Genomic DNA, 50,218 nt, shown 5'->3' with positions numbered 1-50,218 from the left:
GCCGACACCCCCGTCATCACCCTCGACGCCCGCCGCCGCGACAGCGCCAAGAGCGCCCTCATCACCCTCGTCGAACACGCCCTGCTCGCCCGGCTTCGGTGATCGCGCACGACCGTGGCCCGCGGGACTTCGTACGAAGTCCCGCGGGCCACAGGCATGTCGGGCAGCGACCGGCCCGGGCCGGCTACTCGGTCGGCTCCAGGCCGGCCCGGATCAGGCCGTAGGTGTACGCGTCCTCCAGCGCCAGCCAGGAGGCGGCGACCACGTTGTCGGCCACGCCCACCGTCGACCAGGTGACGGAGCCGTCGGTGGACTCGATCAGCACCCGGGTCTTGGAACCGGTGCCGTGCTGGCCCTCCAGGATGCGGACCTTGTAGTCCACCAGCTCGAAGGTGGCCAGCGGCGGGTAGATGCCCTCCAGGGCCGCGCGCAGTGCCTGGTCCAGCGCGTTGACCGGGCCGTTGCCCTCGCCGGTGGCGATCCGGCGCTCGCCCTTGGCCCACAGCTTGACGGTGGCCTCGTTGCCCGTGAAGCCCTTCGGGCCCTGCTCGCTGATGGTCCGCCAGGACTCCAGGGTGTAGAAGCGGTCCCGGCTGCCGCGCACCTCGTCGCGCAGCAGCAGCTCGAAGGAGGCGTCGGCGGACTCGTAGGTGTAGCCGAGGTTCTCCTGCTCCTTCACCTTGGCCACCACCCGGCCGGCCAGGTCCCGGTCGCTGGAGAGGTCGTAGCCGAGCTCCTTGCCCTTGAGCTCGACGGAGGCCCGCCCGGCCATGTCGGAGACCAGCATCCGCATGGTGTTGCCGACCCGCTCGGGGTCGATGTGCTGGTACAGGTCCGGGTCGACCTTGATCGCGGAGGCGTGCAGGCCCGCCTTGTGGGCGAACGCCGAGAAGCCCACGTACGGCTGGTGGGTGGAGGGGGTCAGGTTGACCAGCTCGGCGATCGCGTGCGAGATCCTGGTCATCTCGGCCAGCCGGCCCGCGGGCAGCACCCGGCGGTCGTACTTGATCTCCAGCGCGCCGACCACCGGGAACAGGTTGGCGTTGCCGACCCGCTCGCCGTAGCCGTTGGCGGTGCACTGCACGTGGGTCGCGCCGGCGTCCACCGCGGCCAGGGTGTTGGCCACCGCGCAGCCGGTGTCGTCCTGGGCGTGGATGCCGAGCCGGGCCCCCGTCCTGGCCAGCACGTCGGCGACGATCTCCCGGACGCCGCCCGGCAGCATCCCGCCGTTGGTGTCGCAGAGCACCACCACGTCCGCGCCGGCCTCGTGCGCGGTGCGGACCACCGACACGGCGTACTCGGGGTTCGCCCGGTAGCCGTCGAAGAAGTGCTCGCAGTCGATGAACACCCGCCGACCCCGCGAGCGCAGGAACTCGACGCTGTCCCGGACCATCTCCAGGTTCTCGTCCAGGGTGGTGCGCAGCGCGAGCTCCACGTGCCGGTCGTGCGCCTTGGCCACCAGGGTGATCACCGGGGCGCCGGAGGTGACCAGCGCGGCCAGCTGCGGGTCCTCGGACGCCTTGCCGCCGGCCCGGCGGGTGGCGCCGAAGGCGACCAGCCGGGCGTGCTCCAGCTCCAGCTCGACGGCGGCCCGGGCGAAGAACTCGGTGTCGCGCGGGTTCGCCCCGGGCCAGCCGCCCTCGATGAAACCGACCCCGAACTCGTCCAGGTGCCTGGCGATGGCCAGCTTGTCCGCCACCGTCAGGTTGATGCCCTCGCGCTGCGCTCCGTCGCGCAGCGTGGTGTCGAACACGTGGAAACTGTCGTCGGTACGGGTGACCTCGGTCATGACCCCTGGTTCTCCGTTTCGGGGAGGTTGGGTACTGCTCTGCCGGACGTTCTCGTCCCGGCTCCACTGTCCATGGTCCCGCGCGCGGTCCCGGTGTCCCCGGGCCCCTTGTGGGGGCCGTCGGCCGGTCCGGGAGAAACAAAAAGACCCCTCGCGGGTGCGAGAGGTCTGCGCGCGGGTCTGGACGCTAGTGGTCGCTCCGCATCGGGTCCAGCGGAAGCGGTCACTGCGGACCGGCGCGCCTGCTGCTAATAATCAGCGAAAGCGAGGACACGCTGGCAGTCTGGCACAGCCTCCGCGATCCGGCCCGCCCGTCTCGGGATGCGAAACGGGGCAGGCCGGCCGGGGTGCGGGATCAGACGATCCGGTGCAGCCAGTGGTGGGTGTCCGGGGTCTGGCCGCCCTGGATGGACAGCAGCGCCTTGCGGAGCTCCATGGTGACCGGGCCGGGCTCGCCGGCGCCGACGGTCCAGTCGGCGGCGGCGGACTTCACCGAGCCGACCGGGGTGATGACGGCGGCGGTGCCGCAGGCGAAGACCTCGGTGAGGGTGCCGTCGGCGTTGGCCTGCTGCCACTCGTCGGTGGAGATCCGGCGCTCCTCGACGGCGTAGCCGAGGTCCGAGGCCAGCTGGAGAAGCGAGTCGCGGGTGATGCCGGGCAGCAGGGCGCCGGACAGCTCCGGGGTGACGATCCTGGCGTCCTTGCCCTCGCCGAAGACGAAGTACAGGTTCATGCCGCCCATCTCCTCGACCCACCGGTGCTCGGCGGCGTCGAGCCAGACCACCTGGTCGCAGCCCTTCTCGGCGGCCTGGGCCTGGGCGACCAGCGAGGCCGCGTAGTTGCCCGCGCACTTGGCGGCGCCGGTGCCGCCGGGGGCGGCCCGGACGTACTCCTTGGACAGCCAGACCGAGACCGGCTTGATGCCGCCCTGGAAGTAGGCGCCGGCCGGCGAGGCGATGATCATGAAGAGGTAGGAGTTGGCCGGGCGGACGCCCAGGCCGACCTCGGTGGCGAACATGAACGGGCGCAGGTAGAGGCTCTGCTCCGGCTCGTTCGGCACCCAGTCCCGCTCCTGGCGGACCAGCAGCTCGACGGCCTCGACGAAGGCCTCCACCGGCAGCTCCGGCATCGCCAGGCGGCGGGCCGAGGCCTGGAAGCGGGCGGCGTTGGCCTCCGGGCGGAAGGTGGCGATGGAGCCGTCGGCCTGGCGGTAGGCCTTCAGGCCCTCGAAGATCGCCTGGCCGTAGTGGAGGGTCATGTTCGCCGGGTCGATCTCCAGCGGCGCGTACGGCACCAGCTGGGCGTCGTGCCAGCCCACGCCCTCGGTCCAGCGGATGGTGACCATGTGGTCGGTGAAGACCCGGCCGAACCCGGGGTTGGCCAGCCGGGCCTCGCGCTCCGCTGCGGGCAGCGGGTGGGCGGAGGGCTTGAGGTCGAACGTGATGGGCGCCTGGGTGGCCGTGCTCATGGCTGATTCCTTCACCGTGGGGTTGGTCCGGGCCGCCACCGCCGCAGATACGTTTCGGCAAACTTCACCGGAATGGACGCACAACGGCACGGCCCACTGTCGATACTCGCATCCAGAGGGCCGTGCCGAACAGCTGCAAGCTGCGGTGATGTGCGGTCCGGCCCCGTCAGCCGGAACCGTGTGTTCGGATCCGGCCGGTCAGCCGGCTACTCGGGCGACGAGCGCGTCGCCGACCTGGGAGGTGCCGCGGGTGCCCGAGCGCTCGGCCAGGTCCGCCGCGACGGCGGCCTCGACCGCGGCGGCCTCGGCGGCGAAGCCGAGGTGCTCCAGCAGCATCGCGACCGACAGCACGGTGGCGGTCGGGTCGGCCTTGCCCTGGCCGGCGATGTCCGGCGCCGAGCCGTGCACCGGCTCGAACATCGACGGGAACTCGCCGCTCGGGTTGATGTTGCCGCTCGCGGCCAAGCCGATCCCGCCCGTGACGGCGGCGGCCAGGTCGGTCAGGATGTCGCCGAACAGGTTGTCGGTGACGATGACGTCGAACCGCTCCGGCTGGGTGACGAAGAAGATGGTCGCCGCGTCGACGTGCAGGTAGTCGGTGGTGACCTCGGGGAACTCCCGGCCGACCTCGGCGAAGATCCGCGTCCACAGGTGCCCGGCGTGCACCAGCACGTTGTTCTTGTGCACCAGGGTGAGCTTCTTGCGCGGCCGCGCCTGCGCCCGGCGGTAGGCGTCGCGCACCACGCGCTCGATGCCGTACGCGGTGTTCAGGCTGACCTCGGTGGCCACCTCCTGCGGCGTCCCGGTGCGCAGCGTGCCGCCGTTGCCGACGTACGGGCCCTCGGTGCCCTCGCGGACGACCACGAAGTCGATCTCCGGCTGGCCGGCCAGCGGGGACGACACCCCGGGGAAGAGCCGGCCCGGGCGCAGGTTGATGTGGTGGTCGAAGGCGAACCGCAGCTTGAGCAGCAGCCCCCGCTCCAGCACGCCCGACGGCACGCTCGGGTCGCCGATGGCGCCCAGCAGGATCGCGTCGTGCGACTTCAGCTCGGCCAGGACGTCGTCCGGCAGCGTCTCCCCGGTCCGGTGGTAGCGCCGGGCCCCGAGGTCGTACTCGGTGGTCTCCAGCTTCACGTCGGCGGGAAGCGCGGCACCCAGGACCTTGAGGCCTTCGGCCACCACTTCCTGGCCGATGCCGTCACCGGGGACTACTGCGAGACGAATGGTGCGAGACATGCTCGGACCCTACTCCGCCGTCCCAGGTACTGACACCTGCCGTCCACCATGCGGACGGTCAGGTCAGGTCGATCTCCACCGGGAACGGCCGCTCGACCTTCAACTGCTTGTGGTAGATCCCGGCGACCGCATAGCCGTGTGTGGCGGGGTCGAGTTCGTAGACGTAGACGACCGGCTTTCCGTCGTCGTCGCTCTCCACCCGCCAGAAATGCTTGATCCCCGCAGCCGCGTACTTCCGAGGCTTGGTGTCCCGGTCTCGTTCCTCGGACTCCTCGGAGACGACCTCGACCGCGAGCAGTACGTCCCCCGCCTCACAGGAGGTCTGCTTCGGACCGGTGACCCCTCGCTCGTCGACGATGAGGAGATCCGGCTCCGGCCGGTTGCGCCGGTCCAACTTGACCGTCATCTCCCGCCAGACGTCCCACCCCTCCGGCACCGCGGCTTCCAGGGCACGTTCCAGCCTACGGAGGGTGCGCATGTGGAACGCGGTCTGCGGACTCACGAAGATCAGGCTCCCGTCGAGCAGTTCGGTGTGCGGCGGGAGATCAGGCAGCCGGTCGAGGTCCTCTGCGGTGTAGCCACCAGCAGGAGGCCGAATCCAGTCGGGGTACGGCGCGATGCTCATGGTTCCTCCCATACAGGCATCCTGGCGGCCCTCTCAGGCTACTCGGCGGAGCCGCTTAGGACTCCACTCCTTCGAGGGAGCGCGTGCGACGCGGGGGGCGCCCGGGGCGTGCTTAGGGCGTGTCTGACCATTGGCGTCGGATCAGGGCGCGGCGTTGGGGTGCGTGCATCGCAAGGCGGAGGAGGGAGTCCATGCGGAGCATCGGCGACCGACGACAACGCGGCGAGGTGCGTGCCCCGGCGTCGCGCACCCGGCGGGAATTGTCAGACACGCCCTAGGGTGGCGGGGTCCGGCGAGGCGTGTGGAACGGGGTGCGGATGGGCGAGCGGCAGCGGGAGGTGCTGGTCTGCGCGGGTGCGGCGGGGCTGGCGATGGGCGGGTACGGCCTGGCGGCGGCGGTGCGCGGGCGGTGGCCGGCCGGGGCGGAGGCGGTCGCCGTGCCGTACCACGCCCACCTGTGGGACCTGCTGCACGGGCAGGCCGCCGGGGACCTGCTGTTCAACTGGAACAGCGGCTACGGGGCCCCGTTCCTGGCGGACTTCTTCGCCTACCTGATGAACCCCTTCTCCTGGCCCACCGCGCTCCTCCCCCGCGACCAGGGCCGGCTCGCCGTCCTCCTGGTCACCCTGGCCACCATCGGCCTGGGCACCGCCCTGATGGCCCGGCTGCTCGGCCGGCTGCACCCCGGCCCCCGGTGGCTGCGGGTGTTCGCCGCCGTCGGGTACGGGCTGTGCGCCTGGGTGCTGGACGTCGGCGGGGCCGCCCCGATGTGGCTCTGGGGCCTGGTCTCGCTGCCCCTGCTCGGTCTGGCCGCCGACTGGTGCCTGCGCGAACGGCACTGGGTGGCCGGCGCGCTGTGCGTCGCGCTCGCCTGGACGGGCAACCTGTACACCGCCGCGCTGGCCACCCTCGCGGCCGGACTGCTGTTCGCCGTCCGGCTGTTCGCGGCCCCGCTCCCGTTGCGCCACCGGGTCCGGGCCACCGGCCGGGCCGTCACCACGGCCACCGCCGGGGTGCTGCTCGCCTCCCCCGTGCTGTTCGTCGCGGTGCTGGCCACCGGCCGGGCCCAGCCGGAGTCCCCGGTCGAGCCGCTGGGCCCGTCCGGTGTCGCCGCCCACCTCTCCCGGCTGCTGCCCGCGGCCCATGGCGGGCAGCAGCTGCCGGACGTGGCGATCGGCGTGTTCGGGCTGCTGGTGGTGTGCGGGTTGCCGTTCAACCGGCGGGTGCGGGCTCGGGAGCGGGCCCTGTGGTGCGCGGCGCTGGTGCTGGTGGCGGTCGGCTTCCTCTGGACCCCGACGGTGCTGGTCTGGCACGGCCTGGCGATCCCGGCCGGCGGGCCGTACCGGGTGGCCTTCGTGCTCAGCGGGCTGCTGGTGCTGGCGGGCTGGGTCTCGCTGGCGCACCGCCCGGACCGGCTCACCGTGCTGGGCGGCGCCGCCGTGGTGGCGGTGATCGCCGGCCTGGCGGCGGGCCGGCCCGCGGTGCGCCCGGCCACCTGGGTGCTGCTGGCCGCCGGCGGCGCCGTCCTGTCGGCCGCGCTGTGGCTGCTGGACCGCCGGCACTCCGACCGGCGGGCGACCGCCCTCGCCACCTGGGTGATCGGCGGGGCGGTGCTGGGCAACGCCGTCTGGTCCGGGTACGCGGCGCTCGGCGCGGTCCCTTCCTCCGGGGTCTCCCCGGCGGCCGTCCGGGCCGGGCACGCGGCCGTCCGGGCGGGCGCCGACTGGCCGCGCGGCCGCAGCGACCCCGGCCCGCACGCCTTCACCCCCAACGACCCGCTGCTGCTGAACGGCCAGGGCGGCGGCTACTTCAGCAGCTACCTGCCGACCGTCACCGCCCTGCTGCTGCACGACCTCGGCGCGGGCTGGACGGCCGGCGGACGGCAGACCGCGAGCGTCACCGACCCGGTCGGGCAGGCGCTGTTCGGCGTCCGCACCCACCTCGACGACGCCCCGCCGCCCGGCTTCACCCCGGTGCGGGCCGCCGCGCCGCCGCTGGTCACCGTGCTGCCGCCGGGCTCCCGGACGGAGACCTCCTCGGTCTGGTCCCGGCAGGAGTCGCTGCTCGGCAGCCAGGTGTACGACGCCCCGCTGCCCGTCCCGGCGGGCGGGCCGGCGCCGGCCCTGCACGGCACCAGCGGCTGGTCGGTGCCGGCCGGCGGGGAGGGCACGGTGTTCACGGCCGCCTGCACGCCGGGCGGGACGGCCTACTTCCACGGGGTCTGGTACCGGGGCGCGGTCAGCGGCCTGGGCACCGACTACCGCAGCGACGGCGAGCAGCCCACCACCGCCGTGCCGATCCACCGGCTGGGGACCGTCCCGGCGGACGGGGTGGTCCGGGTGACGCTGCGGTCGGACGTGGTGAGCCAGGTGCCCGCCCGCCCGATCGGCTGCCTGCGGGCCGGTGCGCTGGAGGCCGCCGTCGCCCGGCTCACCGCGACCGGCGCCACCCGGGTCGAGGCGGGCGGGCACACCCTCACCGCGACCCTCCCGGCGGGTTCCACCGGCACCGCGCTGCTCTCCGTGCCGGCCGCCGAGGGCTGGACCTGCGCGGTGGACGGCGGCCGACGTCTCACCCCCGTCCCGGTGCTCGGCATGATCGGCGTCCCGCTGGGCGACGGCGCCTCCCGCGTCGCCTGCGCCTTCCGCCCGCCCGGCCTCACCGAGGGGCTCATCGTCACCTCCGCCACCGCCGCCGTCCTCGCCCTGGTGGCGGTCTTCGCCCGGCTCTCCCGACGCCCCACCCGCGTCCCGCGCCGTGACCGCCGCCGGGCGGCCCTGGGCGCCGACGCACAAGCCGGCACAGAAACCGGCCCACAAGCCGGCACATGACGGGGCGGCCCGCCGGAGTCCCGGTGGGCCGCCCCTTCCACCCGACGGTCAGGGCAGGTCGAGCACCTGGGCCCGCCGCTCGGCCGGGTTGCGGTGGTACAGCAGCAGGAGCCGCGAGGTGTCGCCCGCCGCCCGCCGTACGGCGAGGACGGCGCCCGGGCCCGCCGGGGCCAGTACGGCGGCCGGCCCGGTGAGGCCGGCCCGCGCGGTGAGCGCCGGCCGCAGGACGTCCAGCGGGACGGACGGGCCGGTGCCGCTCAGCCCGATGGTGGAGAGCGCCTCGGCCACGTCCGGCGTCCCGCCCCCGGCGTAGCCGGTCCAGACGCCGTAGCGGACGGTGCTGTGCCCGGGCGCGACGCCTGGCAGGGCGCTCAGCCGGACGGGCAGCACCAGGACGTCGCTGTCCAGCAGCCCGGTGTCGGTGTCGCCCCAGTGGGCGTTGAGCGGCTGGACGTCCAGTTCGGCCCCGGTGCGGGCGTCCAGGGCACGGGAGACCAGGACGTCGCTACCGCGCAGCCGGTCGGCCTTGAGGATGACGTCGGTGCTGCCGTCCCCGTCGGTGTCCAGCGCCACCCGCACCCCGTACAGCCCCACCGGGGTGGCCGCGGGCGCCCACAACTGCGCGCCCACGTACAGCAGTTCGGAGTCGACGGCGGCGCCGGCCGCGCGCAGGCCGGCGGCCCGCTCGCCGGGGTGCTCGACGCAGACCTCCTCCGCCGGGTCCGGCTCCTTCCCGGTGTCCTTCGGCCGCAGGCCCGCGCCGGGCGCGACCGCCGTGCCGCTGCCGCCGGGCGGGCAGTCGGGCCAGCGCTCACCCTCGCCGCCGAGGGCGAAGGCGCTGACCAGCCCGGGCTGTTCGCCGGGGGCGGCGCGGCCGCCGAGGGTGACCAGGGTGCCGTCCCGGGCGGTGCGGACGGTGGCCGCCGCCGTGAGGTCGCCGGTCGGGCGCGGGGCGGCCAGCACCGGGATCCGCAGCTGCGGGAGCGCGTCGCCACCGACCGGGGTGAGCAGCACCCGGCCGGAGAGCTCGCCCCGGTAGCTGCGGGCCCGGCCGCCCTGCACGGTGTCGATGGTCGGGTCGGGCGCGCGCCCCAGCTCCCCCGGCACGGCCAGGGTGACCCGTACCCGCGCGGTGCCGCCCGCCGGGACGTCCACCCGGGCCGGTGCCACCTGGTAGGAGGCGCCCGGCAGCAGGGTGGCGGCCGCGTACGAGGTGCGGTACGCCAGTGGCGCGTTCGAGGTGTTGCGCACCTCGATCTCCCGGGTCACCGCCGTCGGCCCGCCGACCTCGACCGGCCCGAAGGAGACCCCGACCCCGCCCTCCACGGCGCCCTCCCCCGCCGCGTAGGCGACGGCGGGCGTGCGGACCGCCCGGTCCACCCGGACCCTCCCGGCCCCGGTGCGCTCGGGCCCGTAGACCGGCCCGCTGTGCTCGTCGCCGAGGAAGGTGTCCTCGGTGGTGTTCATCAGCGCGGCCTTGACCTGCTCGACCGGCCAGTCCGGGTGCGCGGCGCGGACCAGCGCGGCGAGCCCGGCCACGTGCGGGGCGGCCATCGAGGTGCCGCTCTCGCGCTGGCCGCCGGTACCGCTGCCGACCAGGCTGGACCAGATGCCCTCGCCGGGGGCCGCCAGGTCGGGCTTGACCACGCCCGGCACGCCGATGCCGCGCGAGCTGAAGTCGGTCATGGTGTCGATCCGGGCCGGCTGGTCCTGGGCGACGGAGCCGTGCAGCGGGTTGCCGGGCGCGGCGAGCCGGACCGTCACCGGCCCGGCGGCCGCGGCCTGCCGCAGCCGCTCGCCGTCGGCGCGCCCCAGCAGCACGGCCGGGATCCGGTCGTCGCCGGAGATCTCGGCGAGGTGGTCGGAGTCGGCGGCGTACAGGGCGCCGATCGCGCCCGCGTCGGCGGCGTGGTCGGCGCGCGGGCCGGAGTTGCAGGCCCGGTCGGCTTCCCGGGTGTGCCAGGTGAGCAGCGCGATCCGCCCCTTCAGCCGCTGCCGGTCGGCCTCGCCGAACTCGGTGCAGCCGTCCGACTGGTCGGCGGGCAGGGCGAGTTCGCCGCTGACGTCGGCGGTGGACCAGCCCTGGTAGCGCTCGCTCCAGTGCGCCGGGACGACCCCGGCCTGGGCGGCGGGGGCGAGCACGGTGATGCCGTCCACGTCGGCGTGGCCGTGCACCGAGGCGGCGACGGTGATCGCCCGGGCGGCGGTGCCGGGGCTGCCGCCGATGCCGTACACGTCGCCGTCGTTGCCCGCCGCCGCGATCACGACGGTGCCGAGCTCGGCGAGCCGGTCGGCGGCCAGGGCGTCGGTGTCGTCGGTGCTGCCGAAGTGGCTGCCGAGCGAGAGGTTGACGACGTCCAGCCGGTCGCTCAGGTCGCCGTCGCCGTTCGGGTCGGCGGCCAGGTCGAGCGCCTCGGTGACCCGGTCGGTGGAGCCGTCGCAGCCGAACACCCGGATCGCGTACAGCTGCGCGCCCGGGGCGGCGCCGGGGCCGATCCGGAAGCCGGCCGGGTCCAGCCCGGGCCCGTACGGACCGGTGTACGGGTGGCCGTCCGCGGTGACGCCGTACCCGGCCGCGGTGCCGGCCACGTGGGTGCCGTGCCCGTTGCGCACGCAGTCGATCGGGTTGTCGCCGGGGTGCGGCACCGGCTGGTAGTGCGGGGAGGCCGGGTCGGGGTCGTAGTCGTCGCCGACCAGGTCCTTGCCGCCGACCACCTTGGCGTTGGGGAACAGCGCGGGCGGCGCGGGCCTGCCGCGCTCGACCGAGCGGAACGCCTCCTCGGTGCCGGGGCCGCCGAAGTCGGCGTGGGTGTAGTCGATGCCGCTGTCGATGATCCCGATCCGGGTGCCCCGGCCGGTGCCGGCCGCCTGGTCGCCGGCCCAGACCTGCGGGGCGCCGGTCAGCGGGACGGAGTGGGCGTTGTCGCGCCGTTTGGCGACGATCGGGTGGACGGCCCGGACGCCCGGCAGCGCCCGCAGCGCGGGCAGCCGGTCGGCGGGCGCGCTGACCGCGAGGCCGGCGAGCACGGTGCGGGTGCGGTAGAGCTCGCGGGCGGCGGGTGCCGCCCGGTGGACGGCGCCGGCGAGCCGGTCGAGGGCGTCCCCGGCCCGGGCCCGCTGGGCGGCGCCGGCCCGCGCGGCCTCCCGGCGGACGGCCTCCGGGGGGCGCTGGGCGCGCCGGGCCCCGTCGGCGGCGCGCCGCCAGGCGGAGCCGGCCGCCTCGGTGGTGAGTTCGAGCAGGACGGAGGCCGTTCGGCCCGGCCCCGGCGGTCCGGCGGACGGCGGCCCCGCGGACGGTGGGCCGCCGGCCGCCGGGGTGGCGGCGAGGACGGCGCTTCCGGCCAGCAGGGCCAGGGTGAGGCCGATCCGGGCGGCGGGTCGGCGGACGGGTGGCAGACGCACTGGGCCCTCTCCCCCGGCAGGGGGACTGATCCGCACACCGTGTCGCTGACGCTCGCCCACGCGAACGTCGATCACCCCTCCGAGGGCCCCAAATTAGGATGATCGCGCCGACGGGGACGAGCAACTTCCCTCGGACGGACCGGGGTTGCACTCTACTGGGTGACATCCGGCGCACCCGTACGGCCCATTCGACGGATGAACGCCACCGCCGGGCGGCCCGGCCCGGAGGCGCCGGCCGCTCAGTGGTGGCCGGTCGCGCCGCCGTTGTCCCGGCGGTCCAGCGCACGCTGGAGGGCGGCGGCCGCGAAGGGGTTCCGCTCGACGGCCCGGCGGCGGCGCGGGGCGCGGACCGGGGCGGCGGCGGGGGCGGACGTGGCGTGACGGTCGGCGGTCGGCGACATACCGGGCTCCTTGGAAGCGGCGCTGCGGAGGGCGAGCGCGAAGAGGGGAAAGGGAGCGCGGGAGCAGGGATCGCCTGCTCGTGAAGGCGCACGCGTACACGGGCCGCGCGCCCTGGCTACAGGGGCGGCACACCGTACGGCCCTTCCACGGTACGACCACGCCCTGGCCGTGTCTGCACGAATACTTGGATTTCCTAGTATCTGAGACGGGTCTCACCCGGGAGAACGCAGCGGGGCCCGGACCACCGTCGAACGGTGGTCCGGGCCCTGCCGGGACGGCCCTGGGGCCGGAGGATCAGCCCAGGTCGACCGAGCGCGCGAAGCGGGCGCCGATCTCGGCGGCGATCGCCGAGAGCACCTCCTGCGGGATCTCGGTGTCCACGGTGATGGAGGCCAGCGCGCTGCCGCCGTCGCGGGCGACCTGCATGCCGGCGATGTTGATGCCCGCGTCGCCGAGGTGGCGGCCGAGCACGCCGACCACGCCGGGACGGTCCTCGTACTTGAAGAAGGCCATGTGGTCGGTGAGCGCCACGTCCACGTCGAAGGCGTCCACGCCGACGATCTTCTGGGTCTGCTTGGGGCCGGCCAGCGTGCCGGAGATGGCGATCTCCTCGCCGTTCCCGAGCGTGCCGCGGACGGTGATCACGTTGCGGTGCTCGAGGCTCTCGCTGGAGGTGGTCAGACGGACCTCGACACCGCGCTCCTGGGCGAACAGCGGGGCGTTGACGTAGGACACCGTCTCCGCCACCACGTCCTCGAACACGCCCTTCAGCGCGGACAGTTCGAGCACCTTCACGTCGTGCTGGGTGATCTCGCCGCGGACCTCGACGTCGAGGCGGACGGCCACCTCGCCGGCCAGCGCGGTGAAGATCCGGCCGAGCTTCTCGGCCAGCGGCAGGCCCGGGCGGACGTCCTCGGCGATCACGCCGCCCTGGACGTTCACCGCGTCCGGCACCAGCTCGCCGGCCAGCGCGAGGCGCACCGAGCGGGCGACCGCGATGCCGGCCTTCTCCTGCGCCTCGTCGGTGGAGGCGCCCAGGTGCGGGGTGGCGACCACGTTGTCGAAGGCGAACAGCGGGGAGTCGGTGCACGGCTCCTTGGCGTACACGTCCAGGCCGGCGCCGGCCACCCGGCCCTCGCGCAGCGCGCTCGCCAGCGCCTCCTCGTCGACGATGCCGCCGCGGGCGGCGTTCACGATGCGGACGGTCGGCTTGACCTTGTGCAGCGCCTCGTCGCCGATCAGGCCGATGGTCTCCGGGGTCTTGGGGAGGTGGACGGTGATGAAGTCCGACACCTCCAGCAGCTCCTCCAGCGTGACCAGCTTGACGCCCATCTGCGCGGCGCGGGCGGCCTGGATGTAGGGGTCGTACGCGACGATCTTCATGCCGAACGCGGACATCCGCTGGGCGACCAGGACGCCGATCCGGCCGAGGCCGACGACGCCGAGGGTCTTCTCGCTCAGCTCGACGCCGGTGTACTTGTTGCGCTTCCACTCGCCCTGCTTGAGCGCGGCGTTGGCCGGCGCGATGTTGCGGGCGACGGAGATCAGCAGGCCGCAGGCGAGCTCGGCGGCGGTGACGATGTTGGAGGTCGGCGCGTTGACGACCATCACGCCGGCCTTGGTGGCGGCGGCGACGTCCACGTTGTCCAGGCCGACGCCGGCCCGGGCGACCACCTTGAGCTTGCGGGCGGCGGCCAGCGCCTCGGCGTCGACCTTGGTGGCGGAGCGGATCAGGATCGCGTCGACGTCGGCGATCGCGGTGAGCAGCTCGGTGCGGTCGGCGCCGTTGCAGTGGCGGATCTCGAAGTCGGGGCCGAGGGCGTCGACGGTGGCGGGCGAGAGCTCTTCGGCGATCAGTACGACAGCGCTTTTGGAGGTCACAGTGCTCACGACAGTGGGTCCTTAACTGTCCGGTTCCCCCGGGCACGTAGGTGGCGTGGAGGGCGGGGGAAGGTGGCATGCCGCGTAGGTAGACGCACGACGCTGTGGGCCTGACGCGCACTCGGAGTGTATCGACGGGCTGGGTAGCGGGCTGCTCCCGTCCGGCGAAATCACCCGGACGAGAGCAGCCTACTTGTACAAGGACGTTACAAATTCGGGGCCGGGGAAACGGCCCGGAAGGGGTCAGGCGTTCTCGTTGACCCAGCTCATCAGCGAGCGCAGCTTCTTGCCGGTGGTCTCCAGCAGGTGGTCCTCGTCGGCCTTCTTGTACTCGTTGTACTTGGGCAGGCCCGCCTTGTACTCGGCGATCCAGGTGTTGGCGAAGGTGCCGTCCTGGATCTCGGCGAGGACCTGCTTCATCGCGGCCTTGGTGTCCGCGGTGATGATCCGCGGGCCGGTGACGTAGTCGCCCCACTCGGCGGTCTCGGAGACCGACCAGCGCATCTTCTCCAGGCCGCCCTCGTACATCAGGTCGACGATGAGCTTCAGCTCGTGCAGGCACTCGAAGTAGGCGATCTCCGGCTGGTAGCCGGCCTCGACCAGGGTCTCGAACCCGGCCTTCACCAGGGCGGCGGTGCCACCGCAGAGGACGGCCTGCTCACCGAACAGGTCGGTCTCGGTCTCCTCGGTGAAGGTGGTCTTGATGACGCCGGCCTTGGTGGCGCCCAGGCCCTTGGCGTAGGACAGCGCCAGCTCGAAGGCCTTGCCCGAGGCGTCCTGCTCGACCGCGACGATCGCGGGGACGCCGCGGCCCTCCTCGTACTGGCGGCGGACCAGGTGGCCCGGGCCCTTCGGGGCGACCATGCAGACGTCGACGTCCGCCGGGGGCTTGATGAAGCCGAAGCGGATGTTCAGGCCGTGGCCGAAGAACAGGGCGTCGCCGGCCTTCAGGTGCGGGGCGATGTCGGCCTCGTAGACGTCGGCCTGGATCGGGTCCGGGACCAGGATCATGATGACGTCGGCCTCGGCCGCGGCCTCGGCCGGGGTGACGACGCGCAGGCCGGCCTCCTCCGCCTTGGCACGGGACTTGGACTCCGGCTTCAGACCGACCCGGACGTCGGCGCCGGAGTCGCGCAGCGACAGCGCGTGGGCGTGGCCCTGGCTGCCGTAGCCGATGACCGCGACCTTGCGGCCCTGGATGATGGACAGGTCGGCGTCGTCTTCGTAGAACAGCTCGGCCACGGGGGCACATCTCCTTGCGTGATGGGGTCCGGGTACGCGGTGTTCACCGTATGCGCACGCGGTGTGGTGTGGGTCTTTGCTTCAGGGATTGAGACGCGGAGGCGCGCTGTTCACGCGCTGCGGTCCAGGGCGCGCAGCGAGCGGTCCGTGATGGAGCGCGCGCCGCGGCCGATGGCGACCAGGCCGGACTGGACCAACTCCTTGATGCCGTAAGGCTCCAGCATCCGGAGCATGGCCTCCAGCTTGTCCGAGCTGCCGGTGGCCTCGATGGTCACCGCTTCCGGCGACACGTCGACGGTCTTGGCACGGAACAGCTGGACGATCTCGACGATCTGCGACCGGGTCTCGTTGTCGGCGCGGACCTTCACCAGGACCAGTTCCCGCTGGATCGCAGCGGACTGGTCGAGTTCGACGATCTTTATCACGTTCACGAGCTTGTTGAGCTGCTTGGTGACCTGTTCCAGCGGGAGGTCCTCGACGTTGACCACGATCGTCATCCGGGACACGTCCGGATGCTCGGTCGAGCCGACGGCGAGGGAGTCGATGTTGAAACCCCGACGGGAGAACAGGGCGGCGATGCGGGCGAGCACGCCGGGCTTGTTCTCGACCAGGACGGAGAGGGTGTGCTTGGACATGGGATTCCTCAGTCGTTCTGGAGAGGGGGACATCAGTCGAGGTCGTCGCCGAAGTCGGGGCGCACGCCCTTGGCGAACTGGATCTCGTCGTTGCTGGTGCCGGCCGCGACCATCGGCCAGACCATGGCGTCCTGGTGGACGATGAAGTCGATGACGACCGGGCGGTCGTTGATCTCCATCGCCTGCCGGATGACCGCGTCGAGGTCCTCGGGGCGCTCGCAGCGCAGGCCCACGCAGCCCATCGCCTCGGACAGCTTGACGAAGTCGGGGATCCGGGTGCCCTGGGCCGGCGGCTCGATGCCGTCGTGGCCGGGGCCGGAGTGCAGCACGGTGTTGGAGTAGCGCTGGTTGTAGAACAGCGTCTGCCACTGCCGGACCATGCCCAGCGAGCCGTTGTTGATGACCGCGACCTTGATCGGGATGTCGTTCAGGGCGCAGGTGACCAGTTCCTGGTTGGTCATCTGGAAGCAGCCGTCGCCGTCGATCGCCCAGACCGCGCTCTCCGGGCGGCCGGCCTTGGCGCCCATCGCCGCGGGGACGGCGTAGCCCATCGTCCCGGCGCCGCCCGAGTTGAGCCAGGTGCCCGGCTTCTCGAACCGGATGAACTGCGAGCTCCACATCTGGTGCTGGCCCACGCCCGCGGCGTAGATCGCCTCGGGGCCGACCAGCGTCCCGATCCGCTCGATGACCTGCTGCGGCGAGAGCCGCCCCTCCGGGGCCGGCTCGTAGCCGAGCGGGTAGGTCTTCTTCCACTCGTCGAGCCGCTCCCACCACTCGGTGTAGTCGCCCTTGTGGCCGGCGTCGAACTCGGCCTGGACGGCGACGATCAGGTCGGCGAGCACCTCGCGGGCGTCGCCGACGATCGGCACGTCCGCCGGGCGGTTCTTGCCGATCTCGGCCGGGTCGATGTCGGCGTGGACGACCTTGGCGTTGGGGGCGAAGCCGTCCAGCTTGCCGGTGACGCGGTCGTCGAAGCGGGCGCCGAGGGTGAACAGCAGGTCGGACTTCTGGAGCGCGGTGACGGCGGGGACGGAGCCGTGCATGCCGGGCATGCCCAGGTGCTGCGGGTGGCTGTCCGGGAACGCGCCGAGCGCCATCAGGGTGGTGACCACCGGGGCGCCGGTCAGCTCGGCGAGGATCCGCAGCTCGGCGGTGGCCCGCGCCTTGAGCACGCCGCCGCCGACGTACAGCACCGGCCGCTTGGCGCCGACCAGCATCTTCGCGGCCTCGCGGATCTGCTTGGCGTGCGGCTTGGTCACCGGGCGGTAGCCGGGCAGCGCGGTCTCGACCGGCCAGCGGAAGGTGGTGGTCGCCTGGAGCGCGTCCTTGGCGATGTCGACCAGGACCGGGCCGGGGCGGCCGGTGGCGGCGATGTGGAAGGCCTCGGCGATCACCCGGGGGATCTCGGCCGGGTCGGTGACCAGGTAGTTGTGCTTGGTGATCGGCATCGTGATGCCGCAGATGTCCGCCTCCTGGAAGGCGTCGGTGCCGATCGCCTTGGAGGAGACCTGGCCGGTGATCGCGACGACGGGCACCGAGTCCATGTAGGCGTCGGCGATCGGGGTGACCAGGTTGGTCGCACCCGGACCCGAGGTCGCCATGCAGACCCCGACCCGGCCGGTGGCCTGGGCGTAGCCGGTGGCGGCGTGGCCGGCGCCCTGCTCGTGCCGGACCAGGATGTGGCGCACCTTGACGGAGTCCATCAGGGGGTCGTACGCGGGAAGGATGGCGCCGCCCGGGATGCCGAAGACGGTGTCCGCGCCCACGGCCTCGAGGGAGCGGATGAGCGACTGGGCGCCGGTCATGGTCTCGACGACGTGCTGGGGAGCGGGAGCGTTGGCGGCCGGGTTGTCCCCGCGGCGGGGGGATGCGGCGTGCTCGGTCATCTGCCTGTCTCTTCTCGGGTTTTGCCGACCCGGTGCTGCGGGCCCCGTGCTGCGAGGGTGGGGTCCCGGTCCGGGTCGAGCGCCGGCTCTGCCTCAATCGTCCCGCTCGGTCCGACGGATCGGACGGGCCAGGGCGGTCGAGGCCAGGGGTCTTGCGGAGGTGGAACAGCGTCAGTGCAACAAAAAACCCCTCGTGCCCAAGGGCATGCGAGGGGTGGCGCGTCGGTCTGTCACGAGCAGGGCGTACGAGCCCACTCAGCCGACGCGCCCGCCAAGTACGAGAATTCGGGTGCGCATGGCAACGACCTTCCTCCCGTGCGGGGCGGCGTGTCAAGCAGGTGGGACGACCGTCTCGCCATGCGGACCACCCGGCGGGCCAGTAACGGCACGGTGTCCGGGCAGGTCAGAGCCGCCATGGTGATGTGCGCCACGCCCCGGCGCGGCGTCCGTCCGGCCGCTGCCGCGGCCACTCGTCCGGGTGTCCTCGGGGACGGGCGGGCGGGTGTCCGCGGGCGGGTACGGGCGGCGGGCCGACAGCGGTCCGGCCGGGCCCGGCGGCGTGGCCGGTGGGCCGGTCGGCGTGGGCAGCGGGCCGGTCGGGGTGGGCAGCGGGTAGCCGCGGCGGGCCAGCGCCCGGCGCAGCCGGGGCTCGTCCAGCGGCGGGGCGAAGGCCGAGCCCTGGGCCTGCCCGCAGCCCAGCTCCCGCAGCGCGGCGACCTGGCGGGGCAGGTCCACCCCCTCGGCGGCGGTGGTCATCCCGAGGTCGCGGCCGAGCCGCAGCGCGTGCCCGGCGAGGGTGCGGCTGAGCGGGGACTCGCCGAGGTCCTGGACGAGCGTGCGGTCCAGCTTGAGCCCGTCCAGCGGCAGCCGGGCGAGCGCGCCGAGCGAGCCGCCGCCCGCGCCGTACCCGGCCAGCCAGGTGGAGACGCCGAGCCCGCGCAGGGCGGAGAGCCGGCGGCCGAGTTCGTCGGCGAGCGAGTCCGGGCCCATCCGGGCCACCTCGATGACCAGTTCGTCGGCGGGCAGCCCGCTGTCGCGCAGCGCCGAGGCCACCGTCTCGTACAGGCCGGGCGAGCAGAGCCGCTCCACCGAGAGCCGGACGGCCACCGGGACGGGCTCCGGCGTGCCGCGGCCCCTGCCGCCGGGCAGGCCGCGCCGCTCGACGGCCGCGCTGACCGCCTCCAGGACCAGCCAGCGGGAGAACCGGGTGGCCGCGTCGCCGTGCTCGGCCGAGCGCAGGAACTCGGCCGGGGTGAGCAGCAGGCCGCCCACCGAGCGCCAGCGGGCCTGCGCCTCGACACCGGTCACCGCGCCGCTGCCGAGGTCCACCACCGGCTGGTGGAGCAGGGTGAAGCCGCCCTCCCGGACGGCCAGCCGCAGCCGCTCCTCCAGCTCGGTGCGGCGCTCCAGGTCGGCCCGCATCGCGGGGGTGTAGAGCACCACCCGGCCCTTGCCCTCGGACTTGGCCCGGTACATCGCCAGGTCGGCGTTGCGCATCAGCTCGTCGGCCGCGGTTCTGGGGTCGGCCGCCGGGCCGCGTTCGGGGGTGCCGAAGGCGATGCCGATGCTGGCGGCGACGCCGAGTTCGGCGCCGCCGATCCAGTACGGCTCGGAGAGGGCGAGGCGCAGCCGCTCGGCCAGCTCCTGGACCTGGAGGCGGCCGAGCGGGCCGCAGACCAGCGCGGCGAACTCGTCGCCGCCGAACCGGGCGACGGTGTCCCCGCAGCGGACGGCGCTCTGCAGCCGGCGGGCCGCCTGCACCAGCAGTTCGTCGCCGACCTGGTGCCCGGCGGTGTCGTTGACCGCCTTGAAGCCGTCCAGGTCGATGAAGAGCACCGCGATCCCGGCGCCCGTCCCGCCCTGCTGGCCGCGGGCGCCGAGGGCGGCCCGCAGCCGCTGGGTGAACAGCGCCCGGTTGGGCAGGTCGGTGAGCGGGTCGTGGAAGGCGTTGTGCTGCAACTGGGCCTGGAGCATGACGCGTTCGGTGACGTCCCGGCTGTTGAGCAGCAGGCCGTCGCGGTGTCTGCTGACGGTCGACTCGACGTACAGCCACTCGCCGGCGCCGGAGCTGATCCGGCACTCGACCCGGGCGGAGGGCTCGGCGGTGCCGGGGCTGCGGTGGGTGGTGAGCCGGACCCTGGCGAGGTAGCGGCGGACCTCGGAGAGCACCCGGCCGATGTCCTCGGGGTGGACCAGGTCCAGCAGGTTGCCGCCGACCAGTTCCTCCGGGTCCCGCCCGTAGACGCCGAGCGCGGCCGGGGAGACGTAGGAGAGCACGCCGTTGGCGCCGGCGATCATGATGACGTCGCTGGAGCCCTGCACCAGGGAGCGGAAGTGCGCCTCCTTGTGGGCGAGTTCCTGCGCCAGCGACAGGTTGTCGAGCAGCATGACGCCCTGCCGGAGGATCAGCGCCAGCCCGACGGTGCAGGCGGCCGCGGCCACCACACGGTCCAACTCCCGTCCGCCGAGGGCATTGTAGAGAATGCCCGCGGTGCAGACCGCGGCGGCCGCGTACGGGGTCAGCGCGCTGAAGGTGGTCGCCACCCGGCGGTGCGGCAGGCCGCCGGCCGAGGGGTGGTCGCGCAGCGGACGGCGCCAGCGCGGCGACCACGGCGCCCAGCCCAGCAGCAGGCTGCCGGCGAACCAGCCGGCGTCCAGCAGTTCGCCCGAGTGGTAGCTGCTGCGCAGCTCCGGGGAGGTGAACAGGGCGTCGCAGGTGACGGTGACGGCGAGCGCCAGCATCGCGGTGTGCACCGCCGCCCGGTTGCCGTCCCGGCCGCCGAAGCGCAGCCCGACCACCAGGCTGACCAGCAGGATGTCCAGCACCGGGTAGGCCAGGTTGAGGGCCAGGCGCAGCGGTGAGCCGTCCTCGCCGGCCGCGATCCGGCCGAGCGCCAGGCTCCAGCTGAGGGTGAACAGCGAGCCGGCGATCAGCCAGCCGTCGAGCAGCAGGCAGAGCCAGCCGGCCGCCGTGCGCGGGTGCTGGGCGAGCACCAGGACACCGGTGATGGCGAGCGGGGCGAACAGCAGGAAGGCGTACTCGGCGAGCGAGTCCCGGGGCAGCGGGGTGCGCACGACCAGCTCGTACCAGCCCCAGGTGCCGTTGCCGAAGGCGACCATGAGCGAGGAGAGGCCGAACAGCAGCCAGGCCGGGCGGGCGTGGCCGCCGACCGTACAGCCGTACACCAGGCAGGACAGCGCGGCCGCCAGGGCCGCCGCGGCCAGCCCGAAGTCGCCCATGAAGACGGACAGTTGGTGCGATCCCCAGCCGGCGGCGGCGCCGGTCGCGTAGGCCACGCAGAGCGCGCCCAGGGCGAACCCGGGCAGCGTACGGCTCACCCCGGGCCGGTACAGCGGGCCGCGGCGGGCGGGTGCGGGCACGTCGGCGGCGGACGTGTCGGTGTGCGGTGCGTCCGGCCGTCCGGTTCCGGGCAGCACCGTTTCGGTGGAGCTCACTCGGCCTCTCCCCCTCCGGCCCGGGGCCTCGCGCCCCGGCCACGGGCCACCGGCCGCGCACCTGTCGGACGTACGCGGTGGCCTGGCGCCCCGTCAGGACGGTGGCCCAGGGGGTGGGCGGCCTGCCGGCCGCCGCACCGTACCGATGCTCCCAAAATGGACCCTACACCAATCCCGTCACTCAATGACACGCACACTCAACTTAGAGTAATGGCGAAAGGGTGGGGAAATGCCCCTGATTCCTATGGATCGGCCCGGTTGGCGGCGGCGCGCGGGCAGGGGCTCACGCGGCGCGCACGGGAGCACGCGGCGGCGCCCGAACACCGGTGCCAGGGTGGACGATCCGTGGTGCCGGGGCGGACGGACAGCGGACCCGGACCGGCCGGGGCCGGTCCGGGTCCGTCGTGGCGCCCAGTTCAGTGGGGCCCTGCTCAGCGGGGCCCTGTCCAGTGGTGTCCTGTTCAGCGGGGCCCTGTTCAGCGGCCCGAGGGGGCCAGGTCCTCCGGGAACAGCCGCAGCCGGTGCGCCAGTGCGGCCGCCTCGCCCCGGCCGCCGACCCCGAGCTTGCCGAGGATGTTGGAGACGTGCACGCTCGCGGTCTTCGGAGAGATGTACAGCTCCTCGGCGATCTGCCGGTTGGTCCAGCCGCGCGCGAGCAGCCGGAGCACGTCCCGCTCCCGGGGGGTGAGGTTGAAGGAGTCCCCGGCGGACTGGGCCGGCACCGCGGCCGTCCCCCCACCCGCCCGTCCGGCCGTCCGCCCGGCCGGGGCGAGGCTCAGCCCGGCCCGCTCGGCCAGCGCGGCGATCTGCCCGCCGAGCAGCCGGTCGCCCCGGGCGGCCGCCAGTTCGGCCGCCTCGCGCAGCAGTTCGGCGGCGGCCTCGCGCCGGCCGGCCTGCACCTCGGCCTCGCCGGCCCGCAGCAGGGCGAGCGCCAGCGGGAACGGCAGGCCGGTCGGCCGCAGCGCCTCGACGGCGGCGGCCCACCCCTGCGGGGTGTCCGCGCCCTCCGCGCGGGCCAGTTCGGCCTCCAGCAGCCGGGCCCAGCCGTGGTGCAGCGGCGCCCGGGGCCGCAGTGCGGCGGCGGCCGCGGCGATCGCGGCCAGCGCCCCGGGCCGGCCCGCCTCGGCCTGCGGCAGGCCCCGGCTGTCCGCCTCCACCGCGGCGGCCTCGGCCAGCAGCGGGTAGACGTCGGACTCGTGGCCGAGCCGGCCGTCCTCCTCCAGCGCGGCGAGCAGTTCGGCCCGGGCCTCCAGCGGCCGGCCGCCGAGCGCCGCGAGCCGCACCGCCAGCCGGCTGATCGGCACGCTGTGCTGGACCTGGCCGACCCGGTTGGCCGACCGGGCCTGCGCCAGCATCGTCCCCGCGGTGGCCAGGTCCCCCTTGAGCAGGGCGAGTTCGCCGCGCATCCGGTCCAGGAACTCGGCGTGGGTGCCGGTCGGGCTGGCCGCCTCGTAGCCGACCAGCACCTCGGTGGCCTCCCGGGCCCGCCCGAGGTCGGCGAGCGCCTCGACCAGGTTGCCGGTCAGGATGGCGCCGATGTTGCGCAGCAGGCCGTTGCCGTTCGCGTACTCCAGGCCCTCCCGGGCCAGTCGGACCGCGTCCTCGGGGTGCCCGAGTCCGCGCTGCATGCTGGCCAGGTTGTTGATGCCGCGCAGCAGCAGGTCGGGCACGCCCAGCCGGCGGGCCCGTTCGACCGCCCCGGCGAGCTCGGCCAGCCCGCCCTCGGCGTCGCCCTGGACGTCGTAGCGCAGGCCGCCGAGGGTCATCCGGGCGTGCACCTCGACCGAGTGCGCGCCCACCTCCTCGGCGATCCGGATCGCCCGCTCGGCCAGCTCGATCGCCGCCGGGGTGGGCTTCTTGAGCATCGCCGTCCCGGCGCCGAGCGCGAGCACCTCGGCCTGGACCGCGGTCGGCGGCAGGTGCTCCACCAGCCGCAGCGCGTTCGCGATCTCCTCCTCGTCGCCGGAGCGGCGCAGGCTGCCCAGCATCCGGGCCCGGTTGATCCGGAACCAGGCCGCGCGCACCGGGTGCTCGGCCTCGTCGACCAGCCGCAGCCCGCGCTTGGCCAGGCTCAGGCCGCGCTCGCGGTCGCCGCAGCGCCGGGCCGCGACCACCGCCTCGGCCAGCACGTCGACCAGCTGGATCCGGTCGCAGTCCCCGTCCGCGGTGCTGTGGTCGCAGGAGCCGGGCGGGTAGGTCTCGGCCCAGTCGTACGGGCGCAGGGTGTGCGCCAGCACCTCCTCGGAGACCAGGTCCCACAGCTCCAGGGCGCGTTCCAGCATGCCGAGCTGCTCGGCGAAGGCGTTGCGGCGGCGGGCCGCGCGGGCGGCGTCCAGGGCCGTCGGCAGGGCGCGGGCCGGATCGTGCGCGTGGTACCAGTAGTTGGCCAGCCGGGCGGCCAGCGCGTCACCGGGGACCAGCTGCGGCTGGGCCTCCACCGCGAGCGCGAACCTGCGGTTGATCCGGTGCCGTTCGCCGGGCAGCAGGTCGTCCGAGACCGCCTCGCGGACCAGCGCGTGGCGGAACCGGTAGCCCTCGCCCTCGCTGTCCGGGCGCAGGATGTTGGCGCCGACGGCCGCCCGCAGCGCCTCGATCAGCGCCTCCTCGTCGTCGTCCAGGACGGCGGCCAGCAGGGCGTGTTCGACGTGCGAGCCGCCCTCGGCGGCGATCCGCACCACCCGCTGGGCCTCCTCGTCCAGGCCCTCGACCCGTACCAGCAGGATGTCCCGCAGCGAGTCGGTCAGCCCGGCGCCGAAGCCGTCCTCGAAGGCGGTGGCCAGCTCCTCGACGAAGAACGGGTTCCCCTCCGACCGGCGGTGGATGCGGTCCACCAGCTGGCGGTCGGGGACGGTGGTGCCGAGGATGCCGGCCAGCTGGGCGGCCACCTCGCGGCGGTCGAACCGCGCCAGCTCCAGCCGCTGGACGGTGCGCAGCCGTTCGAGCTCGGCCAGGAAGGGACGCAGCGGGTGCCGGCGGTGCAGGTCGTCGGTGCGGTAGGTGGCGACCAGCAGCACCCGGGAGCGGTGCAGGGTGCGCACCAGGAAGGCGAGCAGCTCGCGGGTGGAGCGGTCGGACCAGTGCAGGTCCTCGACGGCGAGGACGAGGGTACGCTCCGCGCCGAGCCGTTCGAACAGCCTCGCGGTGTGCTCGAACAGCCGGGCCCGGCTGTACTCGTCGTTGGGTTCGCCGTCCACCTCGCCGAACTCGGAGAGCAGCAGGGCGAGATGGCTCTCGCTGCCGGCCGCGGCGGCCTCCAGTTCGGCGCCCAGCGAGCGGTGCAGCCGGCGCAGCGCGGCGGCCAGCGGCGCGTACGGCAGGCCCTCGGCGCCGACCTCCAGACAGCTGCCGAGCGAGGTGACCGCCCCCTGGGCGGCGGCCCGCTCCAGGAACTCCTCCAGCAGCCGGGTCTTGCCGACCCCCGCCTCGCCGCCGATCAGGACGGACTGCGGGCTGCCGGTGCCCGCGCGGCGCAGCGCGTCGGTCAGCTCGGTGATCTCGCTTCCGCGGCCGACGAAGACGGGGCTGACCGATGTGTGCTGCATGGAGGCGAGCATGCCATAGCCGGTGGGGCCCGGCCGAGGGGTTATCTCCCCTGGCGAACGGGTCGAAGGGCCCGAACGCCCGGAGGGGGAGACGCTCACTCGCAGCGTCTCCCCCTCCGGAGTTCCTTCGGCACCGTCGTGGTGCCGCACCGTCAGCATTCGGGCCGACGCACGGGGCGCCGCTGGAAGCGGGCGGCCACCGGGCGCTGCCGCAGGCGGCGGGCCTCCTTGGCCTCGCGCACGAGGCGCTCGTGCTCGGCGCGGGCCACGAGCTCGTGGGCCTGTTGCTGGAAGGTCTGGTACTCGATCATTTCCGGTTCCCCCTCGGGTTTTCCACTGCGTCCTGCTGACAGGTAAGAGCTTCCTCCGCCAGTGGGGGGTGCCGCATCGGGAGCCTGCCGCATCTTCCGGGGCCCGGATGCCTTAGATCGGGCGCAGATCGGGTGCCAGAAAAGGTTTAAGGCCCCGCCTCACCCAGATACATAGGTGAGGCGGGGCCTTAGGCCTTACTTAGAGGGCCTTAGATGCCTTAGACGCCTTAGGAAGGAAGGGCTGACGACCTAGGCTGCGCCCAGACGCTCCAGGATCAGGTCCTTCACGCGGGCGGCGTCGGCCTGGCCGCGGGTGGCCTTCATGACCGCGCCGACCAGCGCGCCCACGGCCTGGACCTTGCCGTCGCGGATCTTGGCGGCGATCCCCTCGTTCTCGGCGATGGCCTGGTCGACGGCGGCACCCAGCGCGGAGTCGTCCGAGACCACGGCCAGGCCGCGCTTCTCGACGATCGCGTCCGGCTCGCCCTCGCCGGCCAGCACGGCCTCGATGACCTGGCGGGCCAGCTTGTCGTTCAGCTTGCCCTCGGCGACCAGCGCGGCGACCCGGGCGACCTGCGCCGGGGTGATCGGCTGCTCGCTCAGCTCGGTGCCGGTCTCGTTGGCGCGGCGCGCCAGCTCGCCCATCCACCACTTGCGGGCCTGGTCGGCCGGGGCACCGGCCGCGATGGTCTCCTGGATCGGGCCCACCGCACCGGCGTTGAGCACCGACTGCATGTCCTTGTCGGACAGGTCCCACTCGGCCTGGAGCCGGGCGCGGCGCACCCGCGGCAGCTCGGGCAGGGCGGCGCGCAGCTCCTCGACCCACGCGCGGGCGGGGGCCACCGGCACCAGGTCCGGCTCGGGGAAGTAGCGGTAGTCCTCGGCGTTGTCCTTGATCCGGCCCGAGGTGGTGGAGCCGTCCTCCTCGTGGAAGTGGCGGGTCTCCTGGACGATGGTGCCGCCGTCGGTCAGCACGGTGGCGTGGCGCCGGATCTCGAACCGGGCGGCCCGCTCCACGCTGCGCAGCGAGTTGACGTTCTTGGTCTCCGAGCGGGTGCCGAAGGTCTCGGTGCCGTTCGGGCGCAGCGACAGGTTGACGTCGCAGCGCATCTGGCCCTTGTCCATCCGGGCCTCGGAGACGTCGAGCGAGCGGATCACCTCGCGCAGCTCGGCGACGTACGCCTTGGCGACCTCGGGGGCGCGCTCGCCGGCGCCCTCGATCGGCTTGGTGACGATCTCGATCAGCGGGATGCCGGCCCGGTTGTAGTCGAGCAGCGAGTGGGTGGCGCCGTGGATGCGGCCGGTGGCCCCGCCGACGTGGCTGGACTTGCCGGTGTCCTCCTCCATGTGGGCGCGCTCGATCTCCACCCGGAAGGTCGAGCCGTCCTCCAGCTGCACGTCGAGGTAGCCGTTGAAGGCGATCGGCTCGTCGTACTGCGAGGTCTGGAAGTTCTTGGGCATGTCCGGGTAGAAGTAGTTCTTCCGCGCGAACCGGCACCACTCGGCGATCTCGCAGTTCAGCGCCAGGCCGATCTTGACCGCCGACTCCACGCCGACCGCGTTGACCACCGGCAGCGAGCCCGGCAGGCCCAGGCAGGTCGGGCAGGTCTGGCTGTTCGGCTCGGCACCCAGCTCGGTCGAGCAACCGCAGAACATCTTGGTCTTGGTACCCAGCTCGACGTGGACCTCAAGGCCCATCACCGGGTCGTACGACGCGAGAGCGTCCTCGTAGGAGACCAGGTTCATGACGCTCACAGCGTCCCTTCTCACTTGAAGCTTGGGAGGTACGGGCCCGGCCGCCGCGTCGCGCGGGGCCGGGCCTGGGCGCTTGACTCAGCTCAGCCCAGCAGCACGTCGTCGGAGCCCAGCTGACGCAGCTCGCGCACCAGCAGGGCGGTGCCGGTGACCAGCGCGGCCGCGCCGACCAGGGCGTTGACCAGCTTGAGGGTGTCGCTCTCCTCGCGGGCCTTGCGGACGTCCTTGACGACGGAGATCGCGCCGAACGCGCTGGTGCCGATGGACAGCCACAGGCCGGGCTTGGAGTGCTTGAAGCCCTTCAGCGAGCCGGAGCCCTTGGCCTTCTCGATCTTGCTCACAGTGCCGGTGCCTCCTCCAGCAGGGTGTGCCCCCACTTGTCGTTGAGTGCGGCCTCGACGGCGCCGCCCACGCGGTACAGGCGGTCGTCCGCCATCGCGGGTGCGATGATCTGGAGGCCGACCGGGAGATTGTCCTCCGGGGCCAGGCCGACCGGCAGCGACATGGCCGCGTTGCCCGCCAGGTTCGACGGAATCGTGCACAGGTCGGCCAGGTACATCGCCATCGGGTCGTCGGCGCGCTCGCCGATCGGGAAGGCGGTGGTCGGCGTGGTCGGCGAGACCAGGACGTCCACGCCCGCGAAGGCCGCGTCGAAGTCGCGCGAGATGAGCGTGCGGACCTTCTGGGCCGAGCCGTAGTAGGCGTCGTAGTAGCCCGAGGACAGCGCGTAGGTGCCCAGGATGATGCGGCGCTTGACCTCGGGGCCGAAGCCGGCCTCGCGGGTCAGAGCGGTGACCTCCTCGGCCGAGCGGCTGCCGTCGTCGCCGACCCGCAGGCCGTAGCGCATCGCGTCGAAGCGGGCCAGGTTGGAGGAGCACTCGCTGGGCGCGATCAGGTAGTACGCCGGCAGCGCCAGGGTGAACGACGGGCAGGAGACCTCGACGACCTCGGCGCCCAGCTCGCGCAGCAGCTCCACCGACTCGTCGAAGCGCTGCATCACGCCGGCCTGGTAGCCCTCGCCGGCGAACTCCTTGACGACGCCGATCCGCATGCCGCGGATGTCGCGCATCCTCGCGGCCTCGACGACGGCCGGGACGGGCGCGTCGATCGAGGTGGAGTCCAGCGGGTCGTGGCCGGCGATGGCCTCGTGCAGCAGGGCCGCGTCCAGCACGGTGCGGGCGCACGGGCCGCCCTGGTCCAGGCTGCTGGAGAAGGCGACCAGGCCGTAGCGGGACACCGAGCCGTAGGTCGGCTTGACGCCGACGGTGCCGGTGACGGCGCCGGGCTGGCGGATCGAGCCGCCGGTGTCGGTGCCGATCGCCAGCGGGGCCTCGAAGGCGGCCAGCGCGGCGGCCGAACCGCCGCCGGAGCCGCCGGGGATGCGGGAGAGGTCCCACGGGTTGCCGGTCACGCCGTACGCGGAGTTCTCGGTGGAGGAGCCCATCGCGAACTCGTCCATGTTGGTCTTGCCGAGGATGACCACGTCAGCGTCCTTGAGACGGCTGGTCAGCGTGGCGTCGTACGGCGGGATCCAGCCCTCGAGCATCTTCGAACCACAGGTGGTCGGGATGCCCTTGGTGGTGAAGACGTCCTTGAGCGCGAGCGGGACGCCGGCCAGCGGGCCCAGCTCCTCGCCCTTGGCGCGCTTGTCGTCCACGGCCTTGGCCGCGGCCAGCGCGCCCTCGGTGTCGACGTGCAGGAAGGCGTTGACCTTCTTGTCGACGGCTCCGATGCGGTCCAGGTGGGCCTGCGCGACCTCGACGGCGGACACCTCGCCCTTGGCGATGGCGCTCGCGGTCTCGGCGGCGGTGTAGCGGATCAGCTCGGTCATATCGGTCAGTCCTCCCCGAGGATCTGCGGCACACGGAAACGCTGCTCCTCGGAGGCGGGGGCGCCGGACAGCGCCTGCTCCGGGGTGAGCGACGGCCGCACCTCGTCCGCGCGCATGACGTTGGTCAGCGGCAGCGGGTGGGAGGTCGGCGGGACGTCCTGTCCGGCGACCTCGGAAACGCGGGCGACCGCGCCGATGATCACGTCGAGCTGCTCGGCGAAGTGGTCCAGCTCTTCGGGCTTCAGCTCAAGACGCGACAGCCGGGCGAGGTGGGCGACCTCCTCGCGCGTGATGCCAGGCATGCAGCGATCCTCAGGGTGAGTTCTGGTGAGACCCGGCGGTGCCTTGCGGGCGGAGCCGGGCCCGGGCAGGAGCAGCCGGGTTCGGCGCTCCGTCCTCGTGGTCTTTGGACCCCATCCTATGGGGCCCGTCCCGTACCCCGGCCAACGAGTGATCCGCGGCGGCCGTCGCCGGCGCCCGTCACGCGGGTCGCCGACACCTGTCGCGGCCGTCGCCGGTACCCGTCACGGCCCGACGGCGGCTCCCGTCGCGGCCCGGCGGCGGCGTCCGACGGGCTGCTGCGTCCGACGGGCGGCGGCGTCCGGCGGGCTACTGCGGCCGGGTGCGGGCCCAGCCCTGCGGCTTGATCTCCCGGTGCGCGGCCTGCACCACCTGGGCCACCGGCGGCAGCGTGGGCGGGATGACCGGCGGCCGGACCGGCGGGAGCGTCGTCGGCGGCAGCGCCGGCGGCCTGGCCGCCGGGCCGATCGGCTTGGCGCCCTGGGCCGGCTGGAAGCCGGCGTGCAGCTGGGGCGGCAGGCCGAGCCGCTCCACCGGCGGGGCGCCGGTGCGGTGCACCCGCAGCCAGGCGGTGGCCTGCTCGGCCGGCAGCGCGGCCGACACCAGCCAGCCCTGGACGGCGTCCACGCCCATGCAGTGCAGCCGCTCCCAGGTCTCGTCGTCCTCGACGCCCTCGGCGACCACGGTCAGGCCCAGCGAGTGGGCGAGCTCCACCGAGCAGCGGACCACCGCCGCGTCGTGGTCGTCGGCGACCATCCGGGAGACGAAGGAGCGGTCGATCTTCAGCTCGCCGACCGGCAGGCTGCGCAGCCGCACCAGCGAGGAGTGCCCGGTGCCGAAGTCGTCCAGGGACATCCCGACGCCGTAGCCACGCAGTTCGGCCAGGGTGTCGGCGGCCCGCCGGGAGTCGTCCAGCAGCAGCCGCTCGGTGATCTCCAACTGGAGCGCGTGGGCCGGCACCTGGTGGCGGACGAGGTGGCCGGCCACCCGCTGGGCGAAGCCGGGGTTGAGCACGTCGCGCGGCGAGACGTTGACCGCGACCTGCACCTGGAGGCCCTGCTCGCGCCAGTAGGCGAGCTGGCCGACGGCCGCCTCCAGCACGTAGTCGGTGAGCCGCGGCATCAGGCCGCTGGACTCGGCGAGCCCGACGAACTCGTCCGGCGAGACCTTCCCCTGGCCGGGCCGCTCCCAGCGCAGCAGCGCCTCCAGGCCGACCACCCGGCCGTCGAAGGCCACCTTCGGCTGGTAGTGCAGCTGCACCTCGCCGGTCTCCAGCGCCCGGCGCAGGTCCCCCAACAGCCCGATCCGGTACGGCGTGTCGGCGTCCTGGGTCTCGTCGTACTGGGCGACGCCGCAGCAGCCGCGCTGGGCGTGGCCCATCGCGACGTCGGCCCGGCGCAGCAGCGACTCGGCGTCCTGGGCGTGCTGCGGGTAGACGCAGACGCCGCCGCTGGCCTCCAGGACGAGCAGCAGCCCGTCCAGCCGGATCGGGGCGGCCAGTTCGGCGATCAGCGCCTTGGCGACCCGCTCCAGGCTGTCCGGGCAGTTGATGCCGGGCAGCAGGACGGCGAACTCGTCGCCGCCCATCCGGGCCACCATCGGGCGGCCGCGGCGGTAGTGCCGGGGCAGGCCGGCGAAGACGTCGTCGATGGACTCCCGGGTGGCGCTGCCGGCCGGGCCGCCGGAGCGCAGGGCCCGGTGCAGCCGGCGGGCGATGTGAACCAGCAGCCGGTCACCGGCCGTATGACCGAGTGTGTCGTTGAGCGATCGGAAGCGATCGAGGTCGAGCAGGATGAGACCGACGCTGTACCCCTGCTCACACTCCGCAATCGCCTCCTGGGCGGCCAGCAGCAGGGCCTGACGGTTCGGCAGATCCGTCAGCGGGTCGGTCAGTTGGTCGCGGGCGCGGTCCCGGGCGATCCGCCAGGCCGCCACCAGCACCGCCAGGGGCACGGCGAACAGCGGCAGCAACTCGGGTTCGTACCGGTAGACCAGGACGGCCAGCGGGATGAGCGGCGCGGCTCCGGCCAGCAGCACGCCGAGCAGCAGGACCGCACCCGCCACCCCCTGCGGCGGGCGTGTGGGCGCACCGCCGGTCGTACGATCCATAAGCCCTGTCCTCCGTCGGGCCCGCCCCGTCAGGCCGCCTTACGGTGAGGCACCGTGCCGGTACCGACAGCTGCCGGGCATGGAGCGACCCCGTGGAACTCCGGTCCAGCCGGCGCCCCCACCCCTGCTGACACTCTGTTGCGCTCCAGGGTATGCCGGGGTCCACCCGGTGGGCAGACTTTCGGACAACCGGAAACGCGCCACCGCGCCCGGGTGCCGCACAGTGACACAATGCCCGCTTTCACGGTGCGGCACCCGGTGACGTTGCATCAGGACGATAACAACACCGATCCGGTCATCAGCCGATCGGGGCGGCTCCGGATCAGTCCTCGACAGTCTCCCCCGCTGCCTCTCCGGCCTCCTCGGGCTCCGGAAGCCCCAGGTGGGCGCGGGCGGCGGACGGTCCGTCGGCGAGCAGGACGGTGAACCCGGCGTCGTCCAGGACCGGCAGGCCGAGCTGAACAGCCTTGTCGTACTTGGACCCTGGGTTGTCACCAGCGACCACAAAATCGGTCTTTTTCGAAACCGAACCGGTCACCTTCGCTCCGCGCGAGGTCAGCGCCTCCTTGGCGCCGTCCCGGGTGTGGCCGGCCAGCGTGCCCGTCACCACCACGGTCAGCCCCTCCAGCGGGCGCTCCGCCTCCTCCTCGTCCGCGAACTCCTCGGTGAAGCGGACGCCGTCCGCCTCCCAGTTCCGGAGGACCTCCTTGTGCCACTCCTCCGCGTACCACTCCTGGATCGAGCGGGCGATCGTCGGACCGACCCCCTCGACGGCCGCCAGCTGCTCCTCGCTCGCCTCGAAGATCTTCGTCAGGTCGCGGAACTCCCGGGCCAGCGCCTGCGCGGCGACCGGACCGACGTGCCGGATCGACAGACCGTTGACGAACCGCCACAGCGGCCGCTGCTTCGCCGCCTCCAGGTTGTCGATCAGGGCCTGGAGCGACTTCTTCGGCTCGCCCTTGGTGGTGGCGAAGAAGAAGACCTCCTTCTCCTTGCCCGTCTTGTCGTCCAGCTTCGGCATGCCCGTCTTCGGGTCCCGGACCAGCACCTTGATCGGCAGCAGCTTCTCCCGCGTCAGCCGGAAGATGTCGGCCTCGTTGCGCACCGGCGCCTCGGCCGGCTCCAGCGGCTGGGTCAGCGCGGTGGCCGCGACGTAGCCCAGCCCCTCCACGTCCAGGCACTGCCGCCCCCCGAGGAAGGCGATCCGCTCCCGGATCTGGGCCGGGCAGCGCTCCGCGTTCGGGCAGCGCAGATCGATGTCCCCCTCGGCCATCGGCCGCAGCTCACTGCCGCACTCCGGGCAGTGCGAGGGCATCACGAAGGCCTGCTCGGTGCCGTCCCGCAGGTCGTACACCGGGCCGAGGATCTCCGGGATGACGTCGCCCGCCTTGCGCAGCACGACGGTGTCCCCGAGCAGCACGTCCTTGGCCTTGACGATCTCCTGGTTGTGCAGCGTCGCGTACTGCACCATCGAACCGGCCACCTTCACCGGCTCGGCCAGCACCGCGTACGGGGTGGCCCGGCCGGTGCGGCCGATGCCGACCTTGATCTCCGCCAGCCGGCCGGTGACCTCCTCCGGCGGGTACTTCCAGGCGATCGCCCAGCGCGGCGACTTGGAGGTGGCGCCGAGCCGGCCCTGCAGGGCGATCTCGTCCACCTTCACCACGACGCCGTCGATCTCGTGCTCGACCGAGTGCCGCTGCTCGCCGAAGTGCTTGATGAACGCCCGCACCTCGGCGAGCGTCCCCACCACCCTGTTGTGCCGGGCCGTGGGCAGGCCCCAGTCGTGCAGCAGCCGGTAGGCGTGCGACTGGTTGTCGATGTCGAAGCCGACCCGGGCGCCGATGCCGTGCACCACCATGTGCAGCGGGCGGGAGGCGGTGACGTGCGGGTCCTTCTGGCGCAGCGAACCGGCGGCGGCGTTGCGGGGGTTCATGAACAGCCGGATCATCGCCCGGGGCCGCTTGCCCTCCCTGGCGCGCTCCTCGTTCTCCTGCCGGCGCCGCTCGTTCTCCTCCGCGAAGGAGGCGTTGAGCGCGTCGAACTCCTCCGTCGGGAAGTAGACCTCGCCGCGGATCTCCACCAGCTCCGGGACGTTCTCGCCCTTGAGCCGGTGCGGGATCTCCTTGATGGTGCGGACGTTCGCGGTGATGTCCTCGCCGACCCGGCCGTCGCCGCGCGTCGCCGCCTGCGTCAACTGCCCGTTCTCGTAGGTGAGGTTGACGGCCAGGCCGTCCACCTTCAGCTCGCACAGGTAGTGGTAGTCGATGCCGTGCAGCTCGGTGGCGACCCGCTCCGCCCAGGCCGCCAGCTCCTCGTCGTCCATCGCGTTGTCCAGGCTGAGCAGCCGCTCACGGTGCTCGACCTCGGCGAACAGCACGGTGGGGGCGCCGCCGACCCGCTGCGTCGGCGAGTCCGGGGTGACCAGGGCCGGGTGCTCGGCCTCGATCCCCTCCAGCTCCCGCATCAGCGCGTCGAACTCGGCGTCGCTGACGACCGGCGCGTCCTGCTCGTAGTACCGGGCCCGGTGGTCGGTGATCTCCGCCGCCAGCTCGGCGTGCCGCCTGCGCACCTCCGCCGGGACGTCCTCCCAGCCCTCGACAGCCGTCACCGCAAGCCCTCCTACGTTCTCATTCCGGGTTGTCCACCAGGCTCTGTGCCGCCCGCGCCGCGGACGACAGCGCCCTGCGCGCGTACGCCGGGGAGGCCCCGGCCAGCCCGCAGGTCGGCGTCACCAGCACGCGACGGCCCAGCAGCTCCGGGGCGAACCCGAGCCTGCGCCACAAGGTCCTGACACCCTGGACACTACCGGCAGGGTCGGACACTGCCTGGTCAGTGGCGGGGACGACACCAGCGAGGATCATCGTGCCGCCCTCCACCGCCTCGCCGAGATCGTCGTCCTGGCGCTCGGTGAGGAGGGAGAAGTCCAGCGAGATCCCGGCGACCCCGGCCCGGCGCAGCAGCGGGACCGGGACGTCCGGCGCGCAGGAGTGCACGACGACCGGCGCGTCCAGGCCCCCGACCACCTCGCGCAGCACCTCCTCGGCGACCTGCCGGTCGACCGAGCGCAGCCGCTGGAAACCGCTCGCGGTCTTCACCGACCCCGACAGCACGGCCGGCAGCGAGGGCTCGTCGAGCTGGAGGACCACCTCGGCCCCGGGCACCCGCCTGCGGACGTCCGCGAGGTGGCGGCGCAGGCCCTCGGTCAGCGAGCCGGCGATGTCCCGGCAGGCACCGGGGTCGGAGAGCGCCTTCTCCCCGTGCTTGAGCTCGATGCTCGCCGCCAGCGTCCAGGGGCCGACGGCCTGGACCTTGACCGCCCCCTGGTAGCCCTGGGTGAACTCCTCCAGCGCGTCCAGGTCCTCGCCGAGCCAGGAATGGGCGCGCCGGGTGTCCCGGCCCGGACGGTCGGTGAACCGCCAGCCGCTCGGCTCGGTCTGCGCGAACAGCTCGACCAGCAGGCCGGCGCCGCGGCCGATCATGTCCGCGCCCGGCCCGCGCGCGGGCAGCTCGGGCAGGAACGGCAGGTGCTCCAGTGCCCCGGTGGAGGTCTTGGCGGCCTCCCGGGCGTCGGTACCGGGCAGCGAACCGACACCGGTGGCGGCGCCACGCAGGTCGGGGAAGGGATGTGGGGTGCTCACCCGCCCGAGCCTACTCAGCCGGACGGCCCCGGCGCCGAGCACGGGGCTCGGCGCCGGGGCCGTCGGGGTGGGGCGGGGGTCAGTAGCTCTCGACACCGAACTCGTCGACCACGAGGTGCAGCGGGGCGCCGCTGGCGTTGTAGAACGACACCTTGCCGTCCTTGACCGGGACCACGACCTGGTTGGAGATGGTCTCCCCCGGCAGGAAGTTCAGGTTCGAGACGGTCGGCACCGCGTCACCGTGCGGGTACACGGTGAGGTGGCCGTCGGCGCCCGGCTCGGTGACCGTCACGTTCAGGGTCATCGCCGTGACGTTGGAACCCCTGGTGTCGATGGTTACGGTGCCCCAGGCCGGAACGGCCCGGCTGCCGGACCCCCACACGATACGGGTGTCGAGCCGCCGCTCCGGGTCTTCGGGCCAGTAGCTGACCTTGCCCTCGGCACTGTAGTAGCCCGCGAGGTCCGCGATCAGGTGCACGGTGCCGCCGGAGGCGTTGTAGAACGACACCTTGCCGTCCTTCACCGGCACCGTCACCAGGTTCGGAATCGTCCGCCCCGCCGTCCAGTTGAGGTTGGAGGCGTCCGGCGCCTTGTCCCCGTGCGGGTAGACGGTCAGGTGCCCGTCGGCCTGCGGGTCGGTCACCGTCACGTTCATCGTCACCGCCGTCACACCGGACGCCGGAACCCCGGCCACCCCCGCCACCGGCAGGTCCACCGTGCCGTACGCCGGAACCGCCTGCGCCGCCGGGACACCGACCGGCGCCCGGGTGTCCAGCAGCCGGTCCGGACCCTGGGGGTGGAACAGCGAACCCTTCGGGCCGTAGTAGCCGGCCAGATCGGCGATCAGGTGCACCGTGCCGCCGGAGGCGTTGTAGAAGGACACCTTGCCGTCCTTCACCCGCACCGTCACCTGGTTGGCGATCGTGCGACCGGCCGGCCAGTTGAGGACGGAGGCGGTCGGCACCGCGTCACCGTGCGGGTACACCGTGAGGTGCCCGGCCTCCTGCGGGTCGGTCACCGTCACGTTCATCGTCACCGCTGTCACACCGGATGCCGGAATCCCGGCCACACCGGCCACCGGCAGATCGATCGTGCCGTACGCCGGAACCGCCTGCGCCGCCGGGACACCGACGGCCGCACGGGTGTCCAGCAGCCGGGCCGGACCCGCCGGGGTGAAGGCACTGCCGACGTTGAAGGTCTCGAACGCACCACGGTCGCGGAATCCGCTGCCCGTACCCGAATTGGGAACGGTCGGGTCATCGGCGGCCGCACGGCCGTTGATGTCGGTCGGCAGCATGCCCGGGGCGTTCTCGTCGGCCGAGTCGATCCGGTGGTCGGCCGGGGCGGTCGGCCCCTTCGGCACGTCGGTCAGGTGCACCCAGTCGTGCGCGCCCTGGCCGGTGGCCGCGGTGAACGCCTGCTGGGTGGCGTAGGTCGTACCGGCCCAGTCATAGCCCGCGCCAGCGCTGCGACGGTCGATCAGGTTGTAGTCGACCTTGGTGCCCGAGGCCGCACTCGCCCCGACGGTGATTCCCGTGGCGGCGGCCGGGGTGGCGCAGGCCGCGTTCCCCCCCTTCGCCGTGTTCACCACGTTGTTCTCGACCACCGCGCCTGCCGAGCCGCCGTCCAGCACGATGCCCCGGGAGCAGGGCGCACTGACAGTGTTGGCCACCACCACGGTGTTCGGGGCGTCCTTGACCAGAACTCCCTCGGTACCGGACGTCCGGATGTTCTGGAGCAGATTGGTGGTCACGACCGTACCGGTGGAGCCGCCGTCCACGACGACCACCGATCCTGCGGGAGAGTTAACCGTGCTGCGTCCGATGCGCACGCCGACGGAGCCGTTGGTGATGTGGATCCCGCTGCCGCCGTCGAGGTCGACCTTGTCAAAGGAAACGTCGTGGGCTCCGTCCACCGTTACGGTGGGGGTCCCCGCTGCCGCGCTGATTCCGAGGCCCTCGAAGCGCAGGTGGTCGGCACCCTTGACGACGAACCCGTCGACTGGCTTGCCGTTCCCCCCGATCGTCCCGTACGAGGTCCAGCTGGAATGGGCACGGAAGGTGATCGGCGCCTCAGCCGTTCCCGATCGTGTGATGGTCAGGTTCTCGCCGTAGGTGCCGTCGACGATCTCGACGGTCTGGCCCGGCTGGACGGCGGCCGCCGCCGCGCCGATGGTGCAGTACGGCGCCGACTGGGCACCGCTGCCGCTGTCGGTGCAGTTCGCGCCCGCGGCGTTGTTGACGTAGAGCGTGCTGCCGGCCGCGGCCGCGCCGCTCGCGGAGACGGCCGGCAGGCCGACCGCCCCGAGCAGCGTCACGCCGGCGGCGAGAGCTGTACGGAATCTGGAAATGGGAACCCCCCAGGGCACTTTGAAACACTTGTGACGCATTTCGACCCCCCGGCGTCGGGAATAGATCGTCCGGAGAGCGTCCGGATCATTCCACGGCGCGGGAACCGGCGCCAAGGAGGTTTCCGCGAACCTCCGGACCGGACGGCGACGGCCCCCGGGACCGGGCACGGGGCCTGGTTCCGGGGGCCGTTCGTACGGAGCGGGGTCAGTACGCCTGGTAGCCGAACCTGTCGACCACGAGGTGCAGCGGGGCGTCGCTGGCGTTGTGGAAGGAGACCTTGCCCTTGCTGACCGGGACGACCACCTGGTTGGCGACGGTCTCCCCGGGCAGGAAGTTGAGGTTGGAGGCGTTGGGCACCGTGTCGCCCTGGGGGTAGACGGTGAGGTGGCCCTCGGCGCCGGGCTCGACGGCCGTGACGTTCAGGGTCATTCCGGCGAGGTAGGGGTAGTTCACGAGGTCGAGGGTGAGGGTGCCCCAGGCGGGGACGGGTGCGCTGCCGCCCGGCTGGACGCGGGTGTCCAGGAGCCGCTCGGGGCCATCGGGGTGGTAGCTGATCCTGCCCTCGGCGGTGTGGTAGCCGGCGAGGTCGGCGATCAGGTGCACGGTGCCGCCGGAGGCGTTGTAGAAGGACACCTTGCCGTCCTTCACCGGGACGGTCACCAGGTTCGGGGTGGTCCGGCCGGCCGTCCAGTTGAGGTTGGAGGCGTTCGGGCGCTGGTCGCCGTGCGGGTGGACGGTGAGGTGGCCGTCGGCCTGCGGCTCGGTGACCGTGACGTTCATCGTCACGGCGGTGACGCCCTCGGCCGGGACGCCCGCGAGGCCCGCGACCGGGAGGTCGACGGTGCCCCAGGCGGGCACGGCCGCCGCCGACGGCACGCCGATCGGCGCCCGGGTGTCCAGCAGCCGGGTCGGGCCCTGCGGGTGGAACAGCGAGCCCTTGGGGCTGTAGTAGCCGGCGAGGTCGGCGATCAGGTGCACGGTGCCGCCGGAGGAGTTGTAGAACGACACCGTGCCGTCCTTCACCGGCACCGTCACCAGGTTGGCGACGGTGCGCCCGGCCGTCCAGTTCAGGGCGGAGGTGTCCCACGGGCGGCTGCCGTGCGGGTAGACCCGCAGGTGGCCGTCGACGCCCGGCTCGGTGACCGTCACGTTCATCGTCACGGCGGTGACGCCCTCGGCCGGGACGCCCGCGAGGCCCGCGACCGGGAGGTCGACGGTGCCCCAGGCGGGCACGGCCGCCGCCGACGGCACGCCGATCGGCGCCCGGGTGTCCAGCAGCCGGGTCGGGCCGGCCGGGGTGAACGCGCTGCCGACGAAGGAGCGTTCGGTCGCGCCGCGGTCGCGGGTGCCGCTGCCCGTACCGGTGTTGGGCACCGTCGGGTCGTCGACGGGCGCCCTGCCCTCGGAGTCGGTCGGGAGCATGCCCGGGGCGTTCTCGTCCGCCGAGTCGACCTTGGGGTCGGCCGGCGCGTCCGGGCCCCGGTCCACCAGGCTGGGCGCCACGATGTCGTGCTCTCCCTGGCCGGTGGCCGCGGTGAAGGCCTCCTGCGAGGTGTACGGGCCGCCGGCCCAGCTGTAGGCCGGGCCGCCGCTGCGCGGGTCGACCACGTTGTAGTCGACCTTGCTGCCGGCGGTGGCGTCCGGCCCGACGGTGATGCCGATGGCGTCGGCGGACCTGGCGCCGCAGGCCCGCGGGCCGTTCGCGCTGTTCACCACGTTGTTCTCGACCACGGCGCCGGCCGAGCCGCCGTCCAGCACGATACTCCGGGAGCAGGGCGCGTTGACGGTGTTGGCCACCACCACGGTGTTCGGGGCGTCCTTCACCACGATGCCGGGCACGGTCCCGGGTCCGGACCCGGGCTTGTACACCTGGTTGGTGGTCACGACCGTGCCGGTGGAGCCGCCGTCCACGGTGACCGCCGGGTCCTGGTAGGAGCCGATCCTGCCGCGCGCGAAGCGCACGTCGGCGGAGCCGTTGGTGACGTGCAGGGTGGCGCCCTCGGCGATGGTCACCTGGTCGAAGGAGACGTCGCGGGCCCCGTCCACCAGGAGGGTGCTCTTCGGGGCCGCGGTGAGGTAGAGGTTCTCGAAGCGCAGGTGGTCGGCGCCCCGGACGACGAACCCGTTGACGGGAGTCTTCTGGTCGCCGATCATCGGGCCCGAGCCCCCTGGGCCGGTGACGCCGCGGACGGTGATCGGCGCCCCGGCGGTGCCCGACCGGGTGAAGGTCAGGTCCTCGGGGTACGTGCCCTCGCCGATCTCGACCGTCTGGCCCGGCTGGACGGCGGCCAGCGCCGGACCGATGGTGCAGTACGGCGCCGACTCGGTGCCGGTGCCGCTGTTGGTGCAGCCGGTCGTGCGGTGGACGTGGAGGGTGGTGCCCGCCGCGGCCGCGCCGCCCGCGGAGACGGCCGGCAGGCCGACCGTCCCGAGCAGCGTCGCACCGACGACGAGAGCCGTGCGGATTCTGGACAAAAGGAGCCCCCCTGGGCGCTGTTGAGCTTTGGTGACGCTTTTGCCCTCGCTTGATCCGACCTTGATCGACTTGAGGGCGGAGCGGATCATTCCACAGTCGAACGGTCGTGTCAGTACGTCGCACGGGCCGCCGCCGTACGCGAACGGCCCCCGGAACCGAGCGCGGGGCTCGGTTCCGGGGGCCGTTTTCCTACGGGACGGGGTCAGTACGCCTGGTAGCCGAACTCGTCGACCACGAGGTGCAGCGGAGCACCGCTCGCGTTGTAGAACGAGACCTTGCCATCCTTGACCGGGACGACCACCTGGTTGGGGATCGTCTCGCCCGGCAGGAAGTTCAGGTTCGAGGCGTTGGGCGCCGCGTCACCGTGCGGGTAGACGGTCAGGTGCCCGTCGGTGCCCGGCTCGGTGACCGTCACGTTCAGGGTCACCGCCGCGACGGCCGGACCGTACGGGATCGGCAGGTCGAGGGTGCCCCAGGCCGGGACGGCCGGTGTCCGGAAGCCCGGGTCGCGGGTGTCCATCCAGCGCTGGGGGCCGTCGGGGTGGTAGCTGACCCTGCCTTCGGCGGTGTAGTAGCCGGCGAGGTCGGCGATCAGGTGCACGGTGCCGCCCGAGGCGTTCTGGAACGACACCTTGCCGTCCTTGACCGGCACCGTCACCAGGTTCGGAATCGTCCTCCCGGCAGGCCAGTTGAGGTTGGAGGCGGTCGGCGTCGCGTCCCCGTGCGGATAGACGGTGAGGTGCCCGTCGGCCTGCGGCTCGGTCACCGTCACGTTCATCGTCACCGCCGTCACCCCGGACGCCGGGACCCCGGCCACGCCCGCCACGGGGAGGTCGACGGTGCCGTACGCCGGAACGGCCTGCGCCGCCGGGACTCCGATCGGTGCCCGGGTGTCCAGCAGCCGCGTCGGCCCCTGGGCGTGGAACAGCGAACCCTTCGGGCTGTAGTAGCCCGCCAGGTCGGCGATCAGGTGCACGGTGCCGCCCGAGGCGTTCTGGAACGACACCTTGCCATCCTTGACCGGCACCGTCACCAGGTTCGGGATCGTCTGCCCGGCCGTCCAGTTGAGGTTCGACGAGCTCGGCGCCGCGTCCCCGTGCGGATAGACGGTGAGGTGCCCGTCGGCCTGCGGCTCGGTCACCGTCACGTTCATCGTCACCGCCGTCACCCCGGACGCCGGGACCCCGGCCACCCCGGTGACGGGCAGGTCCACGGTCCCCCCGGCGGGGACGGGCTGCGCCGCCGGCACGCCGATCGGCTGGCGGGTGTCGAGCAGCCGGGTCGGGCCCGCCGGGGTGAAGGCGCTGCCGACGTCCGCGTTCTCGTAGGCGCCGCGGTCGCGGAAGCCGCTGCCCGTACCGGTGTTGGGGACCTTGGGGTCGTCCACCGCGGCGACGCCGCCGATGGCGGTCGGCAGCATGCCCGGGGCGTTCTCGTCCGCCGAGTCGGTCACGTGGTCCGGCGGCGCGTCCGGACCCTTCTGGATCGACGACGGCGCGACGAAGTCGTGTACGCCCTGGCCGGTGGCCGCGGTGAAGGACGGCTGGTCGCCGTACGCCGTCCCGGCCCAGCTGTAGGCCGCGCCGCCGCTGCGCGGGTCGACCACGTTGTAGTCGACCTTGGTGCCCGTGACGGCGTTCGGGCCGACGGTGATCCCGGTCGCGCGGGCGGTCTGGTCGCGGCACGGGTTCATGCCGTACAGGGAGGTGTTCACCAGGTTGTTCTCGACCACCGCGCCGGTCGAGGTGCCGTCCAGCACGATCCCGGCGAAGCAGGACGAGTTGACGTTGTTGGCCACCACGACGGTGTTCGGCGCGTCCTTGACCAGGACCCCGGTCATGTCGGGCCCGGCGTAGGGCATGAGCGCGTTGGTGGTGACGACCGTCCCGGTGGAGCCGCCGTCCACGGTGACCGCCGGGCCCTGCACCCTTCCGACGTCGCCGTGTCCGAGGAGCACCCGCTCGGAGCCGTTGGTGACGTGGATGCCGGTTCCACCGGTGAGGTAGGCGTTGTCGAAGGAGACGTCACGGGCGCCGTCCACCAGCACGGCCGCCTTCTGGGGGACCGCCGCGACGGTCAGGTTCTCGAACCGGACGTGCTCGGCGCCCCGGACGACGAACCCGTTGACGGGCCTGTCCCCCGTGCCGATCTTGGTGAGGCCGCCGCCGTTGTTCTCGTCGGGCGTCCTGCTGGCGCGGAAGGTGATCGGCGCCTCGGCGGTGCCCGACCGGGTGACGGTCACGTCCTCGATGTACGTACCGTCCGCGATGTCGACGGTCTGGCCCGGCTGGACGGCGGCCGCCGCCGCGCCGATGGTGCAGTACGGCGCCGACTGGGTGCCGCTGCCGCTGTCGGTGCAGTGCGCACCCGCGGCGTTGTCGACGTGGAGCGTGCCGCCCGCCGCGACCGCACTGCCCGCGGAGACGGCCGGCAGACCGACCGCCCCGAGCAGCGTCACGCCGACGACCAGCGCTGTACGGAATCTGGACACAGGAGCCCCCCGTGGGCGAATTGAAGCGTGGATGACGCTTTCGACCCCCCGCCGTCCGGAGCCGGTCGGCTGGAAGGCGGAGCGGATCCTGCCACGGCCCGGGGCCCGTGCCAAGACGGATTTCACAGCTCGCGGAAACACGCGAACGGCCCCGGCGCCGAGCGGGGTGCTCGGCGCCGGGGCCGTCAGGGCGGGCGCGGGTGCGCGTACGGGTCAGTAGGCCTGGTAGCCGAACAGGTCGACGATCAGGTGCAGCGGAGCACCGCTCGCGTTGTAGAACGACACCTTGCCGTCCTTGACCGGGACGACCACCTGGTTCGGGATCGTCTCGCCGGGCAGGAAGTTCAGGTTCGAGGCGTTCGGCGCCGCGTCACCGTGCGGGTAGACGGTCAGGTGCCCGTCGGTGCCCGGCTCGGTGACCGTCACGTTCAGGGTCACCGCAGCGGCGTTCGGGATCTCGCCGACCGGGACGTCCACCGTGCCCCAGGCCGGGACGGTGGCCGCCGGGCGGACGCCCGACTCCCAGTAGGTGTCCTGGCGGGTGTCGAGGACCCGGATCGGGCCGGCCGGGCGGTAGCTGACCTTGCCCTCGGTGGCGTAGTAGCCGGCCAGGTCGGCGATCAGGTGCACGGTACCGCCGGAGACGTTCTGGAAGGACACCTTGCCGTCCTTCACCGGCACCGTCACCAGGTTCGGAATCGTCCGCCCGGCCGTCCAGTTGAGGTTCGACGCGTTCGGCGCCTTGTCACCGTGCGGGAAGACGGTGAGGTGCCCGTCGGTCTGCGGCTCGGTCACCGTCACGTTCATCGTCACGGCGGTGACACCGGTCGCCGGGACGCCCGCGACACCGGCCACCGGGAGGTCGACGGTGCCCCCGGCCGGAACCGCCTGCGCCGCCGGGACGCCGATCGGCGCCCGGGTGTCCAGCAGACGGGTCGGACCCTGGGCGTGGAACAGCGAACCCTTCGGGCTGTAGTAGCCCGCCAGGTCGGCGATCAGCTGCACCGTGCCGCCGGAGGCGTTGTAGAACGACACCTTGCCGTCCGTCACCGGAACCGTGACCAGGTTCGGGATCGTCCGCCCGGCGGGCCAGTTCAGGTTCGACGAGTTGGGCGCCGCGTCACCGTGCGGGTACACGGTGAGGTGCCCGGCCTCCTGCGGGTCGGTGACCGTCACGTTCATCGTCACGGCGGTGACACCGGTCGCCGGGACCCCGGCCACGCCGGCCACCTGGAGGTCGACGGTGCCCCAGGCCGGGACGGGCTGCGCCGTCGGGACGCCGATCGGCTGACGGGTGTCCAGCAGCCGGGTCGGACCGGCCGGGGTGAACGCGCTGCCGATGTCGAGCATCTCGTAGGCACCGCGGTCGCGGAAGCCGCTGCCCGTACCGGTGTTGGCGACCGTCGGGTCGTCCACCGGGGCCTGGCCGCCGCGGTCGGTCGGCAGCATGCCCGGGGCGGTCTCGTCCGCCGAGTCGATCCGGTGGTCGACCGGGGCGTCCGGGCCCTTCGGCACGTAGGTCAGGGCGACGAAGTCGTGCACGCCCTGGCCGGTGTTCGCGGTGAGCTGGTCCTGGGTGCCGAAGGCGGCGCCGGCCCAGCTGTAGGGCGCGCCGCCGCTGCGCGGGTCGATCAGGTTGTAGTCGACCTTGGTGCCCGCGGTGGCGTTCGCCCCGACGGTGATCCCGGTGGCGGCGGCCGGGGTGGCGCAGGCCGCGTTCTGGTTCTTCGCGGTGTTCACCACGTTGTTCTCGACCACCGCGCCGGTCGAGCCGCCGTCCAGCACGATCCCGGCGAAGCAGGACGAGGTGACGGTGTTGGCCACCACGACGGTGTTCGGCGCGTCCTTGACCAGGATCCCGGTCATGTCGGGCACGTAGTTGGCCTGGACCACGTTGGTGGTCAGGACGGTCCCGGTGGAGCCGCCGTCGACCTGGAGCAGCGGGCCGGGCGCGTAGCTGAAGTCGCCGCGGGCCCAGGTGACCTTGTCGGAGGCGTTGGTGATCCGCACGCCGCCGCCCGAGGCCGCGATGTTGGTGAAGGAGACGTCGTGCCCGCCGTCGACCACGACGGCCGGACGCTGGTTGCTCAGCACCGTCAGGTTCTCGAAGCGCAGGTGGTCGGCGCCCTTGACCACGATGGCGCTGTCCGGGTGGTTCGGCGCCCCGCCGCTGAGCGAGGCGACGCCGCCCGACGAGTACTGCTGGGCCTGGCTGCGGAAGGTGATCGGGGCGTCGGCGGTGCCGGAGCGGGTCACGGTCACCGCGGTGTCGACGTAGGACCCGGCCGCGATCTCGACGGTCTGCCCCGGCTGGACGACCGCCGCGGCGGCCGCGACGTGGCAGAACGGCGCCGACTGGGCGCCGCCGCCGCTGTCGGTGCAGTTCGCACCCGCGGCGTTGCTGACGTAGAGCGTGCCGCCCGCCGCGGCCGCGCCGCCCGCGGAGACGGCCGGCAGACCGACCGCCCCGAGCAGCGTCACACCGGTGGCGAGGGCCGTACGGAGTCTGGAAATGGGATCCCCCTGGGCATTGTGCAGCGCTGATGACGCTTTCCGGCCCCCCTGTGTCCTGAACTGATCGGCTGGAGGGCGGAGCGGATCATTCCACAGCGGAAGGAACCGTGCCAACGACAAATCCGCAGGCCACCGCACCGCACGCGAACGGCCCCGGAGTCGAGCGCGGGGGCTCGGCTCCGGGGCCGTCGGGGCGGGCGCGGGTGCGCGTACGGGTCAGTAGGCCTGGTAGCCGAACAGGTCGACGATCAGGTGCAGCGGAGCACCGCTCGCGTTGTAGAACGAGACCCTGCCGTCCTTGACCGGGACGACCACCTGGTTCGGGATGGTCTCGCCGGGCAGGAAGTTCAGGTTCGAGGCGTTCGGCGCCGCGTCACCGTGCGGGTAGACGGTCAGGTGCCCGTCGGTGCCCGGCTCGGTGACCGTCACGTTCAGGGTCAGCGCGGTGACGTTCGGGATCTCGCCGACCGGGATCTCCACCGTGCCCCAGGCCGGGACGGTGCCCGCGGGGCGGGCCTCCGAGTCCCAGTTGGCGTCCTGGCGGGTGTCGAGGAGCCGGTACGGGCCGGCCGGGCGGTAGCTGACCTTGCCCTCGGCGCTGTAGTAGCCGGCGAGGTCGGCGATCAGGTGCACGGTGCCGCCGGAGGCGTTGTAGAACGAGACCTTGCCGTCCTTCACCGGCACCGTCACCAGGTTCGGGATCGTCCGCCCGGCCGTCCAGTTGAGGTTGGAGGCGTCCGGTGCCTTGCCGCCGTGCGGGTAGACGGTCAGGTGCCCGTCCTGCTCCGGGTCGGTGACCGTCACGTTCATCGTGACGGCGGTGACACCGGCCGCCGGGACGCCCGCGACGGCGGTGACCGGCAGGTCCACGGTGCCCCAGGCCGGGACCGCCTGGGCCGACGGGACGCCGATCGGCGCCCGGGTGTCCAGCAGCCGCGTCGGGCCCTGGGCGTGGAACAGCGAACCCTTGGTGCCGTAGTAGCCGGCGAGGTCCGCGATCAGGTGCACCGTGCCGCCGGAGGCGTTGTAGAACGACACCTTCCCGTCCGTCACCGGAACGGTCACCAGGTTCGGGATCGTCCGGCCGGCGACCCAGTTCAGGTTCGACGAGTTCGGCGCGGCGTCACCGTGCGGGTAGACGGTCAGGTGGCCGTCGGCGCCCGGCTCGGTCACCGTCACGTTCAGCGTCACGGCCGTCACGCCCTCCGCCGGAACGCCCGCGACACCGGTCACCGGGAGGTCGACGGTGCCCCAGGCCGGAACCGCCTGGGCCGACGGGACGCCGATCGGCGCCCGGGTGTCCAGCAGCCGGGTCGGACCGGCCGGGGTGAACGCGCTGCCGATGTCGAGCATCTCGTAGGCACCGCGGTCGCGGATGCCGCTGCCCGTACCGGTGTTGGGGACCGTCACGTCGTCGGCCGGGGCCCAGCCGCCGCGGTCGGTCGGCAGCATGCCCGGGGCGTTCTCGTCCGCCGAGTCGACGGTGACGTCCAGCGGTGCGTTCGGCCCCTTCTGGACCCACGACGGGGCGAAGAAGTCGTGCGCGCCCTGGCCGGTGGCGGCGGTGAACGCCTGCTGGACGGCGTACGGGACGCCGCCCCAGTGGTAGGCCGCGGCGTCGCTGCGCGAGTCGACCACGTTGTAGTCGGCCTTGAGGCCCGGGACGGAGTTCACCGCGACGGTGATCCCGGTGGCGCCGGTGGCCTTGGCCCCGCAGGACTTCTCGAGGTTGGCCGCCGTGTTCACCACGTTGTTCTCGACCACCGCACCGGTCGAGGTGCCGTCCAGCACGATCCCGCCGAAGCAGTTCGTGTTCAGCGAGTTGCTCACCACGACGGTGTCCGGCGAGTCCTGCACCACGATGCCGGTCGAGTTGTAGCCGGAGTTGGGCTGCACCACGTTGGTGGTCAGCACGGTTCCGGTGGAGCCGCGGTCGACGGTGATCCCCGGCCCCGCCGAGCCGATGCTGCCGCGTCCGAACACCACCTTGTCGGACGCGCCGGTGATCCGGACACCGGTGCCGCCGAGGACGGAGGTGTTGTCGAACACCACGTCCCGGGCGCCGCTCACCACGATCGACGGCTTCAGGTAGCCCGCGTCGAACGTCAGGTTCTCGAAGCGGACGTGCTGGGCGCCCGTGACGAAGAAGCCGTTGGTCTGCTGGTTCCACCCGCCGATGCGGGCACCGCCGCCCGGGCTGTTCTCGTTCTTCGTCGCCCGGAAGGTGATCGGCGCCTCGGCCGTGCCCGACTTCGTGACGGTCAGGTCCTCGGGGTACGCCCCGTCGGCGATGTCCACCGTCTGCCCCGGCTGGACGACGGCCGCGGCCGCGCCGATGGTGCAAAACGGCGCCGACTGGGCGCCCGTGCCGCCGTCGGTGCAGTGCGCACCCGCGGCGTTGTTGACGTGGAGCGTGCTGCCAGCCGCGGCCGCGCCGCCCGCGGAGACGGCCGGCAGACCGACCGCCCCGAGCAGCGTCACACCGGCGGCGAGGGCCGTACGGAATCTGGAAATGGGAACCCCCCTGGGCACTTTGAAGCGCGAATGACGCCTTTACCCTCCGTTGGTCCGTCCTTGATCGACTGGAGGGCGGAGCGGATCATTCCACAACCGGTGGGGGCGCGCCAACGACAAATCCGCAGGCCGCCGCACCCCGCGCGAACGGCCCCGGCGCCGAGCGGAGGGCTCGGTGCCGGGGCCGTCGGGCACGCGGACGTGGTGTCGAACTCCGGTGGGCGCGCGGGGCGTCGGCCGTCGCCGGTGTCCCGCGCGGCGCGTCAGCGCCCCGGGCGGACGGTGATGTCGGTGATCTCCGCGTCGCGGGAGGCGTCGAGGGCGGCGAGGACCGCCTTGGCGACGGACTCCGGCTCGATCCAGCGGTCGGCGTCGTACTCCTTGCCCTCCTGCTGGTGCACCTTGACCTGCATCGCGGTGGCGGTGCGGCCGGGGTAGACGGAGGTGACCCGGACGCCGTTGGCGTGCTCCTCGTGGCGCAGCGCGTCGGCGAGCGCCTTGAGGCCGTGCTTGCTGGCCGCGTACGCCGACCACTCGGCGTGGGCGTTCAGGCCGGCGCCGGAGTTCACGAAGAGCACGTGGCCCTTGACCAGCCGGATCGACGGCAGCAGGAGGCGGGTCAGCTCGGCGGGGGCGACGAGGTTGACGTTGAGCGTCTCCTGCCAGGCCTTGGGGGTCAGGTCGCCGACCGGGCCGAGCTCGACGACGCCCGCGACGTGCAGGAGGGAGTCGAGCTCGACGGGCAGCTGCTGGTGGCCGAAGGCCCAGGAGAGCTTGCCCGGGTCGCCGAGGTCCCCGACGAGGGTGCGGGCCCCGGGGAAGCGCTCGCGCAGCTCGGCGGCCCGGCGGGCGTCGCGGGCGAGCAGCCAGAGCTCGTCCCCGCGCTCGGCGAGTCGCTCGGCGAGGACGGCGCCGATGCCGGAGCCGGCGCCGGTGATCAGATGTGCAGCCATGGACCCGATCCTCTCAGGCCTTGAGCTGGGCGAAGACCTCGGCGGGGGTGTCCGCGAAGGTGATCAGCTCGGCGAGCGGGCGCGGCAGGAAGCCCTCGGCGTCCATCCGCTCCATCTGGGTGCGCAGGCCGGAGTAGAAGCCCTCGGTGTCCAGCACGACCACCGGCTTGTCGAACATCCCGTGCTTCTTGAGCTCCAGCACCTCGGTCACCTCGTCCAGGGTGCCCAGCCCGCCCACCAGGACGACGATCGCGTCGGCCCGGGCCGCCAGCTCCGCCTTCCGCTCGGGGAGGTCGGCGGTCCACACCAGCTCGTCGGCGCCGACGTACGCCTTGTGCCTGAGCATCTCGACCATCACGCCGACCAGTCGGCCGCCGGCCGCCTTCACCTCGTCGGCGAGCAGCCCCATCAGCCCGGCGTTCGAGCCGCCCCACACCAGGGTGTGCCCGCCCTCCCCCAGGAGCCGGGCGAACTCGGCGGCGGGGGCGGAGTAGCGGTCGTCGAGCGAGTACGCGGAGCAGAAGACAGAGATATTCATAGTGTCGTCTGGTCTATCACGCCCCCTGCCCACCGCTCACCGCCATTACTCGGTGTACGGCACGAGCTTCGACAGGCTCAGGCTGAAGCCGAAGGGCTCCGGGATGGTGATCGCGTCGCCGAACTTCCGGTCGCTGCGGGTGTGGTAGCGGTCGTGGTTCGGCTCGGAGAACAGCGTCACCGTCTGCTGGCGCGGGTCCACGATCAGGTACAGCGGGATGCGCATCTCGGCGTAGTCGTGCAGCTTGTCCATCCAGTCGTTGCCCGGGTTGGACGGCGAGACGATCTCCACGGCGATCAGGGCTTCGGCGGCAGGGGCTTTGTTACCCGGCTGGGAGAGGACGTCGAGGGGGAGGTAGGTCAGGTCCGGCTCACGCCCCTTGGAGACGTCCGGGCTGACGATCTCGCTCCGCTCGCTGGGAAGGTAGCCGTCAGGAGCGTGCTGCTCGAACTGCCTGCGCACCTGGGCCACGTTGAGCTGATGGATGTTGGACGGCGACGCCTGCATGATCAGCGTGTCTCCGGACCATTCGATCCGGACGCCTTCCGGGGTGATCCGCTCCAGCTCCTCGATGAACTCGCGGTGCTGCTCGTAGAAGGTCATGCCGTCCACTATGGCCGACCGGGCCGACATCTCACCCGCTGCCGGTCGGCCTGCCGACACCGGGATCCAGCCGGGCCTCTGCGCGGACAGGAGGCCCGGCCCTCCCGGCCGCTGCCGCTCAGGCGGTGACGGCCGGGCGCTCGGTGGTGGCGATGGTGGCGGAGCCGACGACGCGGGTGCCGTCGTAGAGGACCACGGCCTGGCCGGGGGCGATGCCGCGCACCGGGGTGTCCAGCCGCACCCGCAGTTCGCCGTCGACGACCGAGGCGCTCACCGGCACCTCCTCGCCGTGGGCGCGGAGCTGGGCGGTGTAGCGCCCGTCGGCGAGGGGCTCGGTGCCGCACCAGCGGGGGCGGATGGCGGTCAGCCCGGTGACGTCGAGGCCCTCGACCGGGCCGACCGTCACGGTGTTGTTCACCGGGGAGATGTCCAGGACGTAGCGCGGCTTGCCGTCGGCGGCCGGGCGGCCGATCCGCAGGCCCTTGCGCTGGCCGATGGTGAAGCCGTACGCGCCGTCGTGCTCGCCGAGCTTGGTGCCGTCGGCATCGAGGATGTCGCCGGGCGCGGTGCCGAGGTGCTTGGCGAGGAAGCCCTGGGTGTCGCCGTCGGCGATGAAGCAGATGTCGTGGCTGTCGGGCTTCTTGGCGACGGCCAGGCCGCGGCGCTCGGCCTCGGCCCGGATCTCCTCCTTGGTGGTGTCACCGAGCGGGAAGAGCGAGTGGGCGAGCTGGTCGGCGTCGAGGACGCCGAGGACGTAGGACTGGTCCTTGGCGGAGTCGACGGCCCGGTGCAGTTCGCGCGCGCCGGAGGGCAGGTCGACGATCCGGGCGTAGTGGCCGGTGCAGACGGCGTCGAAGCCGAGGGCGACGGCCTTGTCCAGCAGCGCCGCGAACTTGATCTTCTCGTTGCAGCGCAGGCACGGGTTGGGCGTGCGCCCGGCCGCGTACTCGGCGACGAAGTCGTCGATGACGTCCTCGCGGAAGCGCTCGGCGAGGTCCCAGACGTAGAAGGGGATGCCGATCACGTCGGCCGCCCGCCAGGCGTCCCGGGAGTCCTCGATGGTGCAGCAGCCGCGCGCGCCGGTCCGGAAGGACTGCGGGTTGCTGGACAGCGCCAGGTGGACGCCGGTCACCTCGTGTCCGGCTTCGACGGCGCGGGCGGCGGCGACGGCGGAGTCGACTCCGCCGGACATCGCCGCGAGCACGCGCAGACGGCCGGTGGACGGAGTGGTCGGGGCACCCGGGAAGTCAGTCATGATGGCAACAAGGGTACGGGGTGGCCCGGCTGTTCCCGGAAGACGGGATCAGCGCCGGACGGCCGGGAACGGCGCCGCACGGCCGGGATCAGCGCCGGACGGCCGGGAACGGCGCCGCACGGCCGGGATCAGCGCCGGACGGCCGGGAACGGCGCCGCACGGCCGGGATCAGCGCCGGACG

General features: G+C 73.1%; 30 protein-coding genes and 1 pseudogene. 2 read left to right on the top strand and 29 right to left on the bottom strand.

Annotated features, from left to right (window positions below; translation table 11 throughout):
• Window positions 1–102, top strand: a pseudogene (locus ACWDD9_RS36550) (ATP-binding protein); the annotation flags it as partial.
• Window positions 103–184: 82 nt separating this feature from the next.
• On the opposite strand, the gene cimA reads toward ACWDD9_RS36550, so the two are convergent.
• The 4 genes from cimA to ACWDD9_RS36530 form a co-directional block, all read right to left on the bottom strand.
• A complete protein-coding gene (gene cimA, locus ACWDD9_RS36545; RefSeq protein WP_049656396.1) occupies window positions 185–1,789 on the bottom strand; it encodes a citramalate synthase in 1,605 nt (534 codons plus the stop codon).
• A gap of 355 nt (window positions 1,790–2,144) precedes the next feature.
• Entirely contained in the window at window positions 2,145–3,257 is a 1,113-nt protein-coding gene (locus ACWDD9_RS36540) for a branched-chain amino acid aminotransferase (RefSeq protein ID WP_049656394.1), read from the bottom strand.
• Window positions 3,258–3,455: 198 nt separating this feature from the next.
• Entirely contained in the window at window positions 3,456–4,493 is a 1,038-nt protein-coding gene (locus ACWDD9_RS36535) for a 3-isopropylmalate dehydrogenase (protein WP_380744949.1), read from the bottom strand.
• A 58-nt stretch (window positions 4,494–4,551) separates the two neighbouring features.
• Window positions 4,552–5,118 (bottom strand): Uma2 family endonuclease, encoded by a 567-nt coding sequence (locus ACWDD9_RS36530; RefSeq protein WP_380744947.1) that lies wholly within the window; start codon window positions 5,116–5,118, stop codon window positions 4,552–4,554.
• A gap of 317 nt (window positions 5,119–5,435) precedes the next feature.
• On the opposite strand from ACWDD9_RS36530, the gene ACWDD9_RS36525 reads away from it, so the two are divergent.
• The gene (locus ACWDD9_RS36525) at window positions 5,436–7,949 is read left to right on the top strand and encodes a YfhO family protein (protein WP_449813977.1); all 2,514 of its coding nucleotides are present in this window, start codon (window positions 5,436–5,438) and stop codon (window positions 7,947–7,949) included.
• 48 nt (window positions 7,950–7,997) lie between these two features.
• On the opposite strand, the gene ACWDD9_RS36520 is transcribed toward ACWDD9_RS36525, so the two are convergent.
• From ACWDD9_RS36520 to mnmA, 25 genes are all read right to left on the bottom strand, one after another.
• On the bottom strand, window positions 7,998–11,351 hold the full coding sequence (locus ACWDD9_RS36520; protein WP_449813976.1) for a S8 family serine peptidase: 3,354 nt from the start codon (window positions 11,349–11,351) through the stop codon (window positions 7,998–8,000).
• Window positions 11,352–11,590: 239 nt separating this feature from the next.
• Window positions 11,591–11,752, bottom strand: coding sequence for a hypothetical protein (locus ACWDD9_RS36515; RefSeq protein WP_181970683.1), 162 nt, complete (start codon window positions 11,750–11,752; stop codon window positions 11,591–11,593).
• Window positions 11,753–12,047: 295 nt separating this feature from the next.
• Window positions 12,048–13,634 (bottom strand): phosphoglycerate dehydrogenase, encoded by a 1,587-nt coding sequence (serA, locus tag ACWDD9_RS36510; RefSeq protein ID WP_049657950.1) that lies wholly within the window; start codon window positions 13,632–13,634, stop codon window positions 12,048–12,050.
• Window positions 13,635–13,877: 243 nt separating this feature from the next.
• Window positions 13,878–14,876: a ketol-acid reductoisomerase gene (gene ilvC, locus ACWDD9_RS36505; RefSeq protein WP_049657948.1), complete on the bottom strand. Its 999-nt coding sequence runs from the start codon at window positions 14,874–14,876 to the stop codon at window positions 13,878–13,880.
• Window positions 14,877–14,986: 110 nt separating this feature from the next.
• Complete coding sequence (gene ilvN / locus ACWDD9_RS36500; RefSeq protein ID WP_049657946.1) at window positions 14,987–15,511, bottom strand: acetolactate synthase small subunit; 525 nt, start codon at window positions 15,509–15,511, stop codon at window positions 14,987–14,989.
• Window positions 15,512–15,543: 32 nt separating this feature from the next.
• Complete coding sequence (locus tag ACWDD9_RS36495; RefSeq protein WP_049657944.1) at window positions 15,544–17,397, bottom strand: acetolactate synthase large subunit; 1,854 nt, start codon at window positions 17,395–17,397, stop codon at window positions 15,544–15,546.
• Between the two features lie 330 nt (window positions 17,398–17,727).
• Complete coding sequence (locus ACWDD9_RS36490) at window positions 17,728–20,751, bottom strand: putative bifunctional diguanylate cyclase/phosphodiesterase (RefSeq protein WP_449813978.1); 3,024 nt, start codon at window positions 20,749–20,751, stop codon at window positions 17,728–17,730.
• A gap of 578 nt (window positions 20,752–21,329) precedes the next feature.
• Window positions 21,330–24,395 (bottom strand): helix-turn-helix transcriptional regulator, encoded by a 3,066-nt coding sequence (locus ACWDD9_RS36485; RefSeq protein WP_449813975.1) that lies wholly within the window; start codon window positions 24,393–24,395, stop codon window positions 21,330–21,332.
• Window positions 24,396–24,547: 152 nt separating this feature from the next.
• Complete coding sequence (locus ACWDD9_RS36480) at window positions 24,548–24,706, bottom strand: hypothetical protein (protein ID WP_158077676.1); 159 nt, start codon at window positions 24,704–24,706, stop codon at window positions 24,548–24,550.
• Between the two features lie 249 nt (window positions 24,707–24,955).
• Window positions 24,956–26,461, bottom strand: a complete 1,506-nt coding sequence (gene gatB / locus ACWDD9_RS36475) for an Asp-tRNA(Asn)/Glu-tRNA(Gln) amidotransferase subunit GatB (protein ID WP_049657772.1) — start codon at window positions 26,459–26,461, stop codon at window positions 24,956–24,958.
• Window positions 26,462–26,544: 83 nt separating this feature from the next.
• Window positions 26,545–26,802, bottom strand: a complete 258-nt coding sequence (locus ACWDD9_RS36470) for a hypothetical protein (protein WP_049657770.1) — start codon at window positions 26,800–26,802, stop codon at window positions 26,545–26,547.
• Window positions 26,799–28,292 carry an Asp-tRNA(Asn)/Glu-tRNA(Gln) amidotransferase subunit GatA gene (gatA, locus tag ACWDD9_RS36465; protein ID WP_380664727.1) on the bottom strand — a complete coding sequence of 498 codons (1,494 nt, stop codon included), beginning with the start codon at window positions 28,290–28,292 and terminating at the stop codon, window positions 26,799–26,801. Before gatA ends, ACWDD9_RS36470 begins: the two co-directional genes overlap by 4 nt.
• 5 nt (window positions 28,293–28,297) lie before the next feature.
• Entirely contained in the window at window positions 28,298–28,594 is a 297-nt protein-coding gene (gene gatC, locus ACWDD9_RS36460; RefSeq protein WP_049657766.1) for an Asp-tRNA(Asn)/Glu-tRNA(Gln) amidotransferase subunit GatC, read from the bottom strand.
• Window positions 28,595–28,901: 307 nt separating this feature from the next.
• Window positions 28,902–30,701 carry a putative bifunctional diguanylate cyclase/phosphodiesterase gene (locus ACWDD9_RS36455; protein WP_079271897.1) on the bottom strand — a complete coding sequence of 600 codons (1,800 nt, stop codon included), beginning with the start codon at window positions 30,699–30,701 and terminating at the stop codon, window positions 28,902–28,904.
• Between the two features lie 322 nt (window positions 30,702–31,023).
• Window positions 31,024–33,312: an NAD-dependent DNA ligase LigA gene (gene ligA, locus ACWDD9_RS36450; protein ID WP_449813974.1), complete on the bottom strand. Its 2,289-nt coding sequence runs from the start codon at window positions 33,310–33,312 to the stop codon at window positions 31,024–31,026.
• Window positions 33,313–33,331: 19 nt separating this feature from the next.
• Window positions 33,332–34,342, bottom strand: a complete 1,011-nt coding sequence (locus ACWDD9_RS36445; RefSeq protein WP_234348454.1) for a methionine synthase — start codon at window positions 34,340–34,342, stop codon at window positions 33,332–33,334.
• Between the two features lie 79 nt (window positions 34,343–34,421).
• On the bottom strand, window positions 34,422–36,659 hold the full coding sequence (locus tag ACWDD9_RS36440) for a right-handed parallel beta-helix repeat-containing protein (protein ID WP_449813973.1): 2,238 nt from the start codon (window positions 36,657–36,659) through the stop codon (window positions 34,422–34,424).
• Window positions 36,660–36,897: 238 nt separating this feature from the next.
• A complete protein-coding gene (locus ACWDD9_RS36435) occupies window positions 36,898–39,168 on the bottom strand; it encodes a right-handed parallel beta-helix repeat-containing protein (RefSeq protein WP_449813972.1) in 2,271 nt (756 codons plus the stop codon).
• Between the two features lie 203 nt (window positions 39,169–39,371).
• A complete protein-coding gene (locus tag ACWDD9_RS36430; RefSeq protein WP_449813971.1) occupies window positions 39,372–41,660 on the bottom strand; it encodes a right-handed parallel beta-helix repeat-containing protein in 2,289 nt (762 codons plus the stop codon).
• Between the two features lie 213 nt (window positions 41,661–41,873).
• Window positions 41,874–44,141: a right-handed parallel beta-helix repeat-containing protein gene (locus ACWDD9_RS36425; RefSeq protein WP_449813970.1), complete on the bottom strand. Its 2,268-nt coding sequence runs from the start codon at window positions 44,139–44,141 to the stop codon at window positions 41,874–41,876.
• A gap of 249 nt (window positions 44,142–44,390) precedes the next feature.
• Complete coding sequence (locus ACWDD9_RS36420) at window positions 44,391–46,655, bottom strand: right-handed parallel beta-helix repeat-containing protein (protein ID WP_449813969.1); 2,265 nt, start codon at window positions 46,653–46,655, stop codon at window positions 44,391–44,393.
• Window positions 46,656–46,951: 296 nt separating this feature from the next.
• Complete coding sequence (locus ACWDD9_RS36415) at window positions 46,952–47,641, bottom strand: SDR family oxidoreductase (RefSeq protein WP_049658860.1); 690 nt, start codon at window positions 47,639–47,641, stop codon at window positions 46,952–46,954.
• 13 nt (window positions 47,642–47,654) lie between these two features.
• Window positions 47,655–48,179 (bottom strand): LOG family protein, encoded by a 525-nt coding sequence (locus tag ACWDD9_RS36410; protein WP_074001491.1) that lies wholly within the window; start codon window positions 48,177–48,179, stop codon window positions 47,655–47,657.
• 45 nt (window positions 48,180–48,224) lie between these two features.
• Window positions 48,225–48,782: a Uma2 family endonuclease gene (locus ACWDD9_RS36405; protein ID WP_387822141.1), complete on the bottom strand. Its 558-nt coding sequence runs from the start codon at window positions 48,780–48,782 to the stop codon at window positions 48,225–48,227.
• Between the two features lie 118 nt (window positions 48,783–48,900).
• Window positions 48,901–50,037 carry a tRNA 2-thiouridine(34) synthase MnmA gene (gene mnmA, locus ACWDD9_RS36400; RefSeq protein ID WP_049658857.1) on the bottom strand — a complete coding sequence of 379 codons (1,137 nt, stop codon included), beginning with the start codon at window positions 50,035–50,037 and terminating at the stop codon, window positions 48,901–48,903.
• Window positions 50,038–50,218 lie beyond the last annotated feature (181 nt).

Source organism: Kitasatospora sp. NPDC001119, assembly GCF_053598475.1.
The sequence above is the reverse complement of the archived record's forward strand: the minus strand, read 5'-3'. Positions and strand labels throughout refer to the sequence as shown.

Coding starts and splice junctions, on each gene's coding strand:
- cimA (WP_049656396.1), bottom strand. CDS start 1,789: ATGACCGAGGTCACCCGTACCGACGACAGTTTCCACGTGTTCGACACC.
- ACWDD9_RS36540 (WP_049656394.1), bottom strand. CDS start 3,257: ATGAGCACGGCCACCCAGGCGCCCATCACGTTCGACCTCAAGCCCTCC.
- ACWDD9_RS36535 (WP_380744949.1), bottom strand. CDS start 4,493: ATGTCTCGCACCATTCGTCTCGCAGTAGTCCCCGGTGACGGCATCGGC.
- ACWDD9_RS36530 (WP_380744947.1), bottom strand. CDS start 5,118: ATGAGCATCGCGCCGTACCCCGACTGGATTCGGCCTCCTGCTGGTGGC.
- ACWDD9_RS36525 (WP_449813977.1), top strand. CDS start 5,436: ATGGGCGAGCGGCAGCGGGAGGTGCTGGTCTGCGCGGGTGCGGCGGGG.
- ACWDD9_RS36515 (WP_181970683.1), bottom strand. CDS start 11,752: ATGTCGCCGACCGCCGACCGTCACGCCACGTCCGCCCCCGCCGCCGCC.
- ilvN (WP_049657946.1), bottom strand. CDS start 15,511: ATGTCCAAGCACACCCTCTCCGTCCTGGTCGAGAACAAGCCCGGCGTG.
- ACWDD9_RS36495 (WP_049657944.1), bottom strand. CDS start 17,397: ATGACCGAGCACGCCGCATCCCCCCGCCGCGGGGACAACCCGGCCGCC.
- ACWDD9_RS36485 (WP_449813975.1), bottom strand. CDS start 24,395: ATGCAGCACACATCGGTCAGCCCCGTCTTCGTCGGCCGCGGAAGCGAG.
- ACWDD9_RS36480 (WP_158077676.1), bottom strand. CDS start 24,706: ATGATCGAGTACCAGACCTTCCAGCAACAGGCCCACGAGCTCGTGGCC.
- gatA (WP_380664727.1), bottom strand. CDS start 28,292: ATGACCGAGCTGATCCGCTACACCGCCGCCGAGACCGCGAGCGCCATC.
- gatC (WP_049657766.1), bottom strand. CDS start 28,594: ATGCCTGGCATCACGCGCGAGGAGGTCGCCCACCTCGCCCGGCTGTCG.
- ACWDD9_RS36455 (WP_079271897.1), bottom strand. CDS start 30,701: ATGGATCGTACGACCGGCGGTGCGCCCACACGCCCGCCGCAGGGGGTG.
- ACWDD9_RS36415 (WP_049658860.1), bottom strand. CDS start 47,641: ATGGCTGCACATCTGATCACCGGCGCCGGCTCCGGCATCGGCGCCGTC.
- ACWDD9_RS36410 (WP_074001491.1), bottom strand. CDS start 48,179: ATGAATATCTCTGTCTTCTGCTCCGCGTACTCGCTCGACGACCGCTAC.
- ACWDD9_RS36405 (WP_387822141.1), bottom strand. CDS start 48,782: ATGACCTTCTACGAGCAGCACCGCGAGTTCATCGAGGAGCTGGAGCGG.
- mnmA (WP_049658857.1), bottom strand. CDS start 50,037: ATGACTGACTTCCCGGGTGCCCCGACCACTCCGTCCACCGGCCGTCTG.